The sequence below is a fragment of the Marinilabilia salmonicolor JCM 21150 genome (genome assembly GCF_000259075.1).
Classification (GTDB): Bacteria; Bacteroidota; Bacteroidia; order Bacteroidales; family Marinilabiliaceae; genus Marinilabilia; species Marinilabilia salmonicolor.
On the sequence record NZ_AJKI01000014.1, the window covers coordinates 57,672 to 104,573 of the forward strand.

At 41.8% G+C, this 46,902-nt stretch carries 34 protein-coding genes (1 of these 34 cut by a window edge); 11 read left to right on the forward strand and 23 right to left on the reverse strand.

What is annotated here, in order from left to right; translation table 11 throughout:
- The 5 genes from W7W_RS0109505 to W7W_RS0109535 form a co-directional block, all read right to left on the reverse strand.
- Nucleotides 1-1,273, reverse strand: the 5' portion of a protein-coding gene (locus W7W_RS0109505) for a RagB/SusD family nutrient uptake outer membrane protein (RefSeq protein ID WP_010663547.1). The gene continues 269 nt to the left of window position 1, outside the view; the window shows 1,273 of its 1,542 coding nt (coding positions 1-1,273); the start codon lies at nucleotides 1,271-1,273; the stop codon falls past the left edge of the window.
- Nucleotides 1,274-1,285: 12 nt separating this feature from the next.
- Entirely contained in the window at nucleotides 1,286-4,243 is a 2,958-nt protein-coding gene (locus W7W_RS0109510; protein WP_010663548.1) for a SusC/RagA family TonB-linked outer membrane protein, read from the reverse strand.
- A gap of 1,455 nt (nucleotides 4,244-5,698) precedes the next feature.
- On the reverse strand, nucleotides 5,699-6,754 hold the full coding sequence (locus tag W7W_RS22870; RefSeq protein ID WP_010663549.1) for a SusF/SusE family outer membrane protein: 1,056 nt from the start codon (nucleotides 6,752-6,754) through the stop codon (nucleotides 5,699-5,701).
- A gap of 97 nt (nucleotides 6,755-6,851) precedes the next feature.
- Nucleotides 6,852-8,480: a RagB/SusD family nutrient uptake outer membrane protein gene (locus tag W7W_RS0109530; RefSeq protein ID WP_010663550.1), complete on the reverse strand. Its 1,629-nt coding sequence runs from the start codon at nucleotides 8,478-8,480 to the stop codon at nucleotides 6,852-6,854.
- Between the two features lie 12 nt (nucleotides 8,481-8,492).
- Entirely contained in the window at nucleotides 8,493-11,492 is a 3,000-nt protein-coding gene (locus tag W7W_RS0109535) for a SusC/RagA family TonB-linked outer membrane protein (RefSeq protein WP_029510539.1), read from the reverse strand.
- Between the two features lie 613 nt (nucleotides 11,493-12,105).
- On the opposite strand from W7W_RS0109535, the gene W7W_RS0109540 reads away from it, so the two are divergent.
- From W7W_RS0109540 to W7W_RS0109570, 6 genes are all read left to right on the forward strand, one after another.
- Nucleotides 12,106-13,122 carry a LacI family DNA-binding transcriptional regulator gene (locus tag W7W_RS0109540; RefSeq protein ID WP_010663552.1) on the forward strand — a complete coding sequence of 339 codons (1,017 nt, stop codon included), beginning with the start codon at nucleotides 12,106-12,108 and terminating at the stop codon, nucleotides 13,120-13,122.
- A gap of 575 nt (nucleotides 13,123-13,697) precedes the next feature.
- Nucleotides 13,698-15,047 (forward strand): MFS transporter, encoded by a 1,350-nt coding sequence (locus W7W_RS0109550; RefSeq protein ID WP_029510541.1) that lies wholly within the window; start codon nucleotides 13,698-13,700, stop codon nucleotides 15,045-15,047.
- A 3-nt stretch (nucleotides 15,048-15,050) separates the two neighbouring features.
- Nucleotides 15,051-15,695, forward strand: a complete 645-nt coding sequence (gene pgmB, locus W7W_RS0109555) for a beta-phosphoglucomutase (protein ID WP_010663554.1) — start codon at nucleotides 15,051-15,053, stop codon at nucleotides 15,693-15,695.
- Nucleotides 15,696-15,964: 269 nt separating this feature from the next.
- Nucleotides 15,965-18,286 (forward strand): family 65 glycosyl hydrolase domain-containing protein, encoded by a 2,322-nt coding sequence (locus W7W_RS0109560; RefSeq protein ID WP_010663555.1) that lies wholly within the window; start codon nucleotides 15,965-15,967, stop codon nucleotides 18,284-18,286.
- On the forward strand, nucleotides 18,279-20,144 hold the full coding sequence (locus W7W_RS0109565) for a glycoside hydrolase family 13 protein (protein WP_010663556.1): 1,866 nt from the start codon (nucleotides 18,279-18,281) through the stop codon (nucleotides 20,142-20,144). Before W7W_RS0109560 ends, W7W_RS0109565 begins: the two co-directional genes overlap by 8 nt.
- Nucleotides 20,145-20,680: 536 nt before the next feature.
- On the forward strand, nucleotides 20,681-22,063 hold the full coding sequence (locus W7W_RS0109570) for an alpha-amylase family glycosyl hydrolase (protein WP_029510543.1): 1,383 nt from the start codon (nucleotides 20,681-20,683) through the stop codon (nucleotides 22,061-22,063).
- A gap of 118 nt (nucleotides 22,064-22,181) precedes the next feature.
- Here W7W_RS0109570 and thpR read toward each other — a convergent pair whose 3' ends face one another.
- Nucleotides 22,182-22,748: an RNA 2',3'-cyclic phosphodiesterase gene (gene thpR, locus W7W_RS0109575; RefSeq protein ID WP_010663558.1), complete on the reverse strand. Its 567-nt coding sequence runs from the start codon at nucleotides 22,746-22,748 to the stop codon at nucleotides 22,182-22,184.
- Nucleotides 22,749-22,823: 75 nt separating this feature from the next.
- Here thpR and elbB point away from each other — a divergent pair, with 75 nt between their 5' ends.
- A complete protein-coding gene (elbB, locus tag W7W_RS0109580; protein WP_010663559.1) occupies nucleotides 22,824-23,483 on the forward strand; it encodes an isoprenoid biosynthesis glyoxalase ElbB in 660 nt (219 codons plus the stop codon).
- Between the two features lie 78 nt (nucleotides 23,484-23,561).
- Here the strand turns inward: elbB and W7W_RS0109585 are convergent, their stop codons facing one another.
- Nucleotides 23,562-24,170 (reverse strand): DUF4294 domain-containing protein, encoded by a 609-nt coding sequence (locus W7W_RS0109585; protein ID WP_234408966.1) that lies wholly within the window; start codon nucleotides 24,168-24,170, stop codon nucleotides 23,562-23,564.
- An 81-nt stretch (nucleotides 24,171-24,251) separates the two neighbouring features.
- A complete protein-coding gene (gene nfo / locus W7W_RS0109590; protein ID WP_010663561.1) occupies nucleotides 24,252-25,103 on the reverse strand; it encodes a deoxyribonuclease IV in 852 nt (283 codons plus the stop codon).
- A 182-nt stretch (nucleotides 25,104-25,285) separates the two neighbouring features.
- Here nfo and W7W_RS0109595 point away from each other — a divergent pair, with 182 nt between their 5' ends.
- The 3 genes from W7W_RS0109595 to W7W_RS0109610 all read left to right on the forward strand — a co-directional run bounded on the left by W7W_RS0109595 (nucleotide 25,286) and on the right by W7W_RS0109610 (nucleotide 27,675).
- Nucleotides 25,286-25,867, forward strand: coding sequence for a glutaredoxin domain-containing protein (locus W7W_RS0109595; RefSeq protein ID WP_010663562.1), 582 nt, complete (start codon nucleotides 25,286-25,288; stop codon nucleotides 25,865-25,867).
- A gap of 19 nt (nucleotides 25,868-25,886) precedes the next feature.
- Complete coding sequence (locus W7W_RS0109600) at nucleotides 25,887-26,174, forward strand: co-chaperone GroES (RefSeq protein WP_010663563.1); 288 nt, start codon at nucleotides 25,887-25,889, stop codon at nucleotides 26,172-26,174.
- A gap of 238 nt (nucleotides 26,175-26,412) precedes the next feature.
- Complete coding sequence (locus W7W_RS0109610) at nucleotides 26,413-27,675, forward strand: arginine deiminase (RefSeq protein ID WP_010663564.1); 1,263 nt, start codon at nucleotides 26,413-26,415, stop codon at nucleotides 27,673-27,675.
- A gap of 107 nt (nucleotides 27,676-27,782) precedes the next feature.
- Here the strand turns inward: W7W_RS0109610 and sucC are convergent, their stop codons facing one another.
- Nucleotides 27,783-28,970, reverse strand: a complete 1,188-nt coding sequence (sucC, locus tag W7W_RS0109615) for an ADP-forming succinate--CoA ligase subunit beta (RefSeq protein ID WP_010663565.1) — start codon at nucleotides 28,968-28,970, stop codon at nucleotides 27,783-27,785.
- 88 nt (nucleotides 28,971-29,058) lie between these two features.
- Here sucC and W7W_RS0109620 point away from each other — a divergent pair, with 88 nt between their 5' ends.
- Nucleotides 29,059-29,607: an RNA methyltransferase gene (locus W7W_RS0109620; RefSeq protein ID WP_010663566.1), complete on the forward strand. Its 549-nt coding sequence runs from the start codon at nucleotides 29,059-29,061 to the stop codon at nucleotides 29,605-29,607.
- Nucleotides 29,608-29,723: 116 nt separating this feature from the next.
- On the opposite strand, the gene W7W_RS0109625 is transcribed toward W7W_RS0109620, so the two are convergent.
- The 14 genes from W7W_RS0109625 to W7W_RS0109705 all read right to left on the reverse strand — a co-directional run.
- Complete coding sequence (locus tag W7W_RS0109625; RefSeq protein ID WP_010663567.1) at nucleotides 29,724-31,448, reverse strand: tetratricopeptide repeat protein; 1,725 nt, start codon at nucleotides 31,446-31,448, stop codon at nucleotides 29,724-29,726.
- Between the two features lie 415 nt (nucleotides 31,449-31,863).
- Nucleotides 31,864-33,990, reverse strand: coding sequence for a prolyl oligopeptidase family serine peptidase (locus W7W_RS0109630; protein WP_010663568.1), 2,127 nt, complete (start codon nucleotides 33,988-33,990; stop codon nucleotides 31,864-31,866).
- Between the two features lie 29 nt (nucleotides 33,991-34,019).
- Entirely contained in the window at nucleotides 34,020-34,511 is a 492-nt protein-coding gene (locus W7W_RS21980) for a hypothetical protein (RefSeq protein WP_010663569.1), read from the reverse strand.
- A 339-nt stretch (nucleotides 34,512-34,850) separates the two neighbouring features.
- Nucleotides 34,851-36,974 (reverse strand): polyribonucleotide nucleotidyltransferase, encoded by a 2,124-nt coding sequence (gene pnp / locus W7W_RS0109645; RefSeq protein ID WP_010663570.1) that lies wholly within the window; start codon nucleotides 36,972-36,974, stop codon nucleotides 34,851-34,853.
- Nucleotides 36,975-37,152: 178 nt separating this feature from the next.
- Nucleotides 37,153-37,422: a 30S ribosomal protein S15 gene (gene rpsO, locus W7W_RS0109655; protein ID WP_010663571.1), complete on the reverse strand. Its 270-nt coding sequence runs from the start codon at nucleotides 37,420-37,422 to the stop codon at nucleotides 37,153-37,155.
- A gap of 216 nt (nucleotides 37,423-37,638) precedes the next feature.
- The gene (locus W7W_RS0109660; protein WP_010663572.1) at nucleotides 37,639-38,223 is read right to left on the reverse strand and encodes a hypothetical protein; all 585 of its coding nucleotides are present in this window, start codon (nucleotides 38,221-38,223) and stop codon (nucleotides 37,639-37,641) included.
- Nucleotides 38,224-38,301: 78 nt separating this feature from the next.
- Nucleotides 38,302-39,591: a DUF2851 family protein gene (locus W7W_RS0109665; RefSeq protein WP_010663573.1), complete on the reverse strand. Its 1,290-nt coding sequence runs from the start codon at nucleotides 39,589-39,591 to the stop codon at nucleotides 38,302-38,304.
- Nucleotides 39,592-39,717: 126 nt separating this feature from the next.
- Nucleotides 39,718-40,545 carry an orotidine-5'-phosphate decarboxylase gene (pyrF, locus tag W7W_RS0109670; protein ID WP_010663574.1) on the reverse strand — a complete coding sequence of 276 codons (828 nt, stop codon included), beginning with the start codon at nucleotides 40,543-40,545 and terminating at the stop codon, nucleotides 39,718-39,720.
- A gap of 78 nt (nucleotides 40,546-40,623) precedes the next feature.
- Nucleotides 40,624-41,709, reverse strand: a complete 1,086-nt coding sequence (gene prfA / locus W7W_RS0109675) for a peptide chain release factor 1 (RefSeq protein ID WP_025007167.1) — start codon at nucleotides 41,707-41,709, stop codon at nucleotides 40,624-40,626.
- A 142-nt stretch (nucleotides 41,710-41,851) separates the two neighbouring features.
- On the reverse strand, nucleotides 41,852-43,024 hold the full coding sequence (locus W7W_RS0109680; protein ID WP_010663576.1) for an AIR synthase related protein: 1,173 nt from the start codon (nucleotides 43,022-43,024) through the stop codon (nucleotides 41,852-41,854).
- 75 nt (nucleotides 43,025-43,099) lie between these two features.
- Nucleotides 43,100-44,668 carry a carboxypeptidase regulatory-like domain-containing protein gene (locus W7W_RS0109685; RefSeq protein WP_010663577.1) on the reverse strand — a complete coding sequence of 523 codons (1,569 nt, stop codon included), beginning with the start codon at nucleotides 44,666-44,668 and terminating at the stop codon, nucleotides 43,100-43,102.
- A gap of 584 nt (nucleotides 44,669-45,252) precedes the next feature.
- On the reverse strand, nucleotides 45,253-45,516 hold the full coding sequence (locus W7W_RS0109695) for a hypothetical protein (protein ID WP_010663578.1): 264 nt from the start codon (nucleotides 45,514-45,516) through the stop codon (nucleotides 45,253-45,255).
- 25 nt (nucleotides 45,517-45,541) lie between these two features.
- Nucleotides 45,542-46,648 (reverse strand): hypothetical protein, encoded by a 1,107-nt coding sequence (locus tag W7W_RS0109700; protein ID WP_044084689.1) that lies wholly within the window; start codon nucleotides 46,646-46,648, stop codon nucleotides 45,542-45,544.
- Nucleotides 46,638-46,902: hypothetical protein (locus W7W_RS0109705; RefSeq protein ID WP_010663580.1), on the reverse strand; the 265-nt coding region annotated here is incomplete at its 5' end. The genes W7W_RS0109700 and W7W_RS0109705, both read right to left, overlap by 11 nt.

Here is a 46,902-nt window from a genome sequence, read left to right on the forward strand (position 1 = left end):
GACGAATCTGAGTTTCAGCTTTCATCAGTTTTGCATCAGTAATCCTAAACAATGGAAAATCATTACTCAAACTTTCTTTTGCACCATTGGCAATTTCAAATTTTTTCATGCGTGCTCCACCAAATTTAACATATGCATAACCATCCACATCGGTGGTCATCCATAAATTCTGTAGCTTAGGCAAGATATAAACCTGCTTATCATCGTCCAGTTCACTATAGAATGGTTCATCTCCTGTCCATCCGGGATTATCGTCATCAATGAGTGGTTCTCCACCCTGAGTGTACTGAGGGCCCCAGATCATCCAGGATGTCTTTCGAAGATCATTCTCCTCATACAAGTCAAACTGCATTGGAGTTGCGGCAAAACCATTCCACGGTCCCACTGCCATACCAAAGGTTTTATTATGTAAGTAATGCAACGAACGCATGTGCAATCTGAACCCCTGATAAGTATCCTCGTCAAAGGGAATAGAGAAAATGATTTCAGAGGAATTCTCATTCTGCGTGGCAAAAGGAGACATTAAATCTGTGGCCATTGCATAAGGACCCGCTAAAACTTCATCCAGTGCATCAGAGGCTTCCTGCCACTGAGGTGTACCGGTGTAAACCTCGGCATTCAGGTATAACTTGGCCAACAGCATATAAGCCATATATTGGTTCGCCAGATACTTCTTGTCGGATGCCTCCAGTAATGAAACATTGGCCTCCAACTCTGTAACCAGATTATTAAAAACATCTTCCCTTGATATCTTAAAAGGTTGTTCCGGTGCATCTTTTGCTGATGTCAGGTATGGAATATCCCCATAATTATCCATCAACAAATAGTAATAGAAAGCTCTCATTGTTTCAACCTCGGCAATCACCTTCTTAACATCATCCGTTTGTTCAAACGTTTTGAGCCGATCAATAACCTGATTACTACGAGTTACACCATCATAGAGGTTAGACCACATATTATTAACAGCGTCAACATCATTCGACCATGTATGTTGATGCAATACCCGCCATTTACCGCCATCATCCCAGTCGGTATCACGAGTTGGAGCACAATATCCGTCACCAGTGATAATTTGAGCCAAATACCAATAACCCTGATCATCAATCAGATCTTTCAGTTTAGAGTAAGCGTCCACAGACAAACTGGCTATTTGCCCTTCATTTTCAGGATATTGATCCGCAGGAATCGACTCATAAAGTTCCTCATCCAAATCTGTACACCCAATTCCTGCGAAAAGAGCAAACAGCAGAGGTAATATAATATATTTTTTCATAATTGTTCTTTTTTAAAAAGTTGCAGAAATTCCAAAAGAAAATGAACGTGTTTTTGGATAAACGTTGTACTGATCAATTCCAAAAGCCAATCCATTTACTGATGTTTCAGGATCTAAACCTGAATAACCTGTAAGGGTAAAGAGATTGTTTCCCGTAAGAGAAAACTTCACATTTTCCATCCAATCAACGGTATTGGTTTTCAGGGTGTAGCCAAGAGACAGATAATCGAGACGGATAAAAGAAGCATCCTCCACATATAAGTCACTAACTGCAGGACCTGATTTCCGTCCCATTTTATCCCAGACTAAAGCTTCTGAAACCACATTTCTTGCAGGGAAATCACCCGGATAATCAAACAACATTTGTGTGGCATTAAAGACATCGTTTCCGATCAATGAGCGAAATGAGAAATCTAAAGTCCAGTCTTCATAAAATGTAAAACTGTTAGACCAACCCAGTTCCAAATCAGGAACAGCACTACCGGCAATATACCTGCTTGCTTCACTGATCTCTTCAGTAGCACCACCGGCTTCAGTCTTGTAAACCATATTACCATCTCCACTCAACCCTACAAATTCGGGAAGATAAAAACTACCAATAGACTCGCCTTCCACAATTCCGGTCACCCAGTTTGACTGACCAATAAGTCCACGGCCTTCAACCCAACCCTCTTTGCGAACTCCTGTTTCAGGTGCATATTCACCGAGATCAACTAGTTCCTGTTGGTTATGAGAAGCTGCTAAAGAGGTCTTCCATTTAAAATTAGCTTCATTTATGGCAAAATACTGCACATTAAGCTCTACACCTTTGTTTTCAACCTCTCCGGAATTAGCCCATATTTCCGGGGCCGGATTTGGAGGAACGGGGACAGAGTAACGTCCAAGAAGGTCTGTGGTGGTTTTCTGATACAATTCAATTGAACCACTTATTTTACTACCCAGGAATCCAAAATCCAATCCAAGGTTGATTTCAGTTGTCTCTTCCCACTGAAGATCAGGATTTGCAACTTTTGATGCAGTATATGTTATTACATCCTCTCCAGTCGCAGGATCTACACTAAGTCCGGCAGGCTCATAAAACATCTGGCCATTGTATTCTCCGATCTCCTGGTTTCCGGAAACCCCATAACTGGCTCTAAGTTTCAGGTTTGAAAGCCAGTCAACAGAGGACATAAATTCTTCACGAGAGATAGTCCAACCGGCTGCAACTGTAGGAAAAACACCCCATTTGTTGTTTTCACCAAACTTTGTAGAACCATCACGGCGGATTGATCCGGACAGATAGTACTTATTCTGGTAATTGTATTGTGCACGACCAAAGAAACCAATCAATCGCCACATACCCTTATAAGAACCAACATGTGTACGATTGATATCCAGCATTGACCCCAGATTATTATACTTTATGTAATCAGAACTCGGATCTGAACCTCCAGCATTAAACCCATCATAAACATATTCATGCCATGAGTATCCGCCCAAAAGAGAAAGGTTATGATCTTCATTAAAGGTCTTATCATAGTTGAAATAACCCTCAATCATTTTTTGAGTGTTGTTGGAGTAACTCCTGTTGGCACTACCCTTTTCTTCCGCATTATACACATCATTCGGACGGAAATATGCATTTTCATGGTCATCACGGATATATCCAAGATTGGCTGTTCCAATTAAGCCATCAATAATCTCAAACTGAGCTTTCATATTTCCCATAAAACGTTTCGCATCCCTTGTATTATCAATATTGTTGATGACTGAAAAAGGATTTTCGTAGTTAAAGCCACGGTTTATCTGAAAAAGAGAACCATCTTCTCCATACACGGGATCAGTCGGGTTACGCTGCAAAGCCTGAAAAATTACGTCATCTTTGTTATAGCTATTGTAATTTTCGTAATCATTTTGCTCAAATGCAGACCCTAAACTTCCGCTTAATGTCAAACGATCGTTAATTGCTTTATGCGAAAAATTTAGTTTCAAATTAGTACGCTCCTTACTGGTTCCGGCAACAACTCCATCCCAGTCAGCGTGAGTCACGGAAGCATAGTAATTGGAGGTTTCATTCCCACCTGAGAAGTTCAGATTGTAATTTTGAGTATATCCGGTCTGGAAAAGTTCATCCTGCCAATCGGTGTTAGCTCCGTTATCGGTAAAACCGGAAATATTGTTTTCACTTACATAATTACGAACCTGATCAGCAGTAAGCAAATCCAAGGTATTGGCAACTTCATCGACAGAATAAGAAGCATTAAAATTAACGGTACCTTTCCCTGCTTTCCCTGTCTTGGTAGTAATGATAATCACACCATTGGATCCTCTTGATCCGTAAATAGCAGTAGAAGCTGCATCCTTCAACACATCAAATGTTGCAATATCCTCAGGTGCAACCACCGTTGGATCTGCCCCTGGAATTCCGTCAATAACATATAGAGGCTGTGTATTTGAATCAAAACCGGAAGCCCCACGAATTGTCACCGCAAACCCGGCATTAGGGTCACCACCTTTCTTGGTAATCATCACACCCGAACTCTTGCCCTGCATCGCTTGAATAGGATCAGTCAGTGCACCACGGTTAAGATCCTCTGCAGTCACCTGAGAAACAGCTCCGGTTTTATCAACCTTCTTCTGCACTCCATAACCAATCACAACCACCTCATCTAACCCCAGAATTTGAGGTTCAAGTTCTATATTTATTTGATTCTGGCCCGCTACAGCCACCTCATTGGTCACATAGCCAATAAAAGAAAATGCAAGTGATGCATCTTCAGCAACCTGCACGGAATAAGTTCCATCGACCTGGGTAATGGTTCCCTGCTGAGTACCTTGTATTACTACAGTCACACCCGGCAACGGGTCACCGGTTTCGGCATCCGTTACCGTTCCTGTCACAGTTACTTCCTGAGCTGATGCGCTTATAAAAAAGCCAAGCCCCAAAAAGAGAAACAGGATTTTGTAAAAACTAAACTGTTTTTTCATAAAACTTTGATTTAAAATAAACTTGATTAAACATTTTTTTCAAAAGACCATTCATATGATATATGATCTCATTGTGTACCGGATTTTTTCGTTTTTAATCGACCCCTATTGAAAAGCAAAAAAGGAGAACATCGTTATGACTCAAATTCTGCTTTCCGGGTTGTCATCATTTCTTAACACAACAAAATTAGAAATAAAACACCCTCACGTAAACATTTGTTAACATTGATTTTCTCCTTTTTACACAAAAAACATCGCAAACGATACCGCAAACGTTTGCGGTATCGTTTGCAGTAATATCAGCTGTTGTAAAACATTCACATCAACATTCTTGCAAACGTTTGCGAAAATCACAAAATGAAACACATAATTGATTCGATTAATTATTTTTTAACAAATCCCCTTTCCCGGTATAAAGGACCGAAGGACTTTTAACAGTAGTCAAGAGATAAGAAAGGATGCCAATACCGAAAAACCTGCATTTTCAGTATAAAATTCAACAATTTACCAAATTGCAAATAATGAAGCATGAGGATCGATTATTCAAACCTCAAGATATCGAAATAGCCCCAGACATACTTGATGCGGGAATAAAAGGAAGGTGAGAATTAAAATAATATTTAGTGATTATAATTTGACAATAATCCTAACCTACCATATACATAAAAAAGACAACAATCTTAAATTCAATTAGTTATTTTATGTATATCCTTAAAAGGAAAAAGCTCGCTTTTAGGAGGACTACCTTATACATAAAACAATATAGCAGGGAATGCGGAAACAGGCTGAAAGGCTGAAAGCAATAGCCCAGGGCAACGTCCCAGGCTATTGCTTAAAGACCTTCGGCCTTAAAAAAATACAGCCTAATTTTGTCAAAGTAGCGTAAAAAGTCATGTGCCTGGTCAGAAAGTGTCAGTTGCAAAGCCTGCCCCGATTTTTTTCAGGGGCTTACGACCGCGTGCCGCCTAAAGCTCTAGCGCCGTGCCGTCGGCAAGCCATTGGCGACCGATGGATGGCGCAAGCCGCCAAAAACGGAGTCCCGAAGTAGCTTTTGTAAGGTTTTTTGAACAAAAAACCAACAAAAAGCACAATCGGGATGAGTATTATGGAGGCAAGCATAACGCAGCAAGTGGTACTTTATGAACAAACACTAATCAGAATCTGTCCAAAAACTATGCGTTTTTAACGTGTTTGAGATAGAAAATTCAAGACGTGTGAAAAACCAAAAGCGCAGAAAACTAATGAATTTGAGGATTTAGATTTTGAGCAACAGCGCAGAAGTTGCAAAACACCATAAACTCTTAATGCAAAAGAGTTACAATCCGCATTATTGCATAAGTAAATAGCAAAGATTAAGCCTGTAAAAAAGGTTAACGAAGTCTTACGTTCAGATAGAAGCAAAAAAGGAGGTGTAAATCCAGTTACGGATAAACACCCCCCCGAGAAACTAATCAATTATTCAATTGTTCCGGTTCCGGCATTAAAATCAAGTGTTACCACACTTCCAACACTCACTTGTACCCTCTCTTGATCGGGGCCTTCTCCACGATAAACAATTTCACCATCTAAAACAATAAATTCTCTGGTCCACCAATCGGTAGTGGCTGCAGAAGAACCTGCATACATGCGAAGTTCACCGTCGCCTGTAGTGGTTATGCTCATTTTATCATCAGATATTTCAAAAGGATACTCCCCGGCATCCCAGCCTCCAAAACAATCTCCCATTCCATAAACCTGGGCTGTCTCAATGGTAATTGTTCCGGCAGCCATATCCATATAAACCATATAAATTCCATCAGAAGGAACAAAGGCATTACCGTCAGCAGAAGTATATCCTACTTCCTCATCCAGCATAAAGAAGTCTTCCCCCCAATCTCTTACAGGACTCCATTTAAAACCATTTGCTGAGTTAAAATAACGAACAGACCAAAAAGCTCCATCAACACCATTAACAGGAACCATTTCAACTACACCTTCTGAAGCCCAGTCCCAGGCACCAAAGTCCTGACCAATCATGTACATATTCTCGGGGAATTCAGGAGGTTTAAAATAAGCAGTAAACGTATATTGCATTACATTAGAGTAAATTGCATCAACTGTACTGTCAAATGAAATAGAATTAATAGTGGCCTTTACTCTTACATAAAAGGTTATTTCTGCTGACTCTGAAATAAACTTTGTTGCTGCCGCATTAATTTGATCTGCTGTGATTTTAACGTTATCAGCTCCATCTACAGAGGTCATCTCCACAGCATTTGAAAAGGTCTCAGAGGTATCCACTTCAATTGCATAATTCACTGAGGCAGAATAACCATAATCTGCAGGGCTCCAATACCAGGTACTAACAGAATCTTCAGGACTCATACCCTCTTCCACCACATAATTCTGTCCTTCAAGATTCTCAAGGACAGGAGCAGAAACATCAGTCTTCATTGTTACCTTATCGTCTTCTTCACATCCAAAAAGGACAGAGATAAACAACAAAGGCAATATCATTTTTATCTTTTTCATTGTAAATTCTTTTTATGAGGTTTCCAGATTTCATTTTTAATTGAAACCGGTTCAACCGACCGGCTTCAATTAAATACTACTCCGTAACGTCAGTTAATTAATACCCTTCGTTCTGTACCAGGTTCAGATTCGAACCAATATCATCGGAAGGAATGGGATAAATACTTCTGAAATCATTTACAGAGCGTCCCTCATTAACTCCACCTTTCCATGGCCACACATAGGATGAACCGGTAAATTTTCCAAATCTTACCATATCTGTGCGACGTAAAGCTTCATAGAACAACTCTCTGCCTCTCTCATCAAAAATGAAATCAAGGGTGAGATCTTCTTCAGAAATAGTTGCTAAAGCGCTTTCCTCTCCATAAGCACGTTCTCTAAGCTCATTAACATACTGCAAAGCAGTTGCTTCATCACCACCAGAGCCTCCACGAAGAACGGCTTCAACATAATTCAGGTAAACTTCACCCAATCTAAACAAAGGAAAGTCAGTGTAGGCATTATTGCTCGGTGGATTGGAACCATCACTATTAGCATTGTAAAATTTCACAACCGGGATTCCATTGTCCTTAAACAAAGAAGGAGATTCAATCTCAACATTTTCTGTATAGTCCAACTCCAACATGGCAAAACGATTATCAAACTCGGTATCAGACTCTGCCTCAAAAGTCGCCAGCAATGAAGATCTCGCCCGATTTCCCTGCCAAGCCCCCACGGCATTAACTTCAGTCTGCATATCGGAAGGAATGGTACTACTCAAAAGAAAAGTCATTCCACCCCATGTCTGAGTATCATCCCCTTCATAGCGAATAGGAAAAATCATTTCAGGAGATTTATGATTATCTGCTTTAAAGACATTCCCATAAACATTATCTAATTCATATTGAGCTTCCAATACTTTTTTACTATAAGTAACAGACTCCGTATATTTAGACTCTCCGATGTAGGCCTCTGCGTTGAGGTATAAGCGTGATAATAACGCCCAGTTAGCTGCCTTATGCGCACGACCATAATTATTACTGTCATATCCAACGATAGGGTCCAGCATATCAGACTCACATGCAATCAACTCACTCTCAATGTATTCAAAAACCTCCCTTGCCTGTTTTTGCGGAGGAGCATCCTTGCCCATTGCACTCTCTTCAGTTACAAAAGGAACATTCCTAAACATATCAAGAAGATAATAATATGCCAATGCCCGGTGAAATCTTGCTTCAGCACGATACTCAACGATTGTTGCTTTTGTACTCTCATCTACACCCCGGGAAGAAAGTTTTCCATCTGTGGTCTCTCGAAGAAATGCATTCGCAAGGTTTATTTGATAATACAATCTGTAATAAAACCCTTTAATGAAAACGTTCCCTGCTCCCCAGGTAATATTGTTCAATTCAGGAATACCTGCATCACCCCAGGCACAATGAGTTTCATCTGTCGGAAGCTGTTGCAGGTTCCACAAGCCTCTTAAAAAGGAAGCCTGACTACCTCCATCAACACCTGCAACATCAGGGTCACCGTCACCACCACTGTTACCACTAATAGCAAGACCGGCATATATTTTAGCTAAACTTTCCTGATATGCATCGAGTTCGCTCCCAAAAACAACTTCAGAAACAAGTTCCTCCTCATCCAAAGGGATTGTATCAAGATCATCTGAACAAGCCCCAAACCCTATCATTAGCATTAAAGCAAAAATGCCAACAATGTATTTATATCTAAATTCTTTCATACTATCCACTTTTTAGAAATTAAAACTTAAGCCAAGAATAAAAATTCGTGGGTTGGGATAAATGTTATTATCTATCCCATCATTCCCGAATTCAGGATCAAGTCCGTCATAATCTGTAACCACAAATGGGTTTTCAACAGTAAACGATACTCTGGCTCGCTGATTTTCTTTCCACAAACCAAGATCTTCGAAGGTATAACCAAGAGAAATATTATCCATTTTCAAAAAGGAAGCCTCCTGAATATAATAACTTGAACGATAACGTACATTTTCAAAATCGGTATATAATGCACTATTCAATCTGTTCTTTAGAAATCCTGATGGATCATAAGTCGTGTTATACGATTCTCTGTTTGATTGCACATTATTGTACGCATAATTACCCAAATGAGCCCTCAATGAAAAGTTGAAGTCCCAATTCTTGTAATTAAGTTGGGAAGATAATCCCATCGTAAAATCAGGAGCTGATTTTTCATAAGCAATTCTATCTTTCTCGGTAATAACTCCATCATCATTTTGATCTACATAGGCACCTTCAACAGGCTTTCCTTCCTCATCATAGACCTGCTCAAAAACATAGAATGAGCCAGCAGGATTTCCTACCTGGTGAATCAGGATATTATTACCTGTACCACCATCGATGCCACCATAGATAACACCCTCATAATCGGGGTCATCATTAACGGTCAGTTTTTTAATTTCGTTTTCGTTATAAGCTATATTATAGCTCAAGTTCCAACTTAAATCTTTACCGACAATAGGCCGACCAGTTACAGAAAATTCAAACCCTCTATTGGTCAATTCACCCACATTTGTCAACAATTGATTGCTAAAATTGGTTCCAGCCGGAATTGCTACCGTATTCAATAAGTCCTCTGTTTCCCTATAATAGTAATCCAAAGTACCACTGATTCTGTTATCAAGGAAACCATAATCTAAACCAATGTTATAGGTAGTCGTCTCTTCCCATTTCAGATTTTCATCAAAAGCAACAGGACGCAACAGCCGAACCATGGAATCACCAAAGAAGTAATTTGCTCCTGCGTTGCTATAATTGTATCTACCCATCCAGGGATAATCCCCCTGACCGAGGCTTTGCTGCCCTGTAATACCATAACTTAACCTTAATTTCAGATCAGAAAGTACATCAGAACCATCCAAAAATGATTCATTCGAAATTTTCCAGGCTAATGCTGCAGAAGGGAAAAGTCCCCACTGATTATCAGGGCTAAATCTTGAGGATCCATCATTACGCAAAGTAAATGTGAACAAATACTTTTGCATAAAATTATAGTTCAAACGCCCGAAAAATGAAATAACATAAGCCTCGGTTGAATAATCATCTCCATCCTTATAAAACTCTGCTCCTTCTTGTTGAGCCATCGCTTCAGAATAGGGATATTTATTATTCTCCTCTCTGTAGAATTTTTGCCATGAATAACCACCCATTACATCAAAATGATGATTATTTACCTTTTTATTATAATTCAAATAAAAATCCAACAAATAATTTCGCTTCAACTGATAATAATCTCTGTTTTCTCCCCATCCGGATTTATAAGTCCCCCAAACATAACTCATTGGTGAATTATCCTGAACAACTACATCTCCGTCACTCTCTGAAACATCATATCCAACATTAAGATTAGCCTTTAAGCCATCAAGTGCCAAGAATTCATAATCCAACTGGACATTACCAATACTTCTGTACACAGCTGATTCATCCTCCCGCTGATCCAAAACAGCGACGGGGTTCGCTAAACCAATATCAATAGGAGTTCCATCCTCTTTTAAAGACATATAGTATCCATTCCCAAAAGGAGAATCTGAGTAAACAGGTTGTGTGGGGTCAAATTGGGTCGCTGACCCGATAGCTCCCTGATCAGCAAAACTATTGGCATTGTAAACTCCCTTAACATTTAGTTTAACACTTAACCTGTCATTAAGAAACTTAGGACTCACATTAAGCGAACCTGTTGTACGCTCCATGTTTGATGTCTTCAAAATACCCTCTTCGCTGGTATAACCAACAGACACCCTATATGGTATGTTTTTGAAGTCTCCTGAAAAACTAATATTATGATCGGTACTTAGCGCAGTCTGAAATATTTGGTCCTGCCAGTCAGTGGAGGCATTTCCCAAGGCCTGTGCTTGTTCACTGTCACTCCCGTACAGATTGGTAACATATTGCCTGAAGTTCTCTGCATTCATAACATCGACAGTCCCCTTATCCGTGCTAACAGAAAAATTACCATCATAAGCTATCTTCATTTCTCCTTTACGCCCTTCCTTGGTGGTAATAATAATCACGCCATTAGAGGCTCTGGAACCATATATAGCAGTTGCAGAAGCATCTTTAAGAACAGTAAATGTGGCAATGTCATTCGGATGAATTGAACTTAAAGGATCTGACATACCGCTAACGCCAGAAGCATTATCTACAGGCACTCCATCAATAACAATCAATGGATCGTTTGTCGCAGACATTGACGATCCGCCACGAATCCGAATCATAGACCCAGCACCAGGGGCTCCTCCTGAACTAACTACGCTAACTCCGGCGATTTTCCCAGAAATCAGATCAGATGGCGATGTCGCCAACCCCCTGTTTAACTTTGAAGCATCGACTGCTGTGACAGAACCTGTTAAGTCTTCTTTCTTCACAGAACCATAACCAATTACCACAACCTCATCCAATCCGAGGGTTGCAGGTTCCAAAGCAACATCAATCTGATTTTGCCCTGCAACAGAAATCTCCTGAGAATTATATCCAATAAAAGAAAATGCAAGGATTGCATCTTCAGGTACTGATACATTATAAGTTCCATCTACCTGAGTGATGGTTCCCTGCTGAGTACCTTGTATTACTACAGTTACACCCGGCAACGGGTCACCGGTTTCGGCATCCGTTACCGTTCCTGTCACTGATACTTCCTGGGCAGAAGCGCTTATAAAAAAGCCAAGTCCCAAAAAGAGAAACAGGATTTTGTAAAAACTAAACTGTTTTTTCATAAAACCTTGATTTAAAATAAACTTGATTAAACATTTTTTTTGCAAAAGACCATTCATATAATAATTGGTCTCAATGTGTACCGGATTTTTTCTTAATGAATCAACCTCCTTCGAAAGCAAAAACCGGAGACATCGTTATGACTCAGGACAGGCTTTCGGGTTGTTATCATTTCTTAACAGAACAAATTTAGGAATAAAGCACCCCTTGTTAAACATTTGTTAACATCGATTCTCCCTTTTTACACAAAAATCGTCGAAAACGATACCGCAAACGTTTGCGGTATCGTTTGCAGAAAAACACACTGTTGTAAAACATGTTTTCAAATTTCCTGCAAACGTTTTCGATAAATTAAAACATCCCTCAAATCCATCAACCACAAGCGACAAGAGTAAAAAATGCCCTCCAATCTAATAAAAACTTCAAATTCCGGAGTTTTATTTATCCTAATCACACTAAAAGACCAATGCGTCTTTTTTGTCTATAAATAGCTCTTCATTGAAGAATTATAAATGACCTATAACAGTTGTCTTGCGGCAAAAATTCTATTTTTTTATATATATTTAGACGGATTTAAAAAAGTCAACAGGCAGGAACCATGACATATTATAATATATGAAGTCAAACCACGTTACATTAAAGGACATTGCCAGGATTCTGGAACTTTCGCCTTCAACGGTTTCAAGAGCGCTGAAAGATCATCCGGATATTAATGAAGAAACCAAAAAACTGGTAAAAACTTTTGCAGAAAAGGTCAATTACCGCCCCAATGCTTTGGCTTTAAGCCTCCGGCAACAAAAAACCAACACAATAGGGCTAATTATTCCGGAAATTGTCCACCACTTTTTTTCATCTGTTATCAGTGGAATTGAAGACATTGCTTACGGTGAAGGATACAATGTAATGATTTGTCAATCCAATGAAAATTATCAACGTGAGGTCATTGACACGCAGGCGCTCATTGATCACCGGGTGGATGGAATTCTGGTGTCGGTCAGCAAAACCACAAGAGATTTCAAACACCTCCAGAATGCCTATGACAACGGTATCCCAATGGTATTTTTTGATCGTATTGTAGAAGAAATAAAAACCGACAGAGTTATTACAGACGATTTCCTGGGGGCCAAAATAGCCACCAGTCACCTCATCGAAAAAGGTTGTAAAAACATATTACACCTGGCTGCACCACAGCATCTGGTAATTGGAAGCAGGCGAAAGGAAGGATACCTAAAGGCTTTAGAGGAGCATGGGATTGAAACAGATGAAGAATTAATTGTCAAGTGCGACACCCGCGAGTATGTTTTTAGTCTTCAACAACACTTAATGAAATTGATTGAAGAAAAACACATTGACGGCATCTTTGCGGTCAATGACAGCACAGCCATCGCCACCATGCAGGCCCTCCAGGCAGAAGGCATTAAAATACCGGAACAAATAAAAGTAATCGGCTTTGGTGATGGTCCAAATGCTGATATTGCCTACCCGCCTCTGAGTACCGTAGAACAAAAAGGGTATGAAACGGGACGTGAAGCCATGCGTCTTTTGCTTCAAAGACTTGAGAACCCAGGCATTGAAATCAATTTTTCAACCAAAGTACTTACGCCAACTTTAAAACAGCGAAATTCAACCTAACGTAACAATATCCACTTTCACCCCCCTACCAGGTTTCCGAAATCGTTTGCAAAAAACAAAAACAGCCCAAACAGAATTCCAGCAAAGCACACCGCAATCGTTTGAAATAAGTCATTTACAGGCATTTTGACTGATCTTTATTTCATCAAAACATAAAAATAATTGCAAATTAGTCCCTGATATTCCTACATTTGCATTGTACCGATTTTTTCTTTTACAAGAGAGGTAACATAACTCCTCTTCAACTTCCTTACGTAAGATAACTAAACAAGCAGGCTGTCTGCCACTGATTCTTGTTGGCTCTACCTGTTAAAAAAATGGTAAACCATCTTACCAATCATGCGTAACAGCAGCCCGTATTTGTAGTTGTTTATATACTTATCTTTTCTTTTCAAACAATCATTTAATGGAATTCTGATCATTCCGCAGAGAGGTTAATCCCCGGTGGGATTATCATTTTATTAATTTCCGGTGGTGGTAAGTACTTAGGCTCTCTATGCACAAAGACCTTTCAACACCACACTTAAGCAGTCTGAGACTGAAAAAACAACTGATAAAAAAGGAAAAAGCGAAACATGAAGAAGTTACCTCGATTATCAAAAGCCCAGATATGGAATATGAGCATTGGCTTTCTGGGGATCCAGTTTGGGTTTGCACTCCAAAATGCCAATGCCAGCCGCATTTTGCAGACCTTTGGTGCTGACATAGAGCACCTGGGATGGTTTTGGCTGGCAGCACCCATCACCGGAATGCTCATCCAACCTATTGTGGGTCATTACAGCGACAAAACCTGGACCAAACTGGGTCGCAGACGCCCCTATTTTCTCTTTGGAGCCATCTTTGCAGCTCTGGCACTGATATTCATGCCCAATGCGGAAATTCTGGCATCCATCATTCCCCCCATGTTTGTGGGAGCAGGAATGTTGATGATCATGGATGCTTCCATTAACATCTCCATGGAACCTTTCAGGGCACTGGTAGCCGACAAGTTACCTCTGGACCAGCGAACCATGGGTTTTTCGGTACAATCAACACTCATCGGTATTGGTGCAGTGGTAGGTTCCTGGATTACCTATGCACTGGCAGAATGGTTTAATATTTCAAAGACCGCTCCGGCCGGTAGTGTACCCGATAACGTTATTTTCTCCTTTTACATTGGAGCTGCCGTATTGATTGTAACCATTATCTGGACAATAGTAACCACCAGGGAATATTCTCCGAAAGAACTGGAGGAATATACCGGGGAGGATGCAGAAATCAACCCTGCAACTGAAGTCATAAAAAAAGAGAATGGCTTTGTGCAGATCATGAAAGATTTTGCTGCAATGCCCCGCACCATGAAACAGCTGGGAGTCGTTCAGTTCTTCTCATGGCTGGCACTTTTCGGGATGTGGGTTTATACCACACCGGCCATTGCCCAACATGTTTACAACCTGCCGGTAAGTGATACCAGCTCAGAGATGTACAACGATGCCGGAAACTGGGTCGGGGTGCTGTTCGGCGTTTACAACGGAGTGGCCGCCCTTTACGCACTTTTATTGCCCTTTATAGCCAAAGCAACCAGCCGTAAAACCACCCATGCCCTTTCACTCTTCATCGGTGCTGCAGCGCTCATCTCCATCTATTTTGTGAAAGACCCTGACATGCTTATAATTCCAATGATTGGTGTTGGAATAGCCTGGGCAAGTATTCTTTCAATGCCCTACGCAATCTTATCCGGAGCTCTACCGGCCAAAAAGATGGGAATATATATGGGCCTTTTTAACTTTTTCATCACCATTCCGCAAATTGTTAACGGATTGGCAAGTGGCCCCATATTGAAAAGCCTGTTCAATTCTCAGGCCATTTACGCATTAATTATTGCCGGTGTCAGCTTATTGATCGCAGCCGGTGCAGTCTATTTTGTTGAAGATAAAGAAAATTAAGCCATGATTAAAGCTTGTTTATTCGATTTGGACGGTGTGATTGTAGATACTGCACGCTATCATTTTATTGCCTGGAAAGCTCTTGCTGAAGAACTGGGATTTGAGTTTACAGAAAAAGACAATGAACGCTTAAAAGGCGTGAGCCGGATGAGATCGCTCGACATTCTTCTGGAGATAGGCAACATCGAGATGGAGCAAGAGAAGAAAGAAGAGCTGGCAACCCGGAAAAATGATCATTACCGCTCTTTTATCACTCAAATGAAACCGGATGAGATTCTGCCGGGAGCTACCGAATTCATCAAAGAACTCAAGGAGAACAATATAAAAATAGCCCTCGGATCAGCCAGTAAAAATGCCATGACCATACTGGATCGGTTGCAACTTACCGACTGGTTTGATGCTGTGGTGGACGGCACCAAAGTAAGCAAAGCCAAACCTGATCCTGAAGTATTTCTCAAAGGAGCTGAAGAGCTGAATGTCCTGCCCGGAGAATGCGTCGTATTTGAAGATGCAGAAGCAGGCGTGGAAGCAGCCCTTGCCGGAGGAATGAAATGTGTGGGCATAGGAACACCCGAAGTATTGGGCAAAGCTCACCTGGTAGTTTCCGGGTTACATGAGATGAACTTTGATAAATTATCAAAGCTCTAATTAGTTTCTGTCCATAAAGTACCACTTGCGTCGTTACGCTTGCCGCCAAAATACTCATTCACGATTAGTAAACTCCGTTTTTGGCGGCTTCGCAAGCCTTGCAATTGGCACTCTCTGACCAGAAACAGCTCTAAAAACAGAATTTGCTTAGTTTATGAACAGGCACTAATTAGCATATAATTGATTACCCCGCAAAAGCGAAAATCAATCAACATAAAGATGGATTTTTAAACAACACCGCTTTTGACAATCACTTAACAATAACGAAAATGAGACAATATTTGAAGCAGGATGAGTGGCGAATAATAGAAGAAGGCTTCAGTCCTGACCACCATAAAGCATCCGAAAGTATTTTCAGCCTTGGAAACGGCCAGATGGGACAGCGTGCAAACTTTGAGGAAGCATGGAGCGGTCCCACTCTTCAGGGCAGCTATGTTGCCGGTGTCTATTATCCGGATAAAACCCGTGTGGGCTGGTGGAAAAACGGATACCCCGAATACTTTGCCAAAGTATTAAACTCCCCCAACTGGATTGGTATTGATGTAAATATCGACGGAGAAACATTAGACTTATTTAAAGCTGCCGATGTAGAGAAATTCCAACGAGTTCTGGATATGAAATCCGGAGTTCTAAGTCGTTCTTTTGATGTCACACTCAATAACGGTAATAAACTCTCTGTAAAAACAGAAAGATTCCTGAGTATGACACGCAATGAAACTGGTGTCATCAGATATTCTGTAACTCCGGAAAAAGATTGTAAAATCATCTTTTCGCCATACATTGACGGAGATGTGGAGAATGAGGACAGCAATTACGACGAAAAATTCTGGAATATCCTGGAAACAGATGTCGATGAAGGCAAGGCGTCTCTTCTTTCACAGACCAAAAAATCTGATTTCCAGGTAGCCTTTGCCATGGAGACGGAAATTTCCGGAACTGACAACTTCGACATTCAGACGGTGAAAAACGAAACCTTCGCAGGTAACCACATCACCATAAAAGCTGACAGAAACCAAACAATTACCCTTATCAAATATGTAGGTGTTTGCAGTTCGCTCAATCACAAACCTGACGAATTGACCGGTGCCGCAAAGAAACAAGCCTCTGAAGCCAGATTGCTTGGATTCAAAACTCTGTTGGAAGAACAAAAACAACACTGGGAAAACATCTGGAACCTGGGAGACATTAAAATCAAAGGGGATGTTGCAGCACAGCAGGGGATTCGTTTCAACATTTTTCATCTGAACCAAACTTACACCGGGGAAGATGAGCGATTAAATGTAGGGCCTAAAGGTTTTACCGGTGAAAAATACGGCGGGACAACTTACTGGGATACGGAAGCTTACGGAATCCCGTTTTTCCTGATGACCGCACCTCAAAAGGTTGTTCGCAACCTTTTGGTTTACCGTTACAAACACCTCCAAAAAGCTATTGAAAATGCGGAGAAACTCGGATTCACAAATGGTGCTGCCCTCTACCCTATGGTTACCATCAACGGGGAAGAGTGCCACAACGAGTGGGAAATCACTTTTGAGGAGATTCACCGCAATGGAGCTATCGCATTTGCCATTTACAACTATATCCGACACACAGGAGATATCAAATACCTGTCAGAATATGGATTGGAAGTATTGGTAGGCATTGCCCGCTTTTGGAGCCAGCGTGCCACCTTCTCGCACGATAAAAAGAAATTTGTAATACTGGGCGTAACCGGGCCCAATGAATACGAAAACAATGTCAATAACAACTGGTTCACCAACAAAATAGCACAGTGGTGTCTCACTTATGCGCGTGAAGCCATTGACATTGTCCGTAAAAACTATCCCGAACGATTTGAAGAAATCGCAGAAAAAGTAAACCTCGATACCTCCACTGAAACCAGTGTGTGGAAATCTGTGGCTACCAACCTGCACCTTCCCTACAGCAAAGATCAGGAGGTTTTTCTTCAGCAGGACGGATATCTGGATAAGGAACAGATTACCGCCGATGAATTAAGTCCTTCTGTTCGCCCGATCAACCAGCATTGGTCATGGGATCGCATCCTTCGCTCCTGCTTTATTAAACAGGCCGATACGCTTCAGGGGATTTATCTGTTCGAGGAAGAATTCGATACTGAAACAATTCGCAGGAACTTTGCGTTCTATGAACCACGTACCGTCCACGAATCATCCCTTTCCCCATGTGTTCATAATATTCTGGCTGCCCGTATCGGCAACCTGGACAAAGCATACGAAATGTACCTGAGAACCAGCCGTCTGGACATCGACGACTACAACAGAGAAGTACATGAAGGCCTGCACATTACCAGTATGGCAGGAACCTGGATGTCCATCGTTGAAGGATTCGGAGGTAAGCGGGTTTACAAAGACGGCAAATTAAGACTCTCGCCAATCATTCCCCATCAATGGAAAGAGTATGCTTTCAATATCCGTTTTCACGAAAAGAATCTTGAGGTGAAAGTAACTCGGGATGAAGTGGAAATTTGCTCGCATGCTGATGAGAAAATTTCACTGATCGTTTACGGAAAAGAGATTTCTCTGGCCCCCGGAAAATCAATCAAAGAACCAATAAATGTAAATTATCATGCTTAATAAAAGTAGAATAACTACCCTTCTTTTCGCCATTCTTATTCTGGCCGGATCCATTCCTGCTATGGCGAAATCAGAAGTTAAAGAACGTCTTGAACCTTCATCCTGGTGGATCGGGTTCAAAAATCCTGTTGTACAGTTGATGGCTTACAGCGAAGATATTGCTCAACTTCGCCCGGAGATTGATTACGAAGGAGTTTCAATTGAACGTATCATCGCAGTAGAAAACCCCAACTATCTGTTTATCGATATGCTGATTGAGGATGATGCAAAACCAGGTAAAGTGGAAATTAATTTCTCCGATGGCAAAAAAATCAGAAAAACAATGGTGCTGGAGTTAAACGAACGGGAAGATGGTTCAGCCCATCGCCAGGGTTTTACCAGTTCCGATGCCGTTTACCTGCTGATGCCCGACCGCTTTGCCAATGGCAACCCTGACAACGATAACATTCCGGGAATGCGAGAAAAAGCGGACCGCGAGGCACCTTATGGTCGTCACGGAGGCGATCTACAGGGAATCATGAATCACCTGGATTACATTGCTGATATGGGCTTTACTGCCATCTGGCTTAATCCTGTGCTGGAAAATGACCAACCCGAATCTTCTTACCATGGATATGCCACTACAAACTATTACAAAATAGACCCGCGGTACGGAACCAATGAGGAATACCGCCAACTGGTTGAAAAGGCCAACGAAAAAGGACTCAAAGTCATCAAAGACATGATTTTCAATCACTGTGGAAGCAAACACTGGTGGATGGAAGATCTGCCATCGGACGACTGGATCAACTACGATAGTTTTGTGAGATCAAACTACAGATTGTCAACCATTTCTGACCCCAATGCCTCGCAAGCCGACATTAAGTTAGCTACAGAAGGATGGTTCGACACCTCCATGCCCGATCTGAATCTGAGAAACGATTTAATGCTTAATTACCTCATTCAAAACAGCATTTGGTGGATTGAATATGCCGGGCTGCAGGGAATCCGTCAGGATACCTATCCTTACCCCGACAAACATGGAATGGCGAAGTGGAACAAACGCATCAACCTGGAATATCCCAATTTCAATATTGTGGGAGAAGCATGGATTGGGGAGGCTGCAAAACTTTGCTACTGGCAAAAAGATTTCCCAAACAGTGATGGTTTTAACTCCCACCTCAAAAGCATCATGGACTTCCCGCTGATGGATGCCATGCATGTGGCCTTCAATGAAAAAGGAGGAGGCTGGAGTGATGGTCTTATGCGACTGTACGATGTATTGGCCAACGATCATCTTTACCCGGACATCAACAATCTGATGGTATTCCCTGAAAACCATGACGTAGGACGCATTTACAATGTTCTAAACAACGATCTCAGAAGTCTCAAGATGGTCACAGCCTTCTTTGCCACCGTTCGGGGAATTCCACAATGGTACTATGGTACCGAGTTGCTTATGGACGGAAACGGATACGAAGGGCACGCACATATTCGCCATGATTTCCCTGGCGGATGGGATGGCGATGACGTGAATGCATTTACCCGAGAAGGACGTACGGATGAGCAAAATGAGATATTCGATTATCTGACCAAAATCCTTAACTATCGTAAAACCAGTGAAGCCATTCAACATGGTAAAACATTGCATTTTGTTCCGGAAAACAATGTATATGTCTATTTCAGGTATCTGGACGATCAGGCGGTAATGGTGTTGCTCAACAATTCCAATGACGAAAACCGCACAGTAAATGGGGAGCGGTTCGACGAAATCCTTTCAAAATATTCTAACGGAAAAGACATCATGACCGGTGAAGCAGTAACTTTTGAGAACTTCGAAGTGCCTTCCAAATCAGCAAGAATTATTGAATTAAATTAGTGTTTGTCTATAAAGTCCAACTTCTGCGTTGTTGCTCAAAATCTAAATATTCATCCCGATTGTGCTTTTTGTTGGTTTTTTGTTTAAAAAACCTTACAAAAGCTACTTCGGGACTGCAGTTTAGATTTTTCACACGCCTTGAATTTGAACTTTCTATCTCAAACACGTGAAAAATGCTTAGTTTATGGACTGGCACGAATTAACCCGGTTTATTCATTAGCCACATTTAATATCTGTTCCGTGAAAGTCTGCAACAGGAAGTCTAATAAGCCTTTCTGTTGCTTTCACAAAACATTTTCCGGTTGTTTTTTCCGGTTTTTTATTAAATCCCTGTAATTATGAATGTGGGGCCTCGCTTTCATCCAAAACGATGCCACCACATTCATAATATTTAACCTGCCTTGTACATAAGACAGGTAAGATGTAAACAAACTGAAAACTGAAAGCCTGAGAGGGGCCGTTGCCCCAGACTATTGCTTAAAGACCTTCGGCCTTTTAAAAACACAACAATTACAAAAATGCGAAATATGCGAAATATGCGAAATTTAAAAACCATCAGCCTTTTATTGGCAGTTCTGTTTCTGATATCTTCCTGCCAGACCGCCTCCCAGAAAGATGCCTCGAAGGAAGCGTCAAGTGAATACACCAGCAACAGTCCCCTGCCTGAGTGGACCAAAGATGCAGTCATTTACGAGGTAAACATTCGTCAATATACCGAAGAAGGAACCTTCAATGCATTTGCAGAACATCTTCCCCGATTGAAAGAACTCGGTGTGGATATTCTCTGGCTGATGCCGGTTCATCCCATCGGAGAAAAAAACAGAAAAGGCACCCTGGGTTCTTATTATTCAATCAAAAACTACAAAGCCATCAATCCGGAATTCGGAACCATGGAAGATTTTAAAGCCCTTGTGGATAAAGCACATGAAATGGACATGCACCTGATTCTCGACTGGGTAGCCAACCATACTGCCTGGGATCATCCGTGGACGGAGACCAACCCTGAGTGGTACCTGCAAAATGAAGAGGGTGAAATCATTGCTCCTGTAGAGGACTGGACAGATGTGGCAGGTTTAAACTACGACAATAAAGAGATGCGCCAGGCCATGACTGATGCCCTCACATTCTGGGTAAAAGAGGCCAATATTGACGGCTATCGTTGCGATGTGGCCGGAATGGTACCGGTAGATTTCTGGGAGGATGCACGAACTGCTATCGAGGCAGTGAAGCCGGTGTGGATGCTTGCCGAAGATGAGGAAGAGATTTCATTACTTGAAAATGCATTCAATGCCAACTACGGATGGTCTTTCCATCACATCATGAATAAAGTGGCCCAAAACGAACAAAATGCCACACACCTAGCTGAATATTTCCAAAAAATTGATTCGCTGTATCCTGAAGGTTCATGGCCTATGCAGTTTACCACAAATCACGACGAGAACAGCTGGAACGGCACGGTTTGGGAACGGATGGGGGATGCCGCCAAAACCATGGCTGCCCTTACGTTTGTAGTGGAAGGAATGCCCCTGATTTATTCAGGCCAGGAAGTCGGTCTCAATAAAAAACTCGAATTTTTTGAAAAAGATCAGATTGACTGGACCGGTGGAGAGGAAATGACTGAATTCTACCAGACCCTTACCCAACTAAAAACCGACAATCCCGCCTTATGGAATGGAGAATTTGGGGGTGATCTGAAAATCATTGAAACCAATGATACCGAATCACTATTCTGTTTCTCCAGACAAAAAGGGGGAAACACTGTCGTAGCACTTTTCAACTTTTCGGAAAGTTCAATCTCTGCATTCGTGGAAAACGGACCCGAAGGAACCTTTACCGAATATTTCAACGGTGAAGAAACAACTCTCCCAATCAACGGACTGTTGCTTCAACCCCGGGAATTCAAAATATTTGTAAAATAACGATTGACCTTAACCGACCAATCATAGACTTTACTGCATTGCATCTGCAATGACGAGATGAATTATTAATTCACACAAAAGGGTTGATCTTCGGCATTACCGTAGATCAGCCCTTTTTTCAAATCAGTAATTTGAATTTATTGAGAACAGAGTATTCAGGCCCATCAGGGGTTAATTCACTTTTGTATAACCCTACCTCATTCACCCGGACCTTGTCCCACAGGGTTTCTCCTTGCCGTTTAACTTCCTCAATCAATCTTACTGGACGCTTAAGCTTTCTTATTCGGGCCAGCGTAAGATGAGGGGAAAATGGTTTTGGACTCTCCGGGATGCCCGTTTCCAGGCAAATATCTTCTGCTATTTTATTCAATTCATCCAGCCAGTCAGACCTTTCTACTCCTGCCCACAAAACTTTGGGTGACTGCAATGAACCAAAGAATCCGGCACCTTTAACGACCAATTGCTCCCCCGCTTTTTGGTTGAAACCATTTCTTAACTTTCCTGCAAGTTCCGGGATGGAGGAAACAGAAAAACTTCCGATAAATTTCAGGGTGATGTGCCATTGATCAGGCCGGGTCCATCTCAACTGATCGTCGTACCCCAACTGCCGAAGAGTAATCATCCATTCGTTTAACAAAGAGATTTTCCCCAATCCGACTCCCAGAAAAATCCTGATTTTTTCCATAACAAATGACTTTGCATATAGAACCAAAAAATTTTAAATTAGTCTTTTCCAATAATCACCAAAATAGAGAAAATAATGTCTGAAAGAAAGAGAATTGCAGTAATACTGTCAGGATGCGGAGTATTTGATGGCGCAGAAATACATGAATCCGTTTTTACGCTTTGGGCCATTGAAAAAGCCGGTGCCGAATATGAGATTTTCGCCCCCGATGTGCAACAACACCATGTGATTAATCATATATCGGGTGACGAAATGGCTGAAAAACGCAATGTATTGATTGAGTCTGCAAGAATTGCACGAGGTAATATTAAGCCGCTGAGTAGGTTCAATGCTGCAGACTTTGATGCGCTTATGTTTCCGGGTGGATTTGGAGCAGCTAAGAACCTGAGTTCTTTTGCTTTTGACGGGCCTGATTGCACCGTAAACAAAGATGTTGAAAAAGCAATCATAGACATCCACAAGGGGGGAAAGCCCATTGGAGCTTTGTGTATTTCCCCGGTGATACTGGCAAAAATATTCGGAAATGCAAAAATGACCATTGGTTCTGAGCAGGGCACTGCTGAAGCGATACAGGCCATGGGAGCCACACATGTAAATACCACACATGGCGAAGTGGTTACTGACGAAAACCTTAAAATTGCCACCACTCCCTGCTATATGCTGGATGCGAAAATCACTCAGATTGCCGAAGGAGCAGAAAATGTGGTAAACGCAGTATTTAAAATGATGGATTAATTAACTTATAAATGAATAGCCGGGTGTTTTACTGCCTTCTTACTTTTAAACTTCAAACGAAATCATAGCATAAAACCACTACAACATCCCGTTGTCAATCATAATTATGATGTGCTCAATCATCCGGTCTTCTCTTTCACCGTCGTATTCGTCCTTCAAGTTTGAACCAAACAGCCGGGCTACCGATTGCCAAAAGAAAGCTGAAAACCCTCCTTTATATTCCTTTATCAGATTGTAACTGGTATCTCCGGTTTCCCGGTCGATCAGTTTAATGAGCATACGTCCCTGAGAAAAAGTAAGTTTCCGCAAGGGTTTTTCAAATTCGTTGAACAACTCTTTCTCGGCTTCTTTCAAAAATTCCTTGCGTTCTTTTTCACGCTCAATCTGCCCCAGTTCCGCATTTATTGAATTCAATTTATGTGCAGCTGCTCTTGCATAAGGAAGAGCAACTTTTATATTTTTCACAAAACGGTTATAGGTCTTGCGCTCACGCTTATTCCTAAATTTCCAGTCGGGAACAACTTTAACTTCTCGCAGTACAATGTGCGGAATGGTATCACCCTGTACAACCTTAGATTCAAGAAGATACACCTCATTACCGGCCATCTCTTCCGTCCGCACATTCTGGGCAGATACGGAAGCAGCAAGCACCAATAAAAGAGCTGTCAAAACCATATATCTTCTCATAACAATCATCTGTTCAATCCTCTTTACACAAAGTATCTGCAAAAAGCTTACCTAACCGGTTTTATTCAGAAAATATTCAATTCAAATGCCGGCCTCCTCCCTGAGCCATTTGATTTCATCGGGCCAGCGCTCTGGGTCCGGAGTTTCCAAGATTATCGGAAGTTCATTAAACCGATCGTCTTTCATCATTCGTTCAAATGTTTTTTTGGTCATATAACCGTCTCCAAGACTCGCATGACGATCCACCTTGCTTCCCACATCCTTTTTGGCATCATTCAGATGCAAACCTTTCAGATATTTTAAACCCACCAACTCGTCAAATGTAGTCCAACTTTCCTCGTAACCATTGTCTGACAAAAAATCATAACCGCCGGCCCAACCATGACAGGTATCAATGCATACCCCAACGCGGGATTTATCATCCACCAACTCAATGATTCGTGCCAGATGCTCAAACCGATAACCCACATTGGAGCCCTGACCTGCAGTATTCTCAATTACTGCCGTCACTCCTTTTGTTTTGTCCAGAGCAATATTTACCGACTCGGCCACCCGCTGAAGACATTCATCCTCCGAAATTTTCTTAAGGTGGCTTCCCGGATGAAAATTCAGCAGTTCCAGTCCCAACTGCTCACATCGTTGCATCTCATCCAGAAAGGCTTCCCGCGACTTTTCAATGCCGGCTTTCTCCGGATGCCCGAGATTAATCAGATAACTGTCATGTGGTAAAATATAACGGGGCGAAAATCCCAGTTCTTTACAATTCTTTTTAAACTTACTGATGTTCTCCTCTGTAAGTGGTTTGGATTTCCACTGACGCTGATTCTTAGTGAACAATGCAAAGGCAGTGGCCCCTATTTCGGCTGCATTAACCGGAGCATTCTCTACTCCTCCGGCTGCACTCACATGAGCTCCGATAAACTTTTTAGTCATTTCAATTCCTTTTAGAAAGTTATAATAATTTACACTTGGTCCGCAATAGATTTATCTTCTCACAAAATAACATAAAAACTCAAAACATTAAAACTGACATTTTGACAACCTCTCAGGATTGGCACCATTTCTGATTTATGTATTTATGTATTTTTGTAGATACTATAATATTTAATTAAGAAATGAAACATACATCTATTACATCACTTCAGGATTTCAAAGAGCGATTGAAATCGCATCCCAACCTGTTTTTGCTGGTATACAAAAAGGGTTCTGAACAAAGCAACTGTGCCCTTTCAAACCTCGACGCCATGAAGTCTGATAATGCGACTCCTGTGTTCTCGGTAAACGTTGCCGAAGTGAAAGATGTTCATCCCGAGTACAATATCAATTCGGCCCCCACGCTGATAGAATTCAAGAAAGAAACTCCTGCACGCTATCTGAAAGGATGCCACCGGGAGGGAGCTCTGGAGGCTTTTTTTAACCCACATGCCATCATCAGCAACGCCAAAGATAATCAGAGACAGAAACAGGTAATTGTCTATTCCACTCCCACTTGTTCGTGGTGCAGAACCTTAAAAGATTACCTAAAAAACAATCAGATTCAGTTCAGGGATATTGATGTAAGTAAGGATGAAAAAGCCGCTGCCGAGATGGTTAATCGAAGTGGTCAGCAAGGAGTGCCCCAAAGCCTGATTGACGGTCAGGTAGTGGTTGGGTTCGACAGAAACAGAATAAACAGCCTCTTAGGCATCAATGCATAATTACTAAAATAAATAAACAATGAAAGAGTTACAACCCATTAATCAAAACGTGCTGCTTGAGCTTCAGGATGACAGTTCAGAGCAGACCACTGCCTCGGGAATTATTATTCCTCACAGTGTAAAAAGCAAGGAAAAAGCCGGAAAAGTTGCAGGAATCAGCAACATAGACAATGCTGAGATTTCTGTTGGAGACTCTGTTCTTTACAAAGAGTTCTCAGGAACCGAACTTGAATTTGAAGGAAAAAACTTCTTGTTGGTTCCCTATTCCGACATCCTTGGAAAAGTAGTTGAGACCGACGCCATTTAAACGCTGACGTTTCGCAGACAAAAACATTTAATTATTCCAATATTCCCAAAAAAGGCCGGACTTCACCGGCCTTTTTTATTTTCTGAATGGGGAAAAATCAGATTTTTTTTTCAAAACATTCACTAAATTGCATTTTAATGAACACCAATCTCCAATAAATCGTTGAATTCTGAGATGGAGGATAACAGCCTGAAAAATCCCGATAAACATTTGAAATTAAAACAAAAGCATTTTTTATATGAGCAGCACCCCGATAGTTCCCCATGTGACTTCCGAGATAGGAAATTTAGAAGCTGTAATTCTGCACACCCCCGGCCCTGAAGTGGAAAATATGACCCCCGGCAATGCAGAGCGCGCACTTTACAGTGACATCCTAAATCTGCCGGTAGCCATAGAAGAGTATCAGCAACTCAACGGAGTACTCAACAAGGTATCAAAAACATACCAGGTAAAAGATCTGCTGACAGAAATCCTTATTGATCCAGATATAAAAGTCTCGCTTGTGGAGCGCATCTGTACTCAGGAGAAAGTGCTCAACATCAAAGAAGATTTGCTTTCGCTCAACAACAAAGAACTGGCCACACAGCTTATTGAAGGTGTCGCTCTGAAACGGGATTCACTCACCACATTTCTTTCTGATGAAAGATACGCACTGCGGCCATTACACAACTTCTTCTTCACCCGTGATGCTTCGGTTACCGTTTACAACCAGGTAATGATTTCCAAAATGGCCAATAAAGTAAGAGAACGGGAGTCTATAATCATGGATGCCATTTTTAACTTTTCACCACATTTCAAAACCACCACCATCAACCCTATGGGCACCTGGCATGTAGGCTCCGAAACTTTTATTGAAGGCGGAGATGTCCTCATCGCCAGAGACGATATCCTTATTGTCGGTAACGGAACCAGAACATCCACTCAGGGCATTGATTTTCTGGCAGAGCAGATAAAAACACAAAAAGGGAAAAAACACATTGTGGTACAACAACTCCCGGAATCCCCTGAGTCTTTCATCCATTTGGATATGATTTTCACTTTACTAGACAAGGATACCTGTATGATATACGAACCATTGTTACGTCAGGAGAATTCATTTGCCACCATCCTTATGACCATAGAAAACGGTGTGGTAAAAGAGATCTCCCGACAAGCAGGTTTACTTCAATGCCTGAAAAGTCTGGGAATGGATCTGAGACCTGTGCCTTGTGGAGGAACAGATTTATGGCAGCAGGAGCGGGAACAATGGCACAGCGGAGCAAATTTCTTTGCTCATGGCCCCGGAAAGCTAATCGGTTATGCCAGAAACGTACACACCCTGGAAGCACTCAACCAGGCAGGCTTTTCCATTATCAAAGCTTCAGATGTAATCAGCAACAAAACAGATCTTTCCGATTACGAAAAATATGTTATCACCATCGAGGGATCAGAACTGCCCCGCGGAGGCGGTGGTGCCCGCTGCATGACAATGCCTGTAAGGAGATCAAAAGTTAACTGGTAGTAAAAAATCCCCGGGAAAAATTCCCCGGGGATTTTTTTAATAAGCAATCTCTATTCTAAAAAAGAGTTTCTCAGGACACTAGTGTCATGTCAAGCATAAAGAATTTATTAAACCACTTCTTTCACAATATCTGCGGCTTCTTTCAACGTAATTGCAGAGCGTACTTTTAACCCTGAGTTATCAATTACTGCTTTTCCCTCTTCAGCATTGGTCCCCTGTAACCTCACAATAACAGGAACTTCAATATCCCCAAGGTTCTTATAGGCTTCAACTACCCCAGAAGCCACTCTATCGCAACGTACAATACCACCAAAGACATTGATCAACACAGCTTTCACAGCGGAATCAGACAAGATAATTTTCAACCCTGCTTCTACTGTTTCAGCATTGGCGCCACCTCCCACATCCAGAAAATTGGCAGGCTCTCCGCCCGACAATTTAATAATGTCCATGGTGGCCATTGCCAATCCGGCTCCATTGACCATACAACCAACATTTCCATCAAGTTTCACAAAATTAAGGTTGTTCTTTCCTGCTTCGGTTTCGGTTGCATCTTCCTCATTCAAATCGCGCATATCAGCCAGATCGGGATGTCTGAACAATGCATTGTCATCCAGATTCACTTTTGCATCTACCGCAAGAATCTTATCGTCGGTCGTCTTTAGTACCGGATTTATCTCAAAAAGTGAAGCATCTACAGCTACATAAGCTCTGTACAGAGCTGCAACAAACCTTGTCATCTCCTTAAATGCCTGACCTTCCAGCCCAAGATTAAAGGCAATCTTACGTGCCTGAAAAGGCAAAACACCTGTACCGGGATCTATCTCTTCCTTAAATATCAGTTCAGGGGTTTTATCCGCCACCTCTTCAATATCCACCCCTCCCTCGGCAGAATACATAATCGTATTCTTTCCGGTTTCTCTGTTAAGCAGAACACTCATATAGTATTCTTTCTTCTCGGAAGGACCGGGATAATAGACATCCTGTGCAATCAGAATCTTTCTGACCTTCTTGCCTTCAGGACCAGTTTGATGGGTAACCAATTGCATACCAATCATGTCTGTGGCGAGATCTCGAACCTCATCAAGACTTTTAGCCAGCTTCACACCGCCACCTTTTCCTCTGCCTCCGGCGTGTATCTGAGCTTTTAGCACCCACCAACCTGTGCCGGTTTGCTCTTGAAGTTGTTTTGCAGCTTCTACTGCTTCATCGGCAGTATCAGCAATTAACCCTTCCTGTATAGAAACACCATTCTGCTTAAGAATTGCCTTTGCCTGGTACTCATGAATATTCATATTGTAGATTTTTTTGTGAAAACTATGATTAAACGTTCATTTTATTCGTTTGACTTAAAGAGAATCTCTAATTTTGTCCCTTAAAAAAATGCGAAAATTAAAACTCAATGAACTTGGCAGAATATCTGTCAAACAATTCAAAGAATCTCCTAAAACCCCTATAATTGTTGTTCTGGACAATGTCAGAAGCCTTCACAATGTGGGCAGCATTTTTCGCACATCCGATGCTTTCCGGCTGGAAGCCGTTTACCTCTGCGGAATTACCTCTGCTCCGCCCCATAAGGAAATTCATAAAACGGCCCTGGGAGCTGAAGATTCGGTAAAATGGCAATACTTTAATGAAACAACAGAGGCCATAGAAAAGTTGAAAAGCAACGGTTATTTACTTCTCGGAATTGAACAAGTGGAGAAAAGTACCCCTTTGGAAGAGTTTCAAACAGATACGCAACAAAAATATGCAGTGATTCTGGGCAACGAAGTAAAAGGAGTTGACCAGAAAGTAATAGACCTGTGTGACAAATGCCTGGAGATTCCACAATTCGGAACAAAGCATTCCTTCAACGTCTCTGTTTCGGCGGGAATCGTTCTTTGGGAGTTGTCTAAAAAATGGGTGCTCACGTCAAAGGAGCCCCAATAATCTAATCAGCAGTAATGTGAAAGGATTGAAAGAAACATATTCTCTCATTCATGAGCCAAAAAAAGAGGCTGCCATACGGCAGCCTCTTCTTTTATCTTAAAGGTATAAACCTATACTTATTGTACAATTTCTTTGAAAGAAGCATCTTCAAAGTAGCGTGCAAATTCCATATCGGTTGCAGCAACTTCTTTCAGAGAAGCATCCAACTCAACGGCTTTGTCAAGATTTTCAAACAACATATCAGTGTCATTCTGACGAGCACCAATAATTGCTTTCAAATAGTACTTGATACCTACTTCAGCGTCATTGGCATTCAAAGTAGCCAAAGCAGCGTCATAGTTTCCGTTAAGAATCTTAGCCAAGGCAGCGTTGCAATTGTTACTGTTACCAAAGTAACGAACAGCCTCGTCGTAGTTGCCATTGTAGATGGCCAACACACCAAGGTTATTGTCCAAAGCAGCACCGGCACCGGCAGCTGAATCAAAATATTCTTTAGCAGCCTCAACATCGTCTTCATGAAGAGCAATAACACCAAGGTTATTCAACACTACAGGCTCATTAGATTTCATGTTGTTGGCTTTCTCGAAGGCAACTTTTGCACCATCAACATCACCTTGCTTCATAAGTACAACACCAATGTTGTTCTGAGCTCTCCAGCAATTAGAATGCTGTTCTAAAGCAGCTTTGTAAATATCAAGTTGCTCTCCCAGATCATCAGTTAAAGTAGCAGCATAAAGAATTTCCTCAAGCTTCAATTCTTCGGGAGAAGAAGAAGCCAGCTCAGAAATCTCATCATCAGATTTTCCGATAACTTCTACGTTAACATTCAACTTGGCACGACGCAACTGAGGAAGAATGTCATCAGCAAGTACCTTATAGGTAGCAGCCATGTTTTTAATTTCTGACTCACGAACTTCAGGATCATTGTGTGTAGAAAGAACTCTCAGAATAACGTCTTTATCCTCAATGTCACTCTTCTCAACCAAAGCTTTAAATCCTTCCCAGTCTTCGGGAGTGTTACGAAGTTCGAAGAAATCCTCAGCAGTAACATCTTCAACTCCGGCTTTATTCAAAGCACCTTCCAGGTATTTTTTTGCTGACGCTTCACGATCTCCGGCTAAACGAGTGTTCAAATCAATTGGTCCGTCGGGAGAAGCATAAGCAGAAATATTGGCACCCTTGAACTCTTTGTTGTCAGCTTCTTTGGCGGCCTTCACAAATTCTGAAAGGGTTTTAATGTCTTCGTTTCTCAATTCTGAGTTACGAACATTTGAACGCTGAATCAGATAATGAATATCAGCTTCGCCAACTTCAGGAGTTACTCGCTGGAAGTTATCTTCTCCAAGAGCAGCCATCGCACCTTTTTTGCCCAGCAATTGAGAAGTTGAAATTACTCCTTCAGCAATTTTTACTGGCTCAAAGTCAATGGATGAACCACCACGAGTAGCAGTAACACGAACAACGAGATCAGAGACTCTCATATTCTCATTGTAGTCCACAGTTCCTTCATAAGTAAACTGACCACCATTGGCATAAGAAATCACCTTAGCGTTACCATCAACGCTTTCTCCTTGTAACTCGTAAGGAGCATAAGCAGTTTCGCCTCCGTCATAAACCAAAACAGGAGTTGCGGTAATTTCTGTTTTCTTATCGAAGTAGCCACCCGGTACTTGTACCTTGATGGTTACAGGCACCTGACCACCATGTGCTTCCAAAACCTCAGGAGTCACAGTATAGTTAATGTCTGGTGCGTTGTCTTTCATCTTATCCAGACCGGAGCAGCTGGCCAGCAAAGCAGCAAGTGCAACAGTCGCAAAAAGATTGATCCTTGTTCTTTTCATAATGTTAACCGAATTATTTGTTCTTGAATAAATCCTATCTTCTATACAAATTTAGGAATGTTTTTAATAAATGAAACACTTCAAACACGATTTAATGCAAATATAGCCAATCATAGAAGTTTTTCAACAAAAAAATAACGTGACACAAAGAAGAATATTCACATTGGACAAAACCCGTTTCATTTTCTCCTGTAAACATCTAACATAAGCCAAACCTTTCAAGGGAAGTAACATAACCGACACCCCTTTAATAGTGAGGGGATCCAATCGATCATCTTCCCTTATTTGCAGTGCCCTTTTTGCAAAGATATTTTTGTTATCAAACAATACAAATTTTCTCTTTTACAAAGACTATTTACAATAATAAGTTTTTTTGCTGACAAAATAAAGTTTTTCACGGTTTTTTAAACCCTGTTTACCAATTATATGGTTCCAATCCCATATTGTAAAAAGTAAATGCATGCGTATCAGCAACCTCTTCAATTTGTTTGGTTACAGGCTTCCCGGCTCCATGTCCGGCTTTGGTCTCAATTCTGATAAGCACAGGATTCTCTCCTTTGTATTTGTCCTGAAGCGTAGCAATATATTTAAACGAATGTGCAGGAACCACACGGTCATCATGGTCAGCTGTAAAAACAAGGGTGGCGGGATAATCTACCCCCGATTTGATATTATGAACGGGTGAGTATCCATATAGATAACGGAACATCTCCTCGCTCTCATCGCTGCGACCGTAATCTCCGGCCCAGGCCCAACCTATGGTAAACTTATGATAACGAAGCATATCCATCACCCCCACTGCCGGCAGAGAAACCTGGAACAGTTCGGGCCTCTGATTAACAACAGCTCCCAACAAAAGACCACCGTTGGAGCCACCACGAATAGCAATTTTATCCGAATTGGTATAACCCATCTCAATTACTTTCTCTGCAGCAAGGATAAAATCATCAAAAACCCTCTGTTTATTCAGCTTAGTACCACCCTGATGCCAGTCTTCTCCGTATTCTCCCCCTCCACGGATGTGCGCATTAACATAAACACCGCCATTTTCAAGCCAGGGTATCAGACGCACATCAAATCCAGGCGAATAAACAACATTAAATCCTCCGTATCCATAAAGCATCAGGGGATTATTGCCGTCGAGTTCAATACCTTTTTTATGAACAATATGCAATGGCACCTGGGCTCCGTCTTCTGCTTCGATGAATACCAGCCTGGTTTCATAGTTGTCTCCGTCAAAATCGACCTCCGGCTCAAAGATTACGTTGCTATCTTTGGTTTCCAGATTAAAGTCAATAACCTGACCGGGGACATTATATGAATCAAAGGAGTAAAACAATTCATCATCATCGCGAATGGTTCGCAAAGCTCCCACAGAACCTCTTCCCGGCAATTCTATTTCAAAAAGCTCTTCTCCTGAAAAATCAAACACGAGAAGTTTGGATTCGGCATCCACCATATAATGTGCCACGGCATACGATTTTGAAAGAGCAACGCCATTAAGCACATCTCCCTTTTCAGCGACCACTTCCTCCCAGTATTCAATTCCGGGGTTGTCAGGAGTCACAGCCATTATCCGGTAACGGGGGGCATCAAAATCAGTCAGGACCCAATATTTCCCGTTTACCGTTCCCAGATAAGTGGTGTTATTTTCGAATGATGTATCGGCAACCGCCCACTCATCACCGTTCCATTCCCTAATCAGAAATGAATTATTACTGGTCGATTCACTTCCTGATAGAATAATGCTCTTATTGTCATCATCCATTTCTGCAGTGAAATTGCGCAAAGCATTCACAGGATCCTTGTAAATCAACTCATCCTCAGACTGCTTCTCTCCGAGTTTATGATAAAAAACCTGCTGAAACTCGTTCACATTGGTCAACTCCTCCCCTTTGGCGGGTGCATCATAACGACTGTAAACAAAGCCCTCTTCCCCCATCCATGAAATGCCGGAAAACTTCACCCATTCCAGATGATCATCCAATTGCTCTCCGGTAGCCACATCCAGGACATAAATTTCACGCCAGTCAGAGCCGCCACGAGATATAGAGTAAGCCATATAAGTACCATCTTCAGACACTGAATAATCCGAAAGAGCCACGGTTCCGTCTTCAGACAATTTGTTGGGATCAAGCAATACTCTTTCTTCTCCGTCTATTCCCTCTTTCACATACACAACATATTGATTCTGAAGTCCGTTGTTCCGCATAAAAAACCAATATTTCCCTTTACGAACAGGAGTTCCCTGCTTTTCGTAATTCCATACTTCGGTGAGTCTCTCTTTTATTTTATCTCGAAATGGAATCTCACTCAGATACTTATTGGTAACTTTCACCTGACGCTGAACCCAGTCCTTCGTCTCTTCAGACTGGTCATCTTCCAACCATCGATAAGGATCGGCAACCTCGGTCCCGTAATAAACATCAACAGTATCTACTTTTTTGGTTGCCGGATATTCCGGAGTATCAGGACCTTTATCCTTACAGGAAAATAATGTTGCCATAGCAAGCAGTGCCACAATAATAATTCGATAGTTCATTTTTTTAGATTTTATACTGATGTAACCGACTAATACAGACGATTCTGTTTTTTAATTTTTCTTTCTTTGTTTTTACCGGCTATCCAACCCACCATCATACCAATAAAGGCTCCCGTCAGCAAAACACCTCCAATCACCACTCCTGCAACCACCACAATGGTAATCAATGCACCAAGAATCCCAACCAGAATCCCCATCAACACAAACCGGGACAACCACAAGCCTTTAGGGAATACTTTGTGATCGGAACGCAGATGACGGACACTGTCTTCCAATTCGGCCTGAAAATTGACCATCTCCGGGGCATCGGTCTTCATCCATTGCCCCAATTCAAAACTCATCTCATCCAGCGACTCAAAGTGCCGGCGGCAAACTTCACAATCGGTTTTATGAGTTTCCAGGTGGTGCATCAAACGAGGGAAAGCTTCCAGACTGTAAAATCTGATACTCTCACGCGGAGCACCTTTAAGACGACTGCTCAAAATATCGTACCACTGTTGAATCGTTCGGTAGCGGCTCATAATTCTATAATATTGATTATTCAGTAAACAGATCGGGTACAAGTCCCGGAAATTCAACATGGGGTGTTCATAATTAATCTGTTGCAATGTTCAACAAAGACCAAAACACAGGCGTAATCAAAAAAATTGCCTTGAAAATAGTTGATTATTCCCTTCATCAATTTTCTATGTGGTCACCTGCATTTATTAGTACTTGAACACCTTAAAACGAAAACTTTTGACTAATCCAGGCTAAATTGCAGGCTAAAAATACAAAATCCCCGATGGAATAACATATTCCACCGGGGATTTGTTGATATTTTGAGAATTCAAAGCATTTGAAGTCTCAGATTTGTCTAATTATTTCCGTTCAGGACGGGGAAGTAACACTTTACGGGACAGCTTCAGTTTTCCTGAACGCTGATCAACCTCAATCAGTTTTACTTCAACCATATCTCCCTCTTTGAGAACATCCTCCACTTTCTCGAGACGACGCCACTCAATTTCAGAAATATGCAGCAATCCGTCTTTTCCGGGAAGAATCTCCACAAATGCCCCAAAAGGAACAATTGATTTCACTTTTCCGGTATAAACGGTGCCCACCTCGGGAACTGCAACAATTCCCTTGATACGATTCAATGCCTTATCAATAGCATCCTTATCACTGGCAGAAATACCTACAATACCGTTTTTCTCATCTTCGTCGATGGAGATACTGGTATTGGTTTCGGCTTGAATCTCCTGAATAATCTTACCACCTGGTCCGATTACTGCACCAATCATATCTTTAGGAATACGCAAGGTAACAATTCGTGGGGCATGAGGTTTAAGATCTTCTCTTGGCTCACTAATGGTCTCAGAAATCTTATCCAGGATATGAAGCCGTCCGCGACGAGCCTGCTCCAATGCTTTTTCCAGTACTTCGTAAGAGAGACCCTCTACTTTAATATCCATCTGGGTAGCAGTAATTCCATCTGCGGTACCAGTCACTTTGAAGTCCATATCACCCAGATGATCCTCATCTCCAAGGATATCAGAAAGTACTACATACTTATCACTGTCCTTATCTGTAATCAACCCCATGGCAATACCCGAAACTGGTTTCTTCAGCTGAATTCCGGCATCCATCAATGCCATAGTACCAGCACAAACGGTAGCCATAGAAGAAGAACCATTCGATTCCAAAATATCAGAGACAACCCTGATCACATAAGGCATCTCCTCGGGCAACATCCGCTTAAGAGCTCTGTGCGCAAGGTTTCCATGACCAACTTCCCTACGGCCTACACCCCGGTATGGTTTGGCGTCTCCGGTAGAAAACGGAGGGAAATTATAATGCAATAAGAATCGGTCATATCCCTTAAACAACACATCATCCACCAGTTTTTCATCCAGTTTGGATCCCAGGGTAACAGTTGTCAGCGACTGTGTTTCACCGCGTGTAAAAATAGCTGAACCATGAGGTCCGGGAATGCAATCCACTTCGCTCCAGATGGGACGAATTTCATCCATAGCACGACCATCAAGACGTACATTTTCATCCAACATCACTCGACGCACAGCATCTTTCTCCACATCGTGGAAATATTTCTTGATCAGTCCTGTAGGAATTTCGTCCTCTTCTTCGTTGTAATTATTTTCAATAAACTCATCAACAATAGAAGAAAATCCGTCCATACGCTCATGCTTATTCGGGTTCCCCGCACGGGCAACTTCACAAGCCTTATCATAAGTAGCATCCCAAACTTTCTTCCGCAGCTCCTCATCATTAACTTCGTGCGAATATTCACGTTTAGCCACATTGACCATTTCGGCAAGTTCAACTTGAGCTGCACACTGCACCTTGATGGCTTCATGCGCAAATTTCATGGCTTCCAAAAGTTCAGCTTCAGAAACCTCCTCCATCTCACCTTCCACCATCATAATATTATCCATCGAAGCGGCCACCATTATTTCAAGATCCGCTTCTTTCATTTCTGACGCAGAAGGATTAATTTTCAGTTCCCCATTGATACGGGCTACCCTCACTTCGGAAATAGGTCCTGCGAAAGGAATATCGGAAACAGTCAATGCAGCAGAGGCTGCAAGACCGGCAAGAGAGTCAGGAACACTTTCATTATCAGCAGATATAAGACTCACATTCACAAATGTATCGGCATGATAATCTTCCGGGAAAAGTGGTCTCAAAGCTCTGTCAATCAATCTCGACACAAGAATTTCGAAATCAGAAGGACGACCTTCCCGCTTGAGAAAACCTCCGGGGAAACGCCCTATTGCAGAATACTTTTCTCTGTAGTCCACAGAAAGTGGCATAAAATCGACATCAGGTTTCGCATCTTTAGCAGAAACCACGGTAGCGAGCAAATACGTATTGCCCATTCTAACAACGACCGATCCGTCGGCCTGCTTGGCCAACTTTCCAGTTTCAATTACAATTGACCTTCCATCACCGAGGTCAATACTTTTTTCAATCGGCTTAATCATAAATAAATTTCTATTTTTCTTACAATCTCTAAATCAATCCCAAAGATAGATAATATCTGCCACCCACCGTCCAGAAACATCACTTTTTTTCAAAATGTCCGCAAAACCGGGCATGAACAAAAAACAAAAAGGCAATTCCCGGAAGAGAACTGCCTTTCTGATACTATCCTTTTTTGACCTATCTACGAAGCCCAAGGTCTTTAATCAGCTCACGATATTTTTCAATATCTTTTGCTTTCAGATAATCGAGCAAGTTACGACGCTTACCAATCATCTTTTTAAGAGCGTACTGGGTACTGAAGTCTTTCCTATTAGCCTTCAGGTGTTCGGTCAAATGTGCGATACGGTTGGTAAATAATGCTATCTGGCTTTCAGGTGAACCAGTGTCAGTATTCGACTTCCCGTACTTCGCAAAGATCTCTTGTTTTTCTTCTTTTGTCAGATGCATACGATCTAATTAAATATATGGTTTACAAATAGGCCGCAAAGATATGGAATAATTTAAAAACCTGCAAACAGGTCGTTTATAGTTTTTTGTAAATGCCTGGCAAAAGATTAAAATGACTGAGGTTAAGGTTGAGAATGAGGCTAAGACTAAGGTTGAGGCTGAGCATTAACACACATAGATTTCTCTCAAGCTTAACCTCAACCTCAGCCTATCTTCTCAATACCCCCTCTCCTCAGCCATTTGCTCCATCTCTTCTTCGAAAATTTCCTGAAACTTCTGCTTATCGTAATCGAGTTGCAATTTATCATCGTTGGAAATTCTCCGGTCAATTCCATTCAGCACATCATCCCGATGTACCTCTATGGCCACGAAGCCATGATATTTCCCTTCTTCGGTAACACTCGCTTTTTCGCAGGTAACCACAATATTGTTGATGGTTTCATCGGCAACTTCACGCGTCATATTTTCAAACTTTTGTTCAAATTCGGCAGCATCACCTATTTCACGCTCATTAACATACCGGTCGGTCACCGACTTGGTATTGGAGTTTATCAGGGTCACCAGACGTTGCTTGGCCAGCAACAGCGCCTTCTCTTTAGCCAGACTCAGATCGGAACTGGTGGACATGGCACTGGCCCGGAAAAAATTCTTATCCGACTTCCCCTTGTCTTCGCAAGGCAATTCTTCAATGATATCTCCTATTTCACTTTTGGCAGTTACTTTCTTCTTGGATTTACAGGAAGAAAAAGCCCCCATCAGGATCAGAGAAAATGCGGCGATAATCAAAATTCGAGATTTCATAACAAGATGTTTTGAGTTCAACGATACAAAATAAATACTTTTTAACACTTCTAAAAATAACAAAAAACGAACCAACTTTTATTTATGGGTGAATTTTAATGACAAAACACCACGTCCAAGTCTACAGGCCAAGCACTTACGAAGATCGCAATAATTTCTTTTAAGATAAACCAACCCCTGACTTTGGGCAGATGATTTAGCTTTGACACCAATAGACGGTCTTGCCCAACCATCAACCACGCTGTTTTTCTCCGCTGGCAATTCAGAAAGCCAGTCAAGCACCCTTTGTTGCAAATCCGAATTACCTCTTAATCTTCCAAATGCAAACAGCATCGGCACCACGGTGTTAATGATTATCAGATCAATGGTTTGTTTTCCTATTCTCTTGGATTTGGGAGGACTACCAACTCCGGGCCGGTAATGATTGTGCCAATATTCCGACGGCTGCACTGCGAGCAATTTCCGCACTTCAGCAAGGGTCTCACATGACAATAAGTTATCAAACAAAAAAGGGTTTCCGGAAATAAGCGCAGCAAGTTGAACCAAACGAACAGTCGGAAAATTACCTGGTCGCATTCTCAGAAATTTCCATAAATGAGCAGACATTGGCTGAAATCCGTACTTATGTTTCATTATTCGGTATTCCCGAACCATCACCCGGACATATTCATCCTCATGAAGAAGCACTTCCAAAAAGCCGGCATGTCCCAGCATCAGAGCTTCCAATTTTATTGGGGAGTCCGCATTCTTGAGAATATATTGCCAGGGAATTTGTCGGGCAAGTTGCTCAAATGGCTCACCATTGAGACCAAAGCCGAAGTTTCGTGAAAGCACCACAAAAAACACCTGCTTCCAGTCGTTTTGACAGCTTCTCAGAAGCGTCTCAATGCCCGACACCTTCTGCTCCAACTTCTCTATCAACATCCGCTCTATCCATGCATCGATTTCGAAACGCAAAACATTTCCGATTTTATTTTCACAGGCAATCCACCCTTCATGCTTCCTGAGCGCCTGATATTCATTCATCATATTTTCCGGAATCTCCATTTCCCAACAGGGAATTACTCTTCCGGCACTGTTTTTTATCTCTTTATCATTGTTGAGCACCACATGCACTACCACATTGTCATAAAGAGCGTCCAAATGATGTTTGTGGTGGTACCAATCAGAAGCTTTGAGATGTATTTCTACATTCCCGGCCCACAAAATATCGTCCAGTTTAATTTTGGCATTGAAAAAGTCGGGTCCTGAATTGGAATTGGGCAATCCGGGATGAATCACCTCCATTTGCTGATTCCGGTCGGTAAAAAAAATCCCCGGCCTATAATATTTGTATTGCCAGAGAAATTGGAGAAACTCTTCATTCATAAAAACAACAGGCTTTGTGAATTTTCAAAATGGCTTACATACAACCATAAGAAAATCCCGGTCATCAAATATCTTGATGCACCCCAGCCTGAAATGCAAGCTACGAATAATACCGAAATATTACAATTATAAAAGTGACGCTTCTTTGAGAAGATCAGCCATTTCCTGTTGAACTTCGGTGGCTGCAGAACGGGCCTTTTGAGCAAAATCCTCTCCATCACCGGCAAAAATAATTCCCCGGGAAGAGTTGACCAGCAATCCGCATTGTTCATTCATCCCGTTGCGTGCCACTTCCGCAAGACTACCCCCCTGAGCTCCGACACCAGGAACCAAAAGGAAATGTTTGGGCGCAATTTTCCGAATATCCTGCAACATCTCAGCACGGGTAGCCCCAACCACATACATCATATTTTCCTCGTCGCCCCAATTCATGGAAGTATTAATCACCTTTTCAAAAAGGCGTTCATCATTTTCCCTGACATACTGAAAATCTGAAGCTCCTTTATTGGATGTAAGCGCCAACAGAATTACATACTTTCCCACATAAGTAAGAAACGGCTTAACAGAATCTTCGCCCATATAAGGAGCCACGGTAACGGCATCAAAATCCATTGCATCAAAAAAAGCTTTGGCGTAAAGATTAGAGGTATTCCCGATATCCCCACGCTTGGCATCAGCAATAATAAATATATCCGGATAATTGTACCGAATGTAATTTACCGTTTTTTCGAGTGTATTCCAGCCGCTGACACCCATGCTTTCATAAAAAGCCAGATTGGGTTTATAAGCCACCGCCAGATCGTGCGTGGCATCAATAATCTCCTTATTAAAAGCAAAAACAGGATCGGTGGTATCGTAAAGAAACCTGGGTATTTTATTGATATCACTGTCAAGCCCCACACAAAGGAAGCTTTGTTTCTTTTTTATCTGTTCAAAAATTTCCCGGCTGGTCATGGCATTAATTTTTAACTAGTTTCAAATTAAATATGATAAGTGCTGAACTTTCCTATGATTGCAACTGAAGAAACACCTTTACATCTCACTTGCTTTCAACCGCTCTGCATTCTCCTCTATCTGCAATTTATCAATCACGCCCACGATATCGCCATCCATCACTGCAGGTAAATTATAGATGGTATAATTGATGCGGTGATCGGTAACACGTCCCTGCGGATAATTATAGGTCCTGATCTTGGCAGAGCGGTCACCCGTGGAAACCATTGTTTTTCTTTTGGAAGAAATCTCGTCAAGATACTTCTGATACTCCAGGTTATAAATCCGGGTACGCAGTTCAGTCATTGCCTTATCCAGGTTCTTAAGCTGCGACTTCTGATCCTGGCAGGTTACCACTATTCCGGTGGGAATGTGCGTAAGGCGAATGGCGGAATAAGTGGTGTTTACAGACTGACCACCCGGACCGGATGAACAATAAGTATCTTTCCGGATATCCTCTTGTTTCAGGTCAATATCGAACTCCTCGGCCTCCGGAAGAACAGCAACTGAAGCAGCCGATGTATGCACCCGTCCCTGTGTTTCTGTTTGAGGAACCCGTTGGACACGGTGAACACCTGACTCATATTTCAAAATTCCATAAACCCCGTTTCCGGAAACTTTCATTACGACTTCCTTATATCCGCCTGAAGTACCTTCCGAATAGTGAGTTACTTCGGTTTTCCAGCCTTTACTTTCACAGTACTTTGTGTACATACGAAACAAGTCTCCGGCAAAAATACTGGCCTCATCGCCACCGGCTCCGGCACGTATTTCCATTACGGCATTCTTGGAGTCTTCAGGATCGCCCGGCAAGAGCAACATTTTGATTTCCTCCTCCATTTTAGGGCGTTCTTCTTCCAGCCCGTCCAACTCCTCACGTGCCATAGCCCGCATCTCCTCATCGTCTTCTTTCAGCATAGCCCTTGAAGACTCAATATTTTCCAGAAGATTTTTGTAATCTTTTCCAACATTTACAATGTCTTCAAGTTCCCGGTACTCCTTATTCAACTTCACATAACGCTTCTGGTCAGAAATCACCTCCGGATCTGTAATCATTTGACCTATCTCCTCAAACCGCAGGCGCAGGGCCTCAATTTTCTCGAGCAATGAATTATCTTGTGCCATATTACCTCAATATTTCCACACAGCGTTTTACTGTGACAATAAACAATTTCTTAAACTTAATACATAAAAAAACCTGCCTACAGAACGGAAAGTCATTGAAGTCTCCCGGGCATCTGCAACAGGTTATAATTATCCGGCGAACCTAATAATGATAAGTTCCCTTTTCTCCTTTAATGGTCAATTTGTTTCCTTCCGAAGAAGCCTCACAACGCCCGACTATCTGAGCATCAACGCCAAACGAACTGGCAATGTCGACAATACTGGCAGCAGCATCTTCTTTCACATAAAACTCAAAACGATGGCCCATATTAAAAACCTTATACATCTCCTGCCATGGAGTTTGTGATGTCTCCTGAATAATACGGAACAATTCGGGAACCGGAAACAAGTTGTCTTTTACAACATGCATATCATCCACAAAGTTCATCACTTTGGTTTGGGCGCCTCCTGAGCAATGCACCATTCCGTGAATCTGGGGACGTATCTGCTCAAGCACTTTTTTCACCACCGGTGCATATGTGCGGGTGGGTGAAAGCACCATTTTACCGGCATCAATCCCTAATGCGTCAACCATTTCAGAGAGCTGATACTTTCCCTGATAAATAAGGTCATCAGCCACCTCCGGATCAAAACTCTCCGGATATTTCCTGGCAAGATAATGGGCAAACACATCGTGACGTGCCGAAGTAAGCCCGTTGCTGCCCATCCCCGCATTATAAAAATCTTCATAAGTAGCCTGACCTGTGGATGAAAGTCCGACAATAACATCACCGGGCTGAATCAGGTGATTGGAAATTACATCGCTTCGACGCATACGCGCGGTGACCGTAGAATCCACAATGATGGTACGCACCAGGTCGCCCACATCAGCAGTCTCTCCTCCGGTGCTGTAAACTGATATCCCCTGCTCTCTGAGATTCTGCAACAACTCCTCGGTACCATTAATAATGGCAGAAATGACCTCCCCGGGGATTCTGTTTTTATTTCTTCCGATGGTGGATGACAACAAAATATTGTCGGTAGCCCCCACACACAATAAATCGTCAAGATTCATAATCAGGGCATCCTGCGCAATCCCCTTCCAGACAGATAAATCTCCGGTTTCACGCCAATACAGGTAGGCAAGTGAAGACTTGGTACCTGCCCCGTCGGCATGCATAATGTTACACCACTGCGGATCTCCGCTTAAGAAGTCCGGAACAATTTTACAAAATGCTTTGGGAAAAATTCCTTTATCCACATTTTCAATGGCCTTATGCACATCTTCTTTGGAAGCAGAAACGCCCCGCTGATTGTATCTTAAATCTTGCTGCACGAAGAGTTGGTTTTGGATGTTTTTTAATTTCCTGCAAAAATACAGAAACTTTTTGGGGTAGAAAAACAAGATCTTTTACAATCCACTGGAAACTTGAGTGGTTTCACTGTCGGAGTCAACAGACTTAAGTGTTATTTGCTCTTCAAACTCATCACTTTCCTCCATTCCCTCTGTCGAAAACTCCAGCTTGCCGTTATAATAATCGTCTGCAGTAACCATCACAATATAATCAGCATCTGGATCCAACACAAAAGTAAAGGCTCCTTCGGAAGATGTTGATGTGGTAAGATTTATTCCATTATTTCCCACTACACGAACCGTGGCTCCCTCAATAGCGTCGCCCTCCTCATCAACAACTTTTCCCTGTAATATTGCATCAATATCGGGCAATTCAAAATTGAAAATTTGCTCCACTCCCCGATAACTGCCCCGTGAAGAGGAAAGCATTCCCATCTCCCGGATTCCTCTGAAAGCAATACCAAAGTCATGTCCCGGAGAATTCAGTGGTAAACCCAGGTTTTTTATTTCCCATTCTTCATTTTCAGCATCATATACCGCTTCAAAAATATCCAGGCCTCCATATCCGACCAATCCATCAGAAGAAAAATAGAGCTGACCGTCACTGCGAACCGTTGGGAACATCTCATCTGCAGGGGTATTGATATCCACTCCAAGATTCTCCGGAACGCCCCAGTCGCTGCCGGATGAACGGGTTACCTTCCAAAGATCTTTTCCTCCAAAACCACCCGGCATATCAGAAACAAAATACAAGGTGTTCCCATCAGGAGACAGGGCCGGATGAGCAAAAACAAGGCTGTCAGGCCCCAAAGGAAGCTCTTCTGGTTCGCCCCAGCGACCTCCTGCCTTATGTTGAACCATTATCCTGGTTCCCATTGGCTCCTCTTCAGGATACAAAGATCGGGTAAAAAACATCTCTTTACCATCAAAAGAAAAAGCCGCCACACCATCGTCCTGCGCGGGATCTCTTACTCCTACAAACGGGACAGGATCTTCCCATCCTCCATCTCCATCCTGAATAGAACTGTATATCATAGAACTCCCTTGTCCGGTAATCTGATTGATATCTCTTTTTTTATCCCCTCCTCTCATGGAAGAAAAATAAACAGTAGAATAGTCATCTCCGGCAAAAGCTGGCGAGTAATCACTTTCCCTTGACCTGAGATCGCGATTTTCCTCTACAACATAACGGGTTGTTTGGGGATTATTCATAGCCATCTTACACGACTGGATACCATTCAAAGCAGCCCTGTTTCCAACATCATGCTCCAGATAAGTTTCATAAGCCTCAATGGCTTCCTCATAATCTTCCCGCATTCGTAAGGACTGCCCCAGAAAGAAGTGCGCTACCGGATCAGGAAAACCATACCTGATGGCTCGCTGAAAATAAGAAGAAGCTCTGCCGGCCTGACCTATATTGTAATACGACATGGCCAGATAGTAGGAAGCCTGCGCTCTGTAGTAGCGATTATCAAAATCCATTTTTCTAAACTTCTCCACCGACCGGCTATACTCTCCAACCTCATATAGCTTAACTCCGGAAGCCAGTTTGGCCTCGGCACTACATCCGGACAACAACAAAACGGACAGACCTGTCAATAAAAAGAATAAAATGCGGATCACCATGCGAGGCAAAAGGTAAAAAAAGAATTAATACTCGGTTCACAGTACTCAAAGGTAATGCTAACAAAACATAAACGAAAAAAAGAACAATATATTTTGCATTGTAACATTGGTCTTTCAGCTAACCATGCACACTTTATCTAACCCTGGATTATACAAAAAACAATATAGCAGGGAATACGGAAACAGGCTGAAAGCCTGAAAGCAATAGCCTAATCTTGTCAATGTGACATTATGTATTAAATATAACTAATTGAAATTAATAGCGTTAACTGTTTTATATATAAGGTAGGTTAAAAACTTCCGGTTGTTTGCCTGAATTTTTCAGAAAGATTTGTATGCGGACAAATTGAAAATCCTTTGTCCATACAAGACCTTGGCACAGTAATCAACTTTTGTGTCCTTGCCTAACCTGGCTAAAAGATCGTCAGGTATCAATCCTAATACTTTTTGAATGTTTACTTTTTGTCCGGTAAACATATTTTCTTGTTATCTGACAAAGAACATGACAAAGAATCACATTAAAATATTAATTAACAAAAAATTATCAACGCTCAGTCGTTTTTTTGTTGATACAGAAGGGAAATTTAGAAATTGACAATGAAAATCTTTCGACCACCCCTAATTGCAAATCCAAGGGAGGTAAAGGGAGTGGAATACAATTCCACTCCGACGGGGGATAACCCCACACCCAACTCTTCCAATTTCATTCCTTTCAACCATTTCTGAGTTACCTTTACGGCATTATTGGCTCTTGGCCTAATGCCGGATATGGAGTATGGAACTCCCGGCCTCCAAATGGTCGTAAACTGCACGGGTGATTTGGTTGCGATTTTGAGAAGTGTGCGCATTATTGTATTAAACAATTCTGCCTTCTTAATAAACCTGCAACTCTGTTTTGCCTTCGGGAAGATAGAGCATGAAAAAAGTACAAGATTCGATTAAAGAGTCATCGTTTTCAGGAACATATATCATTCTTCTAACAACACCTTTCTTATCAATGACATGGCGTAAAACTGCAATTTTACCGTCTTTATATAAAGCTAATTCATAATTCTCTATTGGAAATACTTTTTCATCAGGATGATTTGGCTTGATAAAAGACAAATCATTCTTAATATCTTCCTTGATAGATGCTAAATTATCTATATAGTGGCAAGTATAATAATTAGTAAGTCTATCAATATCTGCTAAAAGATCCCCTGCCACATCACAATTCACAAAATTTTGTCTTAACTCCTCATATTTTCTAAGAACCCGTTCTTCCAGGTCGGGAAGGGTACGCAGGTCAACGGCATTTTTGAGTCGGTGGCTATGATCCCAGGGCACCTCTGCATGAAAGGTTATTGTGGTATCCCAGTATTGAATTCCTTTATCGAGAATGCTGTCGGGCATGGATATATAATCCGTTAAATATTGAGGCTCATCATCCCCTTTGCGCTTGTCGGGGGCGTAACCTATGCGTACGGTGAGTTTATTAGTTCTACTTCGAAATTGAGAACCTCTGGAAGTAAACACCCTTATTCGAAGATGTTGATCGCCACTTTTTTCTATGTACTGATTCAGAAGATCAACTCTATATTCAGGATATCTGCTTGTGTACGCATAAGAAAAGGGAATGCTATTTATTTCCAGGAGAGCAGGCTGTGTTCCTTGCCTGTCCAGTTCTACCCAATATACCGGTTGCTCGTCAAATTTTTGCACTTTCCGGGCTATTTCACGAACCATCCCGTCGAGTTTGGCAACGCTTTGCCGGTACTGCTTCTTCTTTTCATCGCTGTTGCCCACTATCACAACGTTGGTGTCCAGTATGCCTTCCACGACTTTTAGGGGATAAAGCTCGGTAAAAGCACTGTCGAGTTGTTCGCCTGTGGGATAATACCTGACCGGCTCATCAGATTTCTGTTGTGAACTGCCACAGCTAATCGTTAGAAGCTGGAAAAAAAGAATGGTGTATAGTAGAAAATTTGTTTTAGTATCCATATTGCTTTTCATTTTTTGATGGGTTGTAATTATTGTTTTCAAGGGTTTCTTCTATGACTATATTATGGGATTCTTTGAATTCATCCATGGTCATTACCAATAATGTTTTACGATCCTGATAGTCGTTAAACGCTTTTCGTGAATCCGGAGCATTTAAAAATCTCCCGGTTGTTTGCCTGAATTTTTCAGTAAGATTTGTCGGATACTCAGACTCATTGTACTTTTTAAAGTTGTATGCATCCATCAAAGTTTTT

What these genes read in the sequence shown, in the direction of transcription:
- W7W_RS0109510 (WP_010663548.1), bottom strand. Translation starts at nt 4,243, where the DNA reads ATGAAAAAACAGTTTAGTTTTTACAAAATCCTGTTTCTCTTTTTGGGG.
- W7W_RS22870 (WP_010663549.1), bottom strand. Translation starts at nt 6,754, where the DNA reads ATGAAAAAGATAAAAATGATATTGCCTTTGTTGTTTATCTCTGTCCTT.
- W7W_RS0109530 (WP_010663550.1), bottom strand. Translation starts at nt 8,480, where the DNA reads ATGAAAGAATTTAGATATAAATACATTGTTGGCATTTTTGCTTTAATG.
- W7W_RS0109535 (WP_029510539.1), bottom strand. Translation starts at nt 11,492, where the DNA reads ATGAAAAAACAGTTTAGTTTTTACAAAATCCTGTTTCTCTTTTTGGGA.
- W7W_RS0109540 (WP_010663552.1), top strand. Translation starts at nt 12,106, where the DNA reads ATGAAGTCAAACCACGTTACATTAAAGGACATTGCCAGGATTCTGGAA.
- W7W_RS0109550 (WP_029510541.1), top strand. Translation starts at nt 13,698, where the DNA reads ATGAAGAAGTTACCTCGATTATCAAAAGCCCAGATATGGAATATGAGC.
- pgmB (WP_010663554.1), top strand. Translation starts at nt 15,051, where the DNA reads ATGATTAAAGCTTGTTTATTCGATTTGGACGGTGTGATTGTAGATACT.
- W7W_RS0109560 (WP_010663555.1), top strand. Translation starts at nt 15,965, where the DNA reads ATGAGACAATATTTGAAGCAGGATGAGTGGCGAATAATAGAAGAAGGC.
- W7W_RS0109565 (WP_010663556.1), top strand. Translation starts at nt 18,279, where the DNA reads ATGCTTAATAAAAGTAGAATAACTACCCTTCTTTTCGCCATTCTTATT.
- W7W_RS0109570 (WP_029510543.1), top strand. Translation starts at nt 20,681, where the DNA reads ATGCGAAATTTAAAAACCATCAGCCTTTTATTGGCAGTTCTGTTTCTG.
- thpR (WP_010663558.1), bottom strand. Translation starts at nt 22,748, where the DNA reads ATGGAAAAAATCAGGATTTTTCTGGGAGTCGGATTGGGGAAAATCTCT.
- elbB (WP_010663559.1), top strand. Translation starts at nt 22,824, where the DNA reads ATGTCTGAAAGAAAGAGAATTGCAGTAATACTGTCAGGATGCGGAGTA.
- W7W_RS0109585 (WP_234408966.1), bottom strand. Translation starts at nt 24,170, where the DNA reads ATGAGAAGATATATGGTTTTGACAGCTCTTTTATTGGTGCTTGCTGCT.
- nfo (WP_010663561.1), bottom strand. Translation starts at nt 25,103, where the DNA reads ATGACTAAAAAGTTTATCGGAGCTCATGTGAGTGCAGCCGGAGGAGTA.
- W7W_RS0109595 (WP_010663562.1), top strand. Translation starts at nt 25,286, where the DNA reads ATGAAACATACATCTATTACATCACTTCAGGATTTCAAAGAGCGATTG.
- W7W_RS0109600 (WP_010663563.1), top strand. Translation starts at nt 25,887, where the DNA reads ATGAAAGAGTTACAACCCATTAATCAAAACGTGCTGCTTGAGCTTCAG.
- W7W_RS0109610 (WP_010663564.1), top strand. Translation starts at nt 26,413, where the DNA reads ATGAGCAGCACCCCGATAGTTCCCCATGTGACTTCCGAGATAGGAAAT.
- sucC (WP_010663565.1), bottom strand. Translation starts at nt 28,970, where the DNA reads ATGAATATTCATGAGTACCAGGCAAAGGCAATTCTTAAGCAGAATGGT.
- W7W_RS0109620 (WP_010663566.1), top strand. Translation starts at nt 29,059, where the DNA reads ATGCGAAAATTAAAACTCAATGAACTTGGCAGAATATCTGTCAAACAA.
- W7W_RS0109625 (WP_010663567.1), bottom strand. Translation starts at nt 31,448, where the DNA reads ATGAAAAGAACAAGGATCAATCTTTTTGCGACTGTTGCACTTGCTGCT.
- W7W_RS0109630 (WP_010663568.1), bottom strand. Translation starts at nt 33,990, where the DNA reads ATGAACTATCGAATTATTATTGTGGCACTGCTTGCTATGGCAACATTA.
- W7W_RS21980 (WP_010663569.1), bottom strand. Translation starts at nt 34,511, where the DNA reads ATGAGCCGCTACCGAACGATTCAACAGTGGTACGATATTTTGAGCAGT.
- pnp (WP_010663570.1), bottom strand. Translation starts at nt 36,974, where the DNA reads ATGATTAAGCCGATTGAAAAAAGTATTGACCTCGGTGATGGAAGGTCA.
- rpsO (WP_010663571.1), bottom strand. Translation starts at nt 37,422, where the DNA reads ATGCATCTGACAAAAGAAGAAAAACAAGAGATCTTTGCGAAGTACGGG.
- W7W_RS0109660 (WP_010663572.1), bottom strand. Translation starts at nt 38,223, where the DNA reads ATGAAATCTCGAATTTTGATTATCGCCGCATTTTCTCTGATCCTGATG.
- W7W_RS0109665 (WP_010663573.1), bottom strand. Translation starts at nt 39,591, where the DNA reads ATGAATGAAGAGTTTCTCCAATTTCTCTGGCAATACAAATATTATAGG.
- pyrF (WP_010663574.1), bottom strand. Translation starts at nt 40,545, where the DNA reads ATGACCAGCCGGGAAATTTTTGAACAGATAAAAAAGAAACAAAGCTTC.
- prfA (WP_025007167.1), bottom strand. Translation starts at nt 41,709, where the DNA reads ATGGCACAAGATAATTCATTGCTCGAGAAAATTGAGGCCCTGCGCCTG.
- W7W_RS0109685 (WP_010663577.1), bottom strand. Translation starts at nt 44,668, where the DNA reads ATGGTGATCCGCATTTTATTCTTTTTATTGACAGGTCTGTCCGTTTTG.
- W7W_RS0109695 (WP_010663578.1), bottom strand. Translation starts at nt 45,516, where the DNA reads ATGCGCACACTTCTCAAAATCGCAACCAAATCACCCGTGCAGTTTACG.
- W7W_RS0109700 (WP_044084689.1), bottom strand. Translation starts at nt 46,648, where the DNA reads ATGGATACTAAAACAAATTTTCTACTATACACCATTCTTTTTTTCCAG.